Origin of the sequence: Pseudobutyrivibrio sp. AR14, from assembly GCF_900101325.1 — a bacterium.
Classification (GTDB): domain Bacteria; phylum Bacillota; class Clostridia; order Lachnospirales; family Lachnospiraceae; genus Pseudobutyrivibrio.
The window spans coordinates 57,672-115,342 of sequence record NZ_FMUY01000009.1 but is presented as its reverse complement, the minus strand read 5'-3'; the positions used below and the strand labels follow the sequence as shown (position 1 = coordinate 115,342).

Below are 57,671 nucleotides of genomic sequence, written 5' to 3'. Positions count from 1 at the left end.
TGCAGGAAGATTTACGTACCCGTACAAATATCCTGATGAAGAAAAACAGTAGGATAAGACCATTCGCGTAGGCTTAAGTTCAAAGATTCCAGTATAAATCTATCCATCCCCGGGAGTCGGGCAGGGGTTGGGGTCGGAATGGTACCATAATAAAAATCTTAAAAAAGCCGCTATCAAAAGGCTTCATACAAAGACTTATAAACCTCGAATCGTGAAAATCACGGTTCGGGGTATTTTTTTGTAAATTTTTAAAATCCTGTTTCGGATTAGCAAGGCTCATGTCCCACATAACTTACGAAGGGCGAAGGATGTCCTACCAAAACGAAAGGAGAAAACGGATATGGGCTATACACATGCAATCGACTCACTTAAAGGAGTCCTCATCACACTGGGTACCTCAATCGGCGCAGTCATGCTGGTTTACGGCGGAATCAAGTTTGCAATGGCTTTTCGTCAGATGGATCAGCAGGGCGAGCACCAGGCGGTTTACTCGGTGGTAGCAGGCGGCGTGCTTCTTGGGCTTGGAGCACTCGTGGCAGTTTTAACTTAAAAAGGGAGGTTTGTGATGGAAACAGTTGTAAAAGCACTCTATAACGCTTCCTTCACTATCTGGAACACCCTGATGGGTCTTGCCATGACGCTATTTTCCACAAGTCCGACGAGTGCGGCAGGTGGCTCACCTTACGGAACGGTGCATTCGCTTTATAACAGCATCTCAGCGGCTACCATTCCCATAGCCACCTGCTTTTTCGTTATAGCGATCTATAAATCGGTGGTAACTTCTCCGCCGGAACAGCAGGCGCAGCGGTTTTTAATGGATGCGGTCAGATACTGCATCATCTTATTTGTTGCAGCGCATCTGTGGGAAATCCTTGGCTACATCATAGAGTTTTCAGATGGTATTACATCAAGCCTTGGAACGGCAAGCGGCTATACCCTTTCGATGGGAGGAGATTTGGAGAGGATAATCCATGACTCATTAGAGCTTCCGGAGTTTGAACTTTCGGGAGAGTGGATAGGAAAACTCTTTGAAGCGCTTGGCTGCGCAGCTCTTCTTTTAATCGGCGGAGTAGTCCTTGTACTTGTGATGGTTGCCAGTTGCCTTTCCATTATCAGTTCTGCATTTCAGAGAATCTTAAAGCCGCTTATCATCATGCCATTTGCAGGAATAGCGGTAGCGATGGGTGCAGGAGGTCATGAGATTGGAAGATCAATGCTTCAGTTTTTAAAGACATTCTTTGGCTTTTGCATCTCTGGAGCAATGATGGTGGTCATCATAAAGACAGGCTGCACCTTATGTACGGACCTTGTAAGTGCAGGGCTTTCCGGTGGAAGTGATATTGAAAACTGCATCATGATGACGGTTCAGGCATCTATCACACCGATTGTGATTGCAGGCCTTGTAAGAGGAACAGATTCAATCATAGCAAGGATGCTGTAGGAGGTTTAGTTATGGCACAGATGGAAAGAAACGTAAATTTAGAGGAAATAGACTCAGATGCGCTCTTTGGGATTGATGCATTAAAAGGTCAGAGCATCTTGCAGAAGATCATCTTCTTTACCTGCCTTGGAGCAGGGATTGTAGCAAATGTATGCATGCCGATGTTTCTTGGAACGCCAAGAGCGGTGTGTATCTTCATATTTCTTGGACTTATCCTTATCGGCATTGCTTTTGGATGTAATTACACTCAGGACATGACATACGGAAAGTACATGTACTGCTACTTTTTTAAACCGGTAAAGACCCTGCGGTATGAATCCACAGAAGATATCGGGCGCATCAAGAAAAAGGCAGAAGAGCTTAAAAAGGAAGAGGAGCTGCTTCTTAGGAAGGAAAGGGAGGCAGATCCGAAAGCACAAAGAAAACTCCTTATTAAGCTCCTTGCATTTGTTCTTGTCTTGGTAATAGCAGTCGTATCAGCGCTTATCTATGTAAAGGCTGTGCGTCCTGTAAGTTACCACCATGAAGTAATAGAGGAAACGGAGGTAAACAGTGAACAGGGAAACTGAACTTAGAACCCTTGCCCTAACCCTTGTAGAAGATTTTTACGAGAATCAGGGGCAGGGAGTCTTAAATAACTTAAACAAAAGAACATATGGAAACCTTTCGTCCGATAAGGATAAGGTTTTACAAAGCATCAGGGAGAGCCTTTCTGATTTTCAGGATGAAAACGGAAATGAGATGACAGAGGAAGATAAAGATATGGTGCTTTCCTTTGTAAATAAGGAAATCTGGGGATACGGGCTTATTGATGAGCTTATCCACGATAAGACCATATCTGATATCAAGATCCATGATGCGAACCATATCAGAATTAAGCGTGAAGGAAAAAGGGAGAGCAGCACCATAACTTTTCCGTCAGAGGAAAGCTATGAGAGGTTCGTGACAAGGCTTTTAGAGCGAAACAAGGTAAATCTTGGTACGGCAAATGCTATCCAGACCTTTACCGATGCAGATCAGGATGACTTTATCCTGCGTCTTGCAGTCATAAGCGGGCTTTTGATTGTTGGCGGAAGCCCCTGCGTAGTCATCAGAAAGATTCCAAAGGATAAGTATTCTCTTAAGGAACTTGATGAGATGGGAATGTTTTCAGACCAGGTGGCAAAGAGCATGTCGGAGGAAGAAATCACAGACTTTTATATCTCAGAAGATAAGTCAGAGTTTGATATCCTTTTACACCGCATGATCAGGGGCAGAGGCATTCTTTTTACAGGAAAAGGAGCATCCGGGAAAACAACACTTATGAATGCATGCCTTGAAAAAATCCCTGAAACAGATTCTGTCATGATCTGTCAGGAGAATGCAGAGCTTTTTGACCTGCATCATCCGGATTTAATTGCCGCTCATGTCATGGTAAATGGCGGAGATAGTAAAGTCAGCTATAACCTTGGAGACCTTACAAGAGTAGCACTTCTTGTAGACCTTGACAGGGTAATCGTTGGAGAGGTTAAGGAAGGATCAGAAGCTGCCGGACTTTCAAAGGCTTCTATGACAGGGCATAAGTGCTGGACATCGGTACACGGTGAAAGCTGTGAGATGGCAGTAGAGAAGATGGCAGACTATATCTCTCAGGCAACAGGCTATGGAAACAGGGAAGCATTAAAGCAGCTCCTTGGATTTGAGTATGTGGTGCATCTTAGGAATTTCCGTGTGGATGAGATCGTAAGGATCATGGACTTTGACCATGAAAAAGGAAAGCTCGTACTTGAAAAGGTTTATCCCTTCACGAAGGAGAAGGAGGCAGTATGAAAAACATAGTAGCGGCAGTACTTGCAGGCGTGCTCTCTTTTTCCTTGACGGGCTGTAGTGTGTTTCAGACCTTAGAGGGACAGACGGAGGATAAGCCAAATGAGTACTCAAATGTCTATGAGCTTTCAAGCGGCAAAGCCTATGTCTGGGAGCATGAGGGAGAAACAGATATCAGAAATGATTTATCTCAGGACAGGGTAGGAGATCCGGTATTCTTTGCCTGTCCTTTAGGGGATATCAACTTTAAGGGAGATGAACTGTCAGATATCGACCAGTATCCAAGAAGTATCTGGATCCCGTCAGATATAGATGATCAGATCCCGACTGTAACCAGTAAGAATGCTCTTATCTATATCTCAGATACCACAGTTCCGGAGGAGATCATCTTTGAAAGGTTTGCTGATTACGGGTATTCCATCGGAGTATCAAACATGGAAGCTGATGGAGGCGGACACTATTTCATAACTTACGCAGAGACCGATGAGGATGATTACAAATACTACGTGGATATGAAATCAGAAGCAGCTCAGGTAACAGAGTTTGATACTATAGCAAGACTTTACCTTGATAAGGTGGGCGGCATGGAAGTAAATGAGGAAACCGTATCAGATGGCGGAACCGTAATGAATCTTGAAAAAGATAAATCTTATATCTGCGAGTTTTACACAGGCACCTTTTATCAGGACTTTAAGTTAAAAGCCAACATCCATAGCTTTGGAAAGCTTGAGCGGTTTGTTTGTCATGATTATGAGTTCTTACATGCCAACTGTATAAAGATTGAGATTCCGGAGTGGTTTAAGTCAGGGTACTACTTCGTGCAGGGCGTAGGACTCTTTCGATATGTAACGGATGAAGACCTTTTAGTCTACAATGGGCAGGCGTATGACCCGGGCATTAACTGGAATGATCCTATAAAGCAGTATGACGAGTACGGAGTCTGTATCTTTGATCCAAGCCTTGACATTAATTATGAAGATATAGAAGAAAATTCCGATCCAGGGCTTGATGAGTCAGAGATTGTGATAGGGGCAAGTCCTGAAGAAGAGGAAGAAACAGAAGGGAGTGAGATAGATGAATCCAGTGAGGGTAGCACTTTGGATAGTGATAGTAATTAGCATATTTATCGTAAGCCTCATTATCCATAAGGAGTTTTTAAAGCGCAGCATCTTTCAGGAAATCTACGGAAAGTATAAAGGAAACCTTGAAAAGAAGGTAAAGGAAGAGAACTGGTTTGTATCAAAGTATGGAGTGATCGAAAACAGGAGCTTTCTTTATAAAATCGACAGGCTGATCACCATGAGCGGACTAAAAAAGACATTTCCGCACCTGTCAGGTGAAGTCTTTATAGGGATATTGTTTATAAGCCTTATTGCGACTGCAATATTGGTATCTAACCTTGCAGGTAACGTGTTCCTTGGACTTTTCATAGCACTTGCAGTAGTAACGGCAGAGTTTCTGGTGGTGATCTTTTTGTCGGGAAGAACTTACAACCAGATCGAAGAGGATACGAGCCTTTTTATTTCAATCCTAAGCAACCATGCAAAGGGGAGCTCAGATATCGTAACCATTATGACAAGAACCCTGCCAAGTATGGACGGTCCCATAAGAGAGCTTATAAAAAAGTTTTTACTTGATGCAGAAAAGACCGGGGATATCGACATTGCCTTTGATGTAATGAAGGAATCTGTAGATAACAGGACATTTCAGACCATCATCGTAAATCTTAAGAACTGTATGCATTATCAGGCAAATTATGAAGAGGTATTGCAGCAGATGATGAATCAGGTGGCGGAAGCCATGAGCGCAAGGGAAGAGAGAAAGAACATCCTCTTTTCCATGAAGATCACTCTTGTGTCTATATCCATCATGAGTGTCATTATTGTAGCTCTTATCGGAAAAGGTATCGGAATAGATGTAAAGGCGATACTTACAGGAAACATGGCAGGTCAGTTCATTTTGTTTATCACAGGTCTTTTGTATCTGTTTGTAACCACAAAGCTCTTCGGAGTGGATAAGTAAGGAGGAGAAGATGATAGTAGGACTTTTATTATTTTTGATCTTTGCACTTGTCTTTACTACGATACAGACCCTTCTTCTTAGAAAAGAGGGATCAGATAGTAAGACCTATGCAAAGGAGCAGCTTGAAAACCTAAAGAAAGGCAGGCATTTTCAGGAATTTGTCCTCAGAAAGCAGATAAAGCTTAAAAAGTACGGGGCAGATATTTTTGTAAGAGACGGTATCTTAGTTTCCCAGTGGTATCTGTATAAAGCGCTTTTTGCATCTGTAGCGGGAGTGATCACCTTTGTACTATCTGTAAAGGTCTTTCATGCGGATGCAGGGTACATTATCACTGCGGCAGTTACGGCATTTGCCTGGTTTTTCCTTGATCTGTATCTGTCTATGGAAAATAAGCAGAGTAATGAAGCCATGATGCCGGATATCTGCGAGATGAGTAGATCCGTTCTTTACGGAAAGCGTGGTGGTCAGTACATCATTGATGCCATAAAGGATGCCTGCATAGTTGTTGAGAACAAGCGCCTTAAGATGGGGATGATAAAGCTTAGAAGTAATCTCGATGCAGGACGTAACCTGGAGGAATCTTTAAATGAGTTTGAGATGAGCTTTACAACACCTGAGATTGCAAGCTTTTGTACAGTGATTAAGTCCCTGCAGACAACAGGGCATGTGGAGGAAGCTCTTAAGACTTTGGAGAATAACATCGAGCGTGGTCAGGCAGGCGTAAATAAGCGTAAGTGCATCGTCCTTGAAAATAAAACGATGGTGTATGTGCTACTTATAGCATTTGATCTTCTGATCATGATTTTATACTGCATCATCATGAAGCTACTTGATATGCAGATCGCATTTTAGGAAGGGAGGCCCTATGAGAAATCTTTTATTAAAGAAGAAAAAGGCATCAGTTATTGAAAACGTGCTTGTAAGTCTTATCAGCATCGTTATGGTCTGTGCCTTTCTTGTAATCGTTTTTGGAGCCTTTTCTTCTATTAATGATAAGTGGTCTATGAGGCAGGCAGCAAGAGAGACGCTTCTTATCATGGAGACGGAAGGGTATCTAAAGCCGGAAGATCAACAGGCACTCATCCATGAGCTTGAAGGGTACGGACTTTATAACATCAGTCTTTCCGGCACCACAACAAGTGAAGTGGACTATGGAGAGAGGATATATCTTAAGATCACGGGAACCTATGATGACAATATTCTCGCTTTTGCTGGAGGTATCTCAAAGGTAGCCCACCATCCGACAACAATAACGATCCATAGGCAGACTACGGCAAAGCAGTAAGGAGGGCGTATGAAAAAGAAGAAAGCGACCGGTGCAATCGGATATGTGATGCTCTTTACTATGGCTATCATTATGGTCATCATTACGCTCTTTATGCTTGCAAGCAGCAAGTTGCAGACTATCCAGCACGATGTGGATGATGCCTTGGCAGATAGTGTTCTTGCAGCTCTTGTTGCAGATGATATCTACTACTTTGAGACCTGGGAAGGAACAGGTACGGCGGTAGTAAGATTCAGGGATCTTGATGAAAGCTATAAGCTCTATAGGGACTGCATGAAGGATGCCATAGAAAGTAAGAATGACTTTTACGGAAATATCCGCTATCCCACATTTATCTGTTATGAGGTGGAAGACGGGGAAGTTACCATCACAACCTTTAATGAGTCAGGCGGAAGGAGTGAGAGTCATGGGGCACTTGGAGATGTAAAAACCCCGACAGGCGAAACAGTAAAAGAAACAAGCGCCTATGGGAAGGTCACATTTGATCTTCAAAGCCTTATCGGAGGCGAGCCCATAGGAAAGAGCAGAGATTTGTATTGTACTTTGGAAATCAATAGTGAAGAAAGTTACGAGGAGGCAAAATAATGTTTGAGAAAAAGGTAAATACCAAAGAGGTCAAGGAAGCAGTAAGGAAAGAAAAGAAGGAGAAAAAAGCGGTAAGTAAGACCGGCATAGTAAAGATTGTACTTGTACCGCTTCTTATCACGGCAGTCTTAGTCGCAGCTATCTATCTTGTGATGGATAAGATGACAGAGCGTGAGACCCTTCTTAAGAATGTGGTTGTAGCAAGTCAGGATGTGAGGGTAAATGCCTATATCACCCCTGATGAAGTGGATGAGTATTTCACGGTGATCCAGGTTGACGGGAATGCAGTAGCAGAAAGCGCCTATACATCCCTTAAGGATTTAAAAGAAAAAGGATTTTATACTAATATCCCCATTGGAAGCGGTCAGATCCTTTACTCCGGTAATATCAAGCCCACAGATGCAAGGCTTGATAAATATAAGTCAGGGTATGAGATCACAAGTATCGCAGTTTCAAACTTCGATAAGGGCGTAAACGGAAAGCTAAGGGAGGGAGCAATCATTGATGTCTATGCAGTAGATCCCGCAACAGATGAACTCACCCTATACGTGGAAGATGTATACGTTGCAGGAGCATTTGATTCCTCCGGCAATGAGCTTACTACGGAGGAAGGGGTAGCCCAGAGCTTTACCGTCTATGTAAAGGCAGCGGAGATTGAGAACATGAACCGTGCGATCAACTATGGCGAGATTCACATTTATCAGAAATAACCTATGCGAAAGGGCTCCGGAAACGGGGCTCTTTTAATGTTAAATAGGGTAACGTTTGTTATAATAAAGGGTAGAAATAATGTCGATATATAATTATTAGGATTTATGCAGTTGAATTGAGTTTTTCGGGTTACTATTCACAGCCGTAGAGAATGAATGATTTTTGGGGTCAGTAAATAAACGGGACTAATGGGTAGTCACCAATTCCGATAGAGTATAAGGAAATCCTTTTGTAAGACGCGACATGGCATCAACTTCCGAAATGTTATAAATACGACAGGTTTGAAGATATGTTCGGATTCTGGCAAAGTATCGTGCACTGGTGATACCAATGTATTGGCCGGAGACTTTTTGTTTTATTTTTGCAGGTCGAAGATTTCTCTCGCTGATATTATTTGTTACCGGAATCGAGAAATCTGTTATCCATAGAAAGTAGTTGTCTCGAAATTTTTTGATTCTTTTTATGAGTTTACGACTATCCGCTTCATAATAATGACCGATGGTTTCCTTATGTTCGATGTCGGCGCTGCATAGTATTTGATCGAGCTTTTTATTGAATTCACAGATATACTCTCTATCGAAACCGGTTTTACTTTGTTTGATCAGAGTGTTTCGATCATGTATCGTAGTTGAGATGAGTTTTTTGAGGCCTACGGCCCATTGGAGGTGGGAAATATCAAAAAGTTTTTGAAGATCACGCTGTAGGTGCTGATTGCATTCAACATTCTTAAAGTGGAAGTCGTCATTATAATTCATGACAAGGTGGTCGTGCATTACAAAAGTATCTTCCGGCAAAGCAGTGAGAATGGCGTCATCATCAATACTGGCACGATCTTTCTTTTCATGAGCTAAAAACAGAGCAACATGTTCATTGCCATAGAAGCGAAGACATGCACGAGAGGTGTTGATAAAAATAACGGTATCATCCCAACAGAGGATATCAGAGGTGATGCAGGACATCCGGGCTTCACGTTCAAAAGGATCAAGAGCATCGTATGCGCGTTGTTGAAGTTTGCAGATATAGCCTTCAGACAACTGTACATTTCCGCCGGTCAGTCCGTTGATAATACGTCTTGTACGATTGATACTGACAAAGCCTGTGTTGGTAAGAGAAAGAGCGAGAGCCTGGACATTGCTGCCGTATTGAATGTTTTCCTTCAGGTTCAATGGTATAGGCGAGTGGACGATGTGTCCGCATTCATCACACTGGTAGATGTAGAAAAAGTTCCTCTTTTTGATTACACGGACTTCGTAATCCAGGACATCTTTTTCTCGCCTTTCCAGAAAGGTCAGAGAGCCGCTTCCACAGTCGGGGCAGCTGTCGAGCTTAAATTCCTCTATCTCATTCACCTCATCAGAAGAGAAAGGGGAGAGAGAATGTTTTTTGTGACCGGGCTGTCCTCCGCGGCTTCTCTCGGATTTTTCCCGTGAGTTAGGAATGTGTTTCTTCTTTCCTATTGGGGTTTTGCTTGTTGGAAGAGAACTGTTTGTACTGTCAGTATCAGACTTTGCCTTTTCTTTGAGGAGAGCCTCCTTCAGGGCATCCACCTGGGCCAGGAGTTTGGCGTTTTCGCTTGCGCTGTTTTTCAATATGGCATCCAGACGATTTTCGAGAACTTCGCATCTGTTTTTATAATACTGTAGATCGTCTTTCAAAGAATCAAGTTCGGCAACAGCGTCAGATGCACTGGCGTTGAAGTTTTCGCGGACGATCACCTGCTGACGGTACAGACCTTTGTATCGGTTAAGCTCATTTGCAAGATGTCGGTTTTCCTGAGTCAGCCGGTTGATTGTCCGGATATGCTCAGCCTTTTCAGCATCGACATAGGTGCCTTTACTTAATCGCTCAATAGTTGATTTGAGCTGGGCGTTTTCACGTTGAAGGACAAGCAGTTCCTGACGCCGTTTTTCGTAGGCTTCATTAAGGGTCATGTGAAATCAGCGGCTCCTTTTGGATTTGAGAGTTTGGATCTCTTTTCGGAGAACTGAGTTTTCTTCCAGCAGACGCCGGATCTCAGATTTGAGTTCCTTCATGGTTTTAGGCATTTCGTACTCGTCCTCTGCAGGAACGTAATTCGGGCTGCGTTTTCGTCCGCGCCCATCGGTCGGGACGATCTTGCCGGTGGCTTCATCGACACGTCCTATGAGCGTGCGTTTGGAACGGGATTGCTTTTTCTCTTTGTCCCAGACATAAGATGTTTCGTAGGCATAAGTTAAACCGGAACGTTTGTCTTTGTTATATGTGATAGCCATATGATCACCTCCTTTATATCGTCACGTATAATTATATCACATGACGATATAAAAAGCAATAGAAAAATGCCAAAAAAGTGAGAAAATATCGGTTTTTGGCACATTGATCAAAAAGAAAAATCGTCACGTGTTGTGATTAAGAATTTTAGAAAAGGCTAAAAGACTGTGAATAGTAACTTTTTCGGACAAAAATGTGTTTGAGTCCGTTTTATAGTACAGGAAATATGGCATATTGAATATGGGAGGTTGTATCTATGGTATTAATTGAAAAACTTAACGCAACAAAAGATGCATTAAAGCAGATTTTTCGTTGCAATGACTTTTGCAGAGGGAGGTGTTTTATGTGATATGATTCGATGTGATTGCTATCTGCGGTTAGGAGTCAAATGAGCAATTACAATCGAATAACATTTAAGGAAAGAGTGAGGATTGAGGCTGGTATATATGCCGAGAAATCATTTAGCCAGATAGCTAAAGAACTTGGAAGAAGTACATCCAGTATTGTAAGAGAAGTCAAACAAAACAGAATAGTCATCAAATCTCCGCATACAAATGGCACAGGTTGTATTAACGCAGGCCATTGTTGGAAAAGAAATCTTTGTGGAGAAGAAGATTGTCCTTTTTTATGTCGGCTGTGTGCCAAACACAAATGTGCAGAATACTGCATTGATCTTAAGCGGCCTAGCTGTAAAAAGACAGAGAAGCCGCCGTTTGTCTGTGATTCATGTTCCGAAAAAAATAAAAAGGGCTGCAAGTATGACAAGTACTACTACTTGGCAGAAAAGGCTGAGGCAAATGCAAAGAAAACAAGATCCGATTCAAGAAAAGGAATCCGTTTGAACCCAAAAGAGCTTCAAATGCTGGATGAAATCCTGTCTCCGTTGATACTTCAAGGACAGCCACTATCGCATATCTGCAGCGTGCATAGAGATGAGATTGGCGTCTGCGAAAGGAGTATCTATAACTATATAGATGCCGGAGAACTCACCATATGTAACCTAGATCTTAGACGAAAGGTCAGATACAGAAAACGTAAGAAGAAAAAGGATGAGATCAAGTGCAATAAGTTCAATTACCGTAAGGGAAGAACCTATGAGGACTTCAAAAAATACATGGAGATACATCCCGATGTTCCAATGGTGGAAATGGATACAGTCAGAGGCTCGAGGTACAAAGAACAGGTATTACTTACCATTATGTTTATTCAATGTTCAGTAATGCTGATGATTCTTATTAAAGATGAGGATCAGGATTCTGTAGTAGAGTTCTTCGACTGGCTTACAAAGAAGCTGGGGATAAGAAGGTTTAGAAGACTGTTTCAAGTGATAGTTACTGATAATGGTGGATGCTTCAAAGATGCACTGGCATTAGAATACACGAAAAGTGGAGCGCCGCGAACAAAAGTGTTTTACTGCGATCCCCAAGCTTCGTGGCAGAAACCTCACATAGAAAAGAATCACGAGTTCATAAGATATGTACTTCCTAAAGGGAAAAGCCTTAAGGGCTACACACAGGAAGACATGACGCTAATCGCAAATCATATCAACAGTACGACAAGACCAGGATTGGGGTATAAGAGCCCATATGATCTTGCAGTAACTGAAGACATGAAAAAACTGTTGGAAGTGCTTAACATGTCCCCAGTCGCCACAGACGAGATATGTTTAACGCCGAAATTACTTAGTAAATAATTAGAATGAAACGCAGATAGTTAATCATCCATAATCATCACCAAGTGGGTTGCATTAACTTTTGCAGAAGAAAATGTGAGCCACTATTTTGGCGTACAAACAATTAAGCGTTTTTCAACAGTTTTACACGGATTATATCACATAAAACACCTAAAAAACGCAAAAAACAATGTTTAATGTATGAAAAATGAAGATGATTTTGCACTGAGTTTTTCAATTGAGGGTTGTATCTATGGAAATCTTTCATATGGATAATGATAATACACACTTGTTTTTTCGCTTTGGATACAAGGTTTCACCTGAGGATGAATTCTCTCAGATAAGGGAGTTCCTTATAGGGAGAGGCGTTGAAATAGGTAAGGCCGAAATGATGCCTTATTGCGATGTATATAAGTGCAAAGTGAATGAGTTGGAATTTAATCTAATCACGGATTTGAATTATGGGTGCTCTATTTGTGCGGATGAAGGCTGCATAAAAGATCTGGAGGAGATGTTACAAGATGGAGATAGCTACAAGCAATGATTACATCACTTTTGATGAATTTATAAGCAGATTATTTGAACTTAGAGCAGAGTGTAATCATGAGCATTACTTATGTGAAATCTTTATTCCATTTTTAAAGTCTTGCAGCATAGATGGAGTAAAGATAGTCCCAGTTTTTGATGACCGAGCAACAGGACCCAAGACAGAGGCTACGACACCAACAAAAGAGCGTATGGCAACGATATGCGCAAAGAAGGATGATGGGAACTATGTTGTTCCGGACTATATTTATGTTCCATTGGAATATAGTTTTAATAATCCTATGAATCCTTATCTTATGGTAGAAACGAAGAAGCCGGCTATCTTAGATGATGGAATCCATTATCGGGATCTAAGTGACTATATTAGTGAAAATGAGAGCGAGATTCGAGCTGAGATAAACGCATTTAACAGAGGATATGTTTTATTTACAGATGGGCTGACCTGGATGTTTTTGACAATAGTTGATGATCAGATTGTAGAAAGCCCAAAGTATGAGACAATTCGACTGATAGATAAATATGAAAAATACCATAAGACAAACAGAGTAAAAGCGAAGCACCAAGGTAAACATGTTGATCTCAGTTATATAGGACTTGGTAGATTTGACGTAGAAATAGAGCCGAATGAATGGAATAGGTTGAAGGAACAAATTAGAAAAATGCTTACAGAGCTTAAGGGAGAATGATGAATATGTCTATAGATAAGTTTTGGATAGCATATGAATATGACCGTGAGAAAATGACTGCAGAGCGTGTTTATAGGTATGATCATGGGCTTATGGAGCGAAAGAAAATTGATGGAACATGGTTTGAAGAAAGGGAAGCACTCTGTATCTTTTGTGGTGAAGATTGGGATTACGAGGATATTACTGAAGAAGAGGCAAATAAGATAACCGTCAAGTTTTAAAGGTATCTGTTATGGCAAAAATGAAAGCAGGGGATACAGCCTTTATTGTGGAATCGAATAGAATTGTACGAGAGGTAGAGATAAAAAGCTTTGCCGGTGGTATGTATCTCATAAGGTTTAAGGATTCCGGAGGCGGAATAAAAGTTAAGGAACATCGCTTGTTTGCAACAAGGGAGGATGCAGAGTCATCTATACAAACAAAGCAAAAAGGAAGGACAAAATCACCATATGATTATATGTAGATAAAACAAAAAAGAGAGGGAATTTTCAAATTGGGTAAGGTTATGAAGAAGTACACAAATTTCAAGGATTTCATGTACGACAATTACTATAATGAAATCTGGGCAGCTCTTAATCCGCATATTATTCGGCAAAAGAGCAGTTTTGAGAGTGATCAGATTTACGATATCAATTATGCTGAGTTATCAGATCTTAAAGTATCCGGGGTTACATTTAAGGATCTGGGAGAAGACAAGCTTGAAATCCGCACATCTATAGATGCGGTTGTTGAGGTTCGTGGAAAGACCCGTTACGGTTACGAGACGGATTCTGCTAACCGAACTTATAATGTGTTTTTTGAAGCATTGCTGCGGAACGGTCTTCATGATGTATCAATCACAAAGGTAGATGATTATGAAGAAAACAGGTTTGATAAGAATAGAAGCTTAAGTCAGAGCCTCGTACCATATATGTATGAAGAGGATGTTGATAAGCACGCCGAGGACTTCCTTCGGAGAAATTATGGGAAAGCATTGCTCCAACCTATGAGGATAGACCCCTTCGAGGTTGTTGAAGCGATGGGTATGAAAATGTACTATGCGCCTCTTGGAGATAAGGTTTTTGGTAAGACTTACTTCGGAGAGGAAACGGTCACAGTTTACGATGATCTGGTAAATAAGAACGAGCTTCAAATAGTTGCTACTCCCGGAACCATGCTCATAAATCCCGATGTTTTCTTTATGAGAAACATAGGAACCGCATTTAACACTATCATTCATGAGTGCGTTCACTGGGACAGGCATAGAAGAGCATTTGAACTGCAAAGTGTTCTTGAAGGTGGAGCTAATCACATTTCTTGTGAAATGGTTGAGGGTGATTATAACGGAATTGGACCCGAAGAATCAGCCCTAAAATGGATGGAATGGCAGGCTAATCAGCTGGCACCAAGAATACTTATGCCGGAAAAGACTACAAGGTGGATATTTAATAAGTATTTGCAGGATATTCACACGACACATCCCAACTGGCGTTATGCTGAGGTTTTGCAGGAGACTGTTGGAAGAGTTGCGAATTATTTTTCGGTATCATTACTTTCTGCAAAATTACGCCTTTTTGAACTTGGATTTGAAGAGGTTGAAGGTACTTTTGTATATTGTGATGGAATGATGTTACCGCCCTATGCGTTCAGAAAAGGGACATTGGATAAACAACATAGCTTTGTGGTTGATGAACAGAACCTGTTAATGAGCATCGCTACTAATGCTAAATTATTGGAGTTATATCTTCATGGAGTTGTTGTATATGCAAATTGTACACTTGCATGGAATGATCCTAAATATGTTGAATTAAACGAAAACGGGAAGTACATTTTGACGGAGTATGGTCTTGAGCATGTTGATGAGTGCTGCTTCCTGTTTAGACGAGACTATAATGCAAGTGACCAGTATAAAGACACATTCTACCGCAGATGCTTCCTTTGCAGGGAAGTGGATGCCGATGAATATGTACCTGTAAAATATGATCCAGACCATAAGATAAATCAGTCCAAGGAGCAGATGCAGAACGAGATTGATAAGATTATGGCTCAGATAAATGATGAAATGCAGGATGTCCGTAGTGGAATGAAAGCAGGGTTCGCTGGCGCACTGGATTTCTATATGACCGACAATAACATTACGGCAGAAGAATTGTCGGGAAGATGCGGAGTAAGTACAGTAAGCATAAGCAATTATCGAAACGGTACTGATCCCAGTATCGAAAAAGGTACAGCATTAGCTTTATGTAAGGGACTTTACCTTCAGGAGCATCAGGCAATCTATTTCCTAAATGCAGCAGGTTACAATATTGAAGCGTTAGCTGTATCAAATGTGTTTATCAGAATCCTTATTACAGATCACATGGATGATACGTGGGAACAGTGGGTTGAAAAGCTGATAATGGCAAAGGTTACTAATGATTGGATTCCAAATAAGAATCCGGTTGTGAAGATGGTAAAGGAGAGAATGGAAAAAAACAAAAAAATTTCATGAAAATCATTAAGTGGGACTTAATGGATAGAATAGGCAATTAGCGAGCCTTCACAGTTTTCTGTTTTAGAAGAGAGCTGGGAAGGCTCTTTTTTTGTGCGTCAAACATTAAATACCACTTAATGTTAATGCGTTTTTATAGCGCTTATACTGAGCGTAGCTCAGCAAGAACAAGGCTGAGAAATACCATTTCATAGTGACGTCACGAAAGGGTATGGACATAAATCTCAAAAGGTCAGAATGAAGAATTTTGGCTGAAAGAGATGGTTCATAACCATAGATTCGTGCGTCGCTTTTTTTTGCAAGTCTCGGGAACCACATGTCCATATCCTTTCGGACACATCGAAAGGAGCAGAACATGAACAGAAAAAAACAAAGTTCCCAATTTACCTCAGAAAAGTTTTTCCGGAGTTCCGGATTAGGGCAAATCGTGCCCCACGACCAAGTAGGAGGTAAATAATATGAGAAAACAGTTTATTTTCGATCCACAGAAGGAGACTGCCACAGCATATCTTACAAGGATGTCTCCAATCTTAGGCGCTTTAAGAAATGACGGCGCTTCCGTTGCAAATCAGCAACTGGTATCTTCCATTGGCTCAGAGGAGCAGAAAGAAATCGAAAACGAAATGTGCAAAGCATTTGAAAAGACTATTTGCACTGAAACAAGACGTGTTATCAAAATGACACCCGGTAAACTGGATGATTATGAGGATGATTATAAGAATGAGCTCAGAATAGACATCCTCAAAGAAATCCACAAGTTCAATAATCCTGCATACTTAGAGGGCACTCAGACATATTCTATTGACGCTTTTGTCAGGGCAAGAACCCGCGGCGTGACCAAAAAGATTATTGGAATGAAGCGTGAACGTAAGGAATATCAGATGAAGAGGGAAAGTCATGTGAAAAAGATTATGGCAGCTCTTCATATGGAAAATGGAAGTACTGTATTCAAGGTGGAAGACATTTTCAAGAACCAGCACTTGGCGAATGATTCTATGGAGCTTTCTATGGATCAGATTTGGGATGTAATGGCTGCTATGGAAGATGCTTCATACCTTGAAGACTTAACGGATTATGAAGCAAATTATAAAGAGAAGAAGTTCGACTCGGTTGAGCAACAGGAGATTATTAAGGAATTTATGAAAGACATGTCAGCTTACCCTGAGTATGAGATGTATATTTACCGCCAGTCACTTCGCCTTAGGCTGGATGAAACCACAAACAAAGAGATTGCCTGCGATAGGAGATTGATCGATATGTGCAAGGCGGCACCTGAGGCTTGTGACAAAGTTATCTACGAGAGAATTGTCATTGAAAGGCCTAAGAGCGGGATTGCTCCTAATTCTGAGTTTGAAGAATATGTTTCTACAAAATATATAGAAACCACCTACAGGAGAATAGACAGGAATATCAGAAGTGCTTTTGTAAAAAAGAGCCTTGATGAAACAGATATGCTGGCAATTCTTAATCATTTAATCAATATGTAATGGTACAGGAAGCCTCGACTTAAACGGTCGGGGCTTTTTGACGCCAAAACGACGTCACAATGTTAAGAAACCTGACGTCAGATTGACGCTTTGGCCCTATTTTAAGGACTGTAAACACACTGTGGATGTCGTCAAAGGCATTGATATTACTGGCTTTAAGTCCCCTCGCCACAAATGTTCGTTGTACTTATCGGATTAGTACTCATTTTTAAGAGCCAGCTTACTTCGTTAGTTAATACAATTTTTGACAAGATTAATTCTCAGGCTGGAAAAGTATAGTGGCTAAGGGATCACTTACAGTTTTTTTATCTTTAATATTAGTATCTGTTATGACCCTTCTGTTTACAATGTCTGAATGTATTAGATTTGTATCTATTGATTCTATGGCGCAGGAATATACTGACATGGCAGTTGAGAGCGCTTTCTCAGAATACAACCCATATTTATGGACTAATTACAAAATACTGGCAATTGATTTGGGTTATGGAACAGATAATCTAGGACCGGGAATACTTGAAACTAAAACTGCTGATTATTGTCAAGTGAACTCAAATATTGACCAAGGAAACAACTACGCAAGACTGATGGTTAATGGTTGCGAGGCTTCAAGCTACGGTCTTTTAACTGATGGAAATGGTCAGGTGGTAGTGGCCCTTGGGGCAAAAGCTGCAGGCTATGGAATTCCATCTCAATTAATAGATGCCTATCAAGCAAATGTAGATGAGATAAATGGAATAGAAAAAGTGCCTGTAGAGGACAATGCTAAGTCCAGCAAAAATCAGTTAGATGGTGCTAGAGCTGCAAATGCTGAAGCAAAAAGAAGGGCAGCAGAAGATGATGACCCAGATACAGATCCAGATGATATTCCAAGCCCAGGAAGTGTAGAAGATGACCCGTTTGATGCCTTCAACACAATTCGTGAAGCATTTTCAAAGGGTATTTTAGTTACAGTTATTTCGGAAGACAGTATGTCGGATTATGAAATAAATACGGACCAACTTCCTTCTCATAGAAGTTTAAATACAGGGTCAATGGAAATAACAGAGAGCAATGGGCTAGTGGATAAAGCTTTATTTATAGATTATCTATTAACCAACTACAGCTGCTATACAAATAATCTAAAGCATGATGGTATGCAGTATGAGCTTGAATATTTGATTGCTGGAAATAAATCTGATGTGCAAAATTTAGCTTCTGTTGTTGAACAGATTTTACTTATTAGGGAAGCTGCAAATTATATGACTATATTGCGGACACCGTCCCTTGAGAATCAGGCAGATGCAATAGCGCATATATTGGCAGGATTTACCCTTAATGAGGGGATAATACAAGCTGTCAAATACGGAATTATTGCCGCATGGGCTTACGCAGAAAGCACCATGGATGTTAGAACTCTCCTGTCAGGAGGAAAAATTCCAATCATGAAAAATCTAGATCAGTGGAGTTCAGATGTATATCATTTATCGACCATAGCAGATGTAAATACGAAAGCAAAAGAGAGTGACACAGGCATTGGCTACAAGGAATATCTTATGGCATTTTTGGCAATTAGAAGTGAATCAACCCTTGGAATGAGAGCGCTTGATGTCATGGAAAATGCACTGGGTCATACAGAAGATTATAAAAGTGTAAAAATGGACAACATGCTTTATGCAGCAGATATGACATTAAGTTTCACATCTGAAGAAATGTTTTTATCGATGTTTAATCAAGTTGAGAATACAAAAGGATATTTCATTTCAAAGAAAAAATATTTGTCTTACTAATCATAGAAAGGAGGTGTAAAAAGGTGTCTCTAAAAATCAGAAAAACTATTCCCCATAATTCAAATAAGAGTGTATGCCGGCCGCCAATTGGCAACACTTCAATTTTCAAAATCATATCAAAAAATTTCAAATCGCCTATATGTAATATAAATTCTAAAGAGATGCCTTTTTATGCCTCCTTTCAAAAAGCTAGTTACACAATAGAGGCAGCAGTAATAATGCCTTTATTTATCACATTGATGGTCTTTGGAATGTTTATTTTTAGGCTGCTTCAAGTACAAAGCGGCGTTCAGCATTCGATAGATACGGCAAGTAGAATGATGGCAATTACCCTTGGGAATATATCCAATGAAGGTGAATCAGATAAGGATGTAGAGATTAATCCTGATGATGCAACCTTGGGTAGTTTTCTTACTAGTGAAGGGATGAAAGTAGCTGCGATAGGATATGCCCAAGCTAATATTTCAAGTAATAAAGTACCGGTTGAGTTTGTGGATGGCGGTGCCCTTGGATTTAACTTTTTTGAAAGTAATGTAGAAGGAAATTATATTGATTTAAAAGTAACCTATACAATGACATTCCCTGTTGGATTGCTGGGTGACTTTTCTTTTGATGTTTCTCAAAGGGCAAGAAATCGAAAGTGGGTAGGATACTCGAAAGCAGAAAATACTTCAGATGGCCTTTATGTATATATAACTGATCATGGAGAGGTTTATCACGCTAGCATGAATTGTACATATTTAAGACCGTCAGTACATAGAGTTCCAATGGGAGATTTGGGCAGCAGAAGAAATAATGGTGGAGCAATCTATTATGAATGCAAGCGTTGCAAAAATGTAAAACCAAATGGATTTGTATTTTTAACAGATTATGGAACTGCTTTTCATAATGACCCCAATTGTACAGAAATAAAACATAACATAAAAAAGGTGTTATACGAAGAAGTAAAAGATAGTATGAGGCCATGTAGTAAATGTGGCCAGACTCATTGATGGAATAGGAGTTATTATGCGAGAAATTGGTTTGATTATCTTCTATGGATTGACCGCGTTTGATGATATAAGAACAAAGCAGGTGCGAATACTTGAAATTATAGTATTTGGAATACTTGGAATAATTGTAAATGTCATTTGGCCGGTTAAGTCGGTTGAAAGTATTATATGCGGCCTTCTGGTTGGAATAGTTCTATACATTTTCAGCATACTTACAAAAGAAAAAATTGGTAAAGGAGATTGCTTTATCATAATGGTAAGTGGCTTATATCTTGGATTTATTGATGTTTTAATACTGATTTGGATAAGTTCATTTCTAGCACTTATTTACGGATTGATTAAAATCAAAAAGTTAAAAAAGGATAGCAGCTATGAAATACCATTTGTACCATTTTTGCTGAGCGGATTTCTATTGATGTATGGAATCCATAGTTTTGGGAGCTTGATTATATGAAACTAAAAGGGAGTTATACGGTAGAGGCTACAGTAATAATTAGTGTGAGCCTGATATTATTTGGACTTGCTGTAGCACTTGCCTATGAATTGTTTAAAGAGAGCATTAATTACGTAGCTCAGGCCGGAGAAAATTATGATGCGGTGCGAATGTTTAGACTAAAAGAAGCTGCCATGGATGTAATTAATGCAATTAGGGATTGAGTTATGGAAATTAAATATATAAGAAAACACAACGATAGTTTCATGACAATAATTGATGAGGCTAATGCTGTTGAATATGAAACAAAGATGATAGATTCAAACGACATATCCATTTTGCTTGAATATTCAATTTTAGAAATCGATGGAACAACACAGTATAACTACAATATTAGCCGAAAAGAAAACCTACAGGATTATTTGGAAACTAGAGATTACTCTTTAGAGGCGATTGAAAAAATAGTGCTCAGTCTGCAGATTGGATTATCAGAATTGGAAAAATATCTGATAGATGAAAGCCATATTTTCCTTGAAAAAGATACTATTTTTCTAGAGAAAACAAATGCCGGAGAGAGATTATCTTTATGTTACTATCCGAAGGATAATGGAACTATTCAGCAGCAATTTCGGGTTTTGATGGAACATATTGTTTCGAATTTGCAGGGAGGAGACAGAAAAAAAGCGGAGCATATCTATGCTATATACGATATTTGTCTTAAGGAAGACTACACCCTTGAAGAGGTGCTAGATTACCTGCAGAGCAACTCAGAGGAACAGCCTGATATTGTAGTTAATAAAATTGAATTTGATGATGGTTTTGATGAAGACCTAGAGGACAATAAAATAGAAGATTATTTTGAAGATTCCAGTGAAAGCCTATATGACTATTATGAGAAAAAGAAGAAGAAAACTTTAGGTGGAAGGCTTTTATCTCTAAACGTATTTGATGGAATAAAAGGATTATTGGAGAAAAAAGGTGAATCTTCCATATCAAAATCACTGAAATTTGAGGACTTTATTATAGAACCAGATACAGAAATCGAAGAAAAGACAGTATTGTTAAAAGATAGTAAGCCAGCTGGGAAACTGGTTTACGATGGCAGAGATGGAGCAGAGGATGACTACATCATTACAAAGGATATTTTTAGAATTGGTAGCTCTAAAATCAATGATGCAATATTGAATTCAAAAGCGGTAAGTTCCTCCCATGCCAAGATATACCGTGAGAACGGAGAGTATTTTCTTGAGGATATGAATTCATTAAACGGAAGTTATATCCAAGGTGGCATTTTAAATTACAAAGAGAAAGTAAAATTAAAGACCATGGATGTAATTAGATTCGCCGATGTATCCTTTGTGTTTATGTAGCCCCATGTTGTTATCAGCCTCCTAATTTGGTACAATAGTCTAAGTTTCGGGTGTTTGTACCCATAATTAGTTAGGAGATATGGAAATGGGATTTATTGACAAGGTATTTGGAACACATTCCGAGAGAGAGCTTAAGAGAATTAAGCCTATCGTGGATAAGATAGAATCATACAAGGAAGACATGGGAAAGCTTTCCGATGAGGAGCTCCGTGGCAAGACAGCAGAGTTTAAGGAGCGCCTTGCTAATGGTGAGACTTTGGACGACCTTTTACCAGAGGCATATGCTACTGTCCGTGAGGCAGGTAAGCGTGCACTTGGTATGGAGCATTTTAGAGTACAGCTCATCGGTGGTATTATTCTTCATCAGGGCCGTATCGCTGAGATGCGTACTGGTGAGGGTAAGACTCTTGTTTCTACACTTCCAGCATATTTAAATGCGCTTGAGGGTAAGGGCGTACACATCGTCACAGTTAATGATTACCTTGCTAAGCGTGATGCTGAGTGGATGGGTGAGGTTCATCGTTTCCTCGGTCTTACTGTAGGTGTAGTTTTAAATGACATGACTAAGGAAGAGCGCCAGGCCGCTTACAATTGTGATATTACATACATCACTAACAACGAGCTTGGTTTTGATTATCTTCGTGACAATATGTGTGTATATGAGAAGGATCTTGTTCAGAGAGGCCTTCACTACTGTATCATCGATGAGGTTGACTCAGTTCTTATCGATGAGGCTCGTACACCACTTATTATTTCTGGTCAGTCTGGCAAGTCTACTAAGCTTTACGAGCTTTGTGATGTTCTCGCTCGTCAGTTAAAGCGTGGTGAGGATCTTCCAGAATTCTCTAAGATGGATGCCATCATGGGCGTTGAGAGAAATGAGACTGGTGATTTCATCGTAGATGAGAAAGACAAGGTAGTTAACCTTACAGCACAGGGTGTTGAAAAGGTAGAGCAGTTCTTCCATATTGAGAACTTAGCAGATCCTGAGAATCTTGAGATTCAGCACAACATTATCCTTGCACTTCGTGCTCATAACCTTATGTTTAAAGATCAGGATTATGTTGTATCAGACGGACAGGTTATGATTGTCGATTCATTTACAGGTCGTATCATGCCAGGTCGTAGATACTCTGATGGTTTACATCAGGCTATCGAGGCTAAGGAAAAGGTTGAGGTTAAGAGAGAGTCAATGACTCTTGCTAGCATCACATTCCAGAACTTCTTTAACAAGTACGATAAGAAGGCAGGTATGACAGGTACTGCTCTTACAGAGGAGCAGGAGTTCCGTGATATTTATGGTATGGACGTTGTAGAGGTTCCTACTAATAGACCAGTTCAGCGTATCGACCATGACGATGCAGTTTATAAGACAAAGGCTGAAAAGTACAAGGCTGTTGTTGAGGAAGTTAAGGCAGCTCACGACAAGGGACAGCCAGTACTTGTAGGTACAATTGATATTGATATTTCAGAGCTTGTTTCTAAGATGCTTCGCAAGGAGGGAATCGAGCACAACGTACTTAATGCTAAGTTCCATGAGAAGGAAGCGGAGATTGTTGCTGAGGCTGGTAAGCATGGTGCAGTTACCATCGCTACTAACATGGCCGGCCGTGGTACAGATATTAAGCTTGACGAGGAAGCACGTGCAGCAGGTGGTCTTAAGATTATCGGTACAGAGCGTCATGAGTCTCGTCGTATTGATAACCAGCTTCGTGGACGTTCAGGTCGTCAGGGAGATGTTGGTGAGTCACAGTTCTTCATCTCACTTGAAGATGATCTCATGAGACTCTTTGGTTCAGAGAGACTTATTACAATGTTCAATGCTCTTGGTATTCCAGAGGGTGAGCAGATTAAGCATAAGATGCTTTCAGATGCAATTGAAAAGGCTCAGAAGAAGATCGAGGAGAACAACTTCTCAGCACGTAAGAACCTTCTTGATTACGATCAAGTTATGAATGAGCAGAGAGAGCTTATCTATGCTCAGCGTCATAGAGTTCTTATGGGAGAGGATATGCACGACCAGATTCTTGGCATGATTCGTGACAAGGTTGACGAGTGCGTTGAAAAGACTATCCCAGATGATGTAGAGAAGGAGCTTTGGGAGCTTCCAGAGCTTAATCATCTCCTTTGCCCAGTAATTCCAGTTCCTGTTATGACACAGCTTTCAATTGGAAATATTAAGAGCAAGAAGGAGCTTAAGGATAAGCTTACTGAGATTGCACTTAAGATGTACGATGACAAGGAAAAGGAATTCGATCAGCCAGAACAGTTTAGAGAGGTTGAGCGTGTAATTCTCCTTAGAATTATTGACCGTAAGTGGATGGAAGAAATCGATGATATGGAACAGCTTCGTCAGGGTATCCGTCTCCAGGCATATGGTAATAGAAACCCAGTTGATGAGTACAAGGCAGCCAGCTATGACATGCTTGATGCTATGAATGCATCTATTATCAACGATACACTTATGATGCTTTACAGAATCCGTATTGAGAAGAAGGTAGAGCGTGAGGAAGTAGCTAAGGTTACAGGAACTAACAAGGATGAATCAGCAACTCGTGCACCAAAGAAGCGTGTCGAGAAGAAGGTCTTCCCTAACGATCCATGCCCATGTGGAAGTGGATTGAAGTATAAGCAGTGTTGTGGAAGGCACTAAGAAGGGGCCCTTTAGGGAAGATTTCTTAGTGCTATGTCGGCGCCCACTTTGCCCGTAGGGCAATTATAATGGCGCTGACTTCCCGTGTTAAAATAATATGACAAATTTAGAAGAATATTACAATAAATTCAATGAGGACAAGCGTCTAAACAGTCGCCATGGTATCATGGAATTCACTGTGACTATGAAGTATGTTCATAAGTATTTGGACTTGCTTGCCTCTGAGAATTCATTAGATAAATCCGATATTAAAATATTGGATATAGGTGCAGCCACAGGCGGCTACAGTATTCCATTGTGGCAAGAGGGTTATGACGTCACAGCTGTAGAGCTAGTTAAGCACAATCTTGGAATGCTAAAGGCTAAGGGTACTGGCGTGAAAGCATACCAGGGCAACGCCCTAAAGCTTAAGCGTTTTGAAGATAATAGATTTGATTTAACACTACTGTTTGGCCCAATGTATCATCTGAAGACTAGTGAAGAGCAGCTTCAGGCACTATTAGAAGCCAAGCGTGTTACTAGGCCTGGTGGGTATATTCTTGTAGCGTATGTTATGAATGAGTATGCATTCTTAACATACGGCATTAAGGAAGGTCATGTTCTTGAGAACATCGCTGAGGGCAAGCTAGACGACACATTTCATGTGAGACCTGCTGAGGATGATTTATATATGTTTATGCGCACGGAGGATATTGCAGCACTTAATCAGGCTGCGGAGCTTCAGCGCATGCAGATTATTTCTCCAGATGGTCCTGCCAACCATATGCGCAGAGAGGTAAATGCACTTACAGAGGAGCAATTCAAGCAGTTTATCAACTACCAGATGACTGTTTGTGAAAGAGAAGATTTACTAGGAGCATCTGCTCACACAGTAGATATCCTTAAAAAATAATACTGTCTTTCGGTTATTCACCGAAGAGGGGATTCCCCTCATGATTTCCCAAATTTCAATTAAAAATTCAATCTAGGGTCCTTGAAATAAGGACCTTGGTTTTTGATACCCTTTTTTACTTAATAGGAAATTACTTTGTAATATCCTATTAAGCAAAAAACAAGCTGCGCTTGAAAGATGTGTCTCGCTGGCAGATGAATTTAACTGCTTACAGCAATTGCCAGCTCGCATTGCTTGGAGTTTTGCAAAGCAAAACTCTAATTTAGAAAAAAATGAGTTATGAGGAGTTATTAAAATGGAAATTACAAAAGAATTATTAAAAAGAATAAATGATGAATTAGAGGATTTTTATGTCAAAGAGGGACGAGTAAAAAAGAATAATATCGAAAAGCAGGCACTAACAATCATTCCAAAGGAAGGAGATAAAAGTGTGTGTCCTACTGTTTATGCAGATGAATGTGATTCTTTAGAAGAAGTATTAGAGATGATTAAAGCTGCATCACAAGTTAAGACACCTGTTTTTGATGTAGATGAAATTACATCAAGAGAATACATTTTAAATCATCTTAGGGCTTGCATGATTTCAAAAGACAATGTCATCTTAGAGGACGAGGAAGTAGTTTACAGACCATTTTTAGATATGGCCATTGTTTATAGGGTGATAATGTATCATCCGGACAACAATCAAATAGGCTCAATTCTTCTAAGAAAAGGGATGCTTGAGGATGCAGGAATCGAAGAAAGTGAATTATACGAAATTGCAAAATCAAATAGAGACTATCAAATGAAAACCCTTTTCCAGACAATCGAGGACATGACTGGGGTAAATTATGAAGAGGAGTTAGGCTGCCAAGAGGGACCAGATATGTATGTAGTGACATCTAAGGATAAAATACAAGGCTCCTCTGTATTAATTACAGATTTAATCCATGAGTTAGGAACAAGTATAAGCAAAGAATGCTATGTAATACCATGTAGTATCCACGAAATTATTCTTATCCCATATGATGAGCGTATAAATGCAGAAAACCTTAAGCAACTTGTGATGGAAGTCAATGCTACCGAGGTAAAAATAGAAGAAAAACTGACAGACTCTGTCTATTTATTGGATAAAAGTGGAGTATCTAAAATAGCGTAGATTTCATAGTGGAAAATTCATGAAAGGATGATATAATGTAACTAGAATATAGTTGCATATTACAATATGCCAAAAAAGAAAGATTTAATAAGAAAACTATTTAGAATACCATGTCCGAGGGATTTTACAGTTAGAGATTTAGATGCTCTTATGAGTAAATGTAATTGCAAAAAATTTCAGGGTGGGAGAGGCTCGGGTATAGGTTATCGCCATGAATTAACAGGTAGAAAATTGCAATTTGATGGTCCGCACCCTGGAAATGAATTATATAGAGACCAGATTAAAAGAGTGAAGAATTATATTATAGAAATAGGAGAAAAGGAGTAAGGAGATATGAAGTCAGATATGATGAAATATAAAGGATACCGAGCGACTATCGGCTATGATAGAGTAGATAAAATTTTTGTTGGACACGTATTTGGTATCAAGGACTCCTTAAATTTTTATGGAAGATCTGTTGATGAATTAGAAGAAGCATTTCATGATTCAATAGAGAATTACTTTGAGGCGTGTGCTAAATTTGGTGAAACACCTGAAAAAGAATTTTCAGGTACATTTAACATAAGAACTACACCTGCAATCCATGAAAAAGCGTCTATATATGCAGCAGAAAACGGATTTACATTAAATCAGGTTGTTACAATGGCTATGGAGAAATTTTTAGCAAAGAAGCCTAATTATTAAAGGGAGCATCATGAATAAGCGAATTATAGGACTAGATATACTTAGAGTATTAGGAATTGTATTCATTTTTTTGTATCATGTGACAGACAGTTATGTGGGGCTAGGTGGCACAGGTGATGGAGTGTTTTCATCACTTGCTTTATTTAGTATTCTCTCTAGGCCAGCGAGCATATTTTTGTTTTTGATTTCTGGATTTGCCCTTATGTATAATCGCGAGGGTGAGCTGAAGCTAAAGGACTATTATATTAGAAGATTTAAGAGTCTTTATATTCCATTTTATGTGGCATATATATTGATGCTTGGCATAGGTGTTGTGCTGTTAAAATGGGCTCCATGGAATTATATTCCTAAGAGAAAATTCGTATATACGATACTTGGAATAGATGGACTTGCTGTAAAATATGGTCCAAATTATTATCTGATTGGTGAGTGGTTCATGTCATGCATAGTAATCTGTTATTTGCTATTTCCACTACTGGCTATATTAATAAAAAAGGCTAAGTATCTTACACTGTGTGTGCTATTTGCAGCCTATGTTATCCTAGCAAACTTTATCAATCCATTTGAGCTGTCAGTATTTATAAATCCTCTATTTATAATATTCTATTTCTATGTGGGAATGTGTCTGAAGGGATGGCTGATAGATAATCAGATATCAAAAGCTGTAAAGATCATTAGCGTTGTTTTATCAATTGGTATTTTATTCATTTACCTTGCAGATAGCCTTTTTACAACAAAGCAAATAATTGCCTGCACCGAGAGTGAGGCAGAGCTATTATGCTTTATCTGGTCCATAGCTTTGGTGATTGCATTCAAGGATATTAACCTAGCAGATGGAGCAATATCAGCAAAGATAATAAAGTACCTATCAGGTATAAGCTGGTACGTAATTCTTGTTCACCATGTACTTGCAATAATCTACTTTACAATTAATGGTGTATCTGAAAATCTTGTAAGAGATTTTGTAATCATATTAGCCCTGAGCATTATTTTAGCAGAGGTGGTTAGAAGGATTACAAATCTCATTAAGAAACTGGTATTCAAGTAAAGGTGTAATATACAATTCGCATATACGTATTATTAAAATGAAAGTGAGGCCTGTGACTCAGCCTTTTTACGAGGGCTGGTGCCATAGGTCTTTTTGTATGCTCTTAAGAATGTTGAGTAGGTGCCGAATCCAGACTGCTGGCTAGCCTCTACTATTGATAATCCGGCATCTATATAAGACTGAGCCAAGGACAGTCTTTTGATAGTGATATAGTTTCCGATGGTATAGCCGGTCTCCGCCTTAAAGGTGTGCATTAGATAATAGCGGGATAGAAAGAATTTCTCGCTTAGAGAGTCTACGGATAAATCAGACGTAAGATTTTCATTTATATATTGGATAATGGAGTTGATTTTGGTGCCAGCGTAGTTAGTAGAAATATATTCTACCTCATCACTGATGGCAGCCCTATTAAGCTCCACCATAAACTCAAGAAAAAGGACCTGCATAAAAAGCTCATTGGCATAGGCATCTTTTCCCAGATTATTTATTAACTGTCCAATAGAGGCAGCAACCTTTGAATTTTTAAAGGAGTGAAGTCTAAGTACGTGGGAATTTTTTTCCATGGCATTTTTAAAACACAAAGATAAATCATTATCATCTCTAGTGTATTCGGCCAAAAATTCCTTTGAAATGTAAATGATGATTCTTTCATATACTGAGTTGTCATGGAAGATAGGTCTATGAACTTCGCCTGCATTTACAAAAACAATATCATCAGCCTGCAAATCGAAATTTTGTCCCTCAATAGAGTATGAGGCATTTCCAGCCAGGTGAATTAGAACCTTGTGGAAATCGTGATAATGAAAATCGATTTCTCCAAGATTGGAATCCTTCAGATGGAATATTTTGAAATTGGAATATAAATATCCTTTTTTATTGTACTCAGCCATAAATATCCTCTATAAATAACTCTGATTTAATTAAAGTATAAAACTGGATAGCACTATTTGCAATATTTAGAACACTAGAGTGGCTTAACAAAACGAAAAGTGCCTAGTATAATGAATTTAGATTAGGAAACTATGTATAGCACCGAAAGGATATTACTTATGAAATTTACAAAAATGCATGGCTGTGGTAACGATTATGTTTATGTAAATCTGTTTGAGGAGCAGGTTGATGACCCTGCAGCAGTATCAATCAAGGTTAGCGATAGACATTTTGGAATTGGCTCAGACGGAGTGATTACAATTGGCCCATCTGACAAGGCTGATTTCAGAATGAGAATATATAATGCTGATGGTTCAGAGGCAGAGATGTGCGGCAATGGTATTCGTTGCGTTGCAAAGTATGTTTATGACCACAAGCTTACAGACAAGACAGAGATTTCTGTTGAGTCAGGAGCAGGCGTTAAGTATCTTACTCTATTTGTTGAAAATGGCAAGGTAGAGCAGGTAAGAGTTGATATGGGAGAGCCTATTCTTACACCAGCTGAGATTCCAGTAGTTGCTGATGGAGATAAGGTGATTGATGCGCCTATTGAGGTTGGCGGCAAGACATGGAACATGACATGTGTTTCCATGGGCAATCCACACGCAGTAGTTTTTGTAGATGATACAGAGCATTTTGAGCTTGAGAAATATGGCCCATTATTTGAGAGTCATGAGCGCTTCCCTAAGAGAACAAATACTGAGTTTGTACAGGTTATCAGCCGTACAGAGGCTAATATGCGAGTTTGGGAGAGAGGCTCAGCAGAGACATGGGCATGTGGAACAGGTACATGTGCTTGTGTTATGGCATGTATTTTAAACAACAAAACAGAGGATAAAGTTTTAGTACATCTTCGCGGTGGAGACCTTACTATTGAGTACGACAGAGATACAAATCATGTATTTATGACAGGTCCTGCAACAGAAGTATTCTCAGGAGAAATTAATTTATAAATTGTAAATCAATCAGATTATATCTGTAGGAAAATGGAGTATAAAATGAAATTAAGTAGCTTAATCGAAAAACTTGATTATGAATTATATTCAGGCAGCGTAGACTGTGACATCACAACTCTTACTTATGATTCTAGAAAAGTAGAGGAGGGTTCACTTTTTGTATGTATTTCAGGTGCAGTTAGAGATGCCCATGATTTCATACCTGATGTAATTGAAAAGGGTGCAAAGGCAATCATCATCGAAAAGGATGTTGAAAAAGTTGAGGGAGTTACTTTTATCAAAGTGGCAAATTCCCGTGAGGCACTTGCAATTACATCTGCAGCTTATTTTGGCCATCCAGCAGAAAAGCTTAAGACCATCGGAATCACAGGTACAAAAGGCAAGACAACAACCACATACATGGTAAAGTCTATCCTAGAGAAGGCAGGAATGAAGACAGGTCTTATTGGAACAATCGAGTCAATTGTAGGGGATGAGCGTATCCCAGCTGTCAACACTACTCCAGAGTCTTACCGTGTTCAGGAGCTTTTTAAAGAGATGGTAGATGCAGGCCTTGATGCTGTAGTTATGGAGGTTAGCTCACAGGCCCTTATGCAGCACAGAGTGTCTGGATTTACATTTGATATTGGTGTATTTACAAATCTTGAGCCAGATCACATTGGTGAGAACGAGCACAAGGATTTTGAGGACTACATGCACTGCAAGAGCCTTTTGTTTCAGCAGTGTAAGACTGGCATTTTCAACGGAGATAGCGAGCACATCGATGGCATTTTAAAGGACCACACATGTGAGGTTATCAAATACGGCTACGGCAAGGATAACGACCTTGTAGCTGAGAATGTTGAGCTTTTAAATGAGCACGGAGCGCTAGGGGTTAAATATCACATTTCTGGCACAACAAACATGGATGTAGAGGTAAATGTACCAGGTACATTCTCTGTATATAATTCACTTACAGCTGTTGCAATTTGCAAGCAGTTTAACGTTGCTGAGGACAAAATCAAGGCAGCCCTTAAGGATGTTCATGTAAAGGGACGTATTGAGCTTGTTCCAGTTTCTAAGAAATTTACAGTTATGATTGATTATGCTCACAATGCAATGGCACTTGAGAGTCTCCTCACTACACTTAAGGCCTACGAGCCAGGCAGACTTGTATGTCTTTTCGGCTGTGGTGGAAACAGAGCAAAGAGTCGCCGCTATGAGATGGGTGAAGTGTCTTCAAAGCTTGCTGACCTTACAGTTGTAACTTCAGACAATCCACGTAATGAGGAACCAATGGACATCATCAATGACATTTTAATTGGTGTTCACAAGGCTGATGGCGAGTATGTTACTATCCCAGACCGCAAGGAGGCTATTCGCTATTGTCTGACCAATGCAAAGGAAGGTGACATTGTAGTTCTCGCCGGCAAGGGCCATGAGGACTATCAGGAAATAAAAGGTGTTAAACACCACATGGATGAGAGAGAACTCATCGCTGATATTATTAAGGAGGACGGTCATGACATTATTTAAAGGTGCAGGAGTAGCGCTGATTACTCCATTTAATGAAGACGATACCGTAAATTATGACATGCTTGGTACTCTAATCGACAGACAAATAGAAGGTCACACTGATGCAATCATTGTTTGCGGTACAACTGGTGAGCCAGCCACAATGAGTGAGGAAGAAAAGCTTTCTGTTATTGAATTTACTGTAAAACGTGTTAATCACAGGATTCCAGTAATTGCTGGTTCAGGGGGCAATTCAACACGACTTGTTATCGATTTTTCGAAAAAGATTCAGGCCCTGGGTGTGGATGGACTTCTTATAGTTACTCCATTTTACAACAAGGCTACACAGCAGGGACTATACGAGCATTACACTAAAATAGCTCACGAGATTGATCTTCCAATCATCATGTACAATGTGCCTAGCCGTACTGGATGCAACATTCTTCCAGAGACAGCTATGAGACTTGGCCTTGAGAATCCAAATATAGTAGGCATCAAGGAGGCTAGCGGAAATATTTCCCAGATTACAAAGCTTGCAAGCCTTTGCAGAGGCTGTCTTGATATCTATTCTGGAAACGATGACCAGATTATTCCTATTTTAGCACTTGGTGGAATTGGAGTAATATCCGTGCTTTCAAATGTGGCACCACGCGGCACTCATGACATGGTTATGGAGTATTTAAATGGCCACGAGGAACGAGCACGAAAGCTACAGCTTGATTATCTTGAGCTAGTGGATGCACTTTTCTGTGAAGTAAATCCTATCCCTGTTAAATCTACAATGAATATGTTAGGATTTAATGTAGGTAGTCTTAGACTTCCACTTACAGAGATGGAGGATGAGCATAAGGTGGCAATGAGCAAGCTGCTTAGCAGAATGCCACAGGAAATGCTTGCATAGGGTGAAAACTAATAGCGAAGAATTCTTAAAACCGAAGAATGGTCCAGTGACATTTATTTTGGTGGCAATTAATATAATTGTCTTTATTGTGCTGGAGTTTATGGGTGATACTAGAAGCGGAGGATTCATGCTTTTACACGGGGCGATGAATCCTTACCTCATTTTATCTAATGGGGAGTGGTATCGCCTTTTTACATGCATGTTTTTGCACTTTGGAATTGAACATTTGGCCAATAATATGCTTTTACTATTTTTGTTGGGACAGATCTTTGAGCGAGCAGTGGGAATTACTAGATTTATTGGCATTTACATAGGAGCAGGTTTGACTGGCTCCTTTTTGTCGTTTTTCTACATGTGCCTCATGGGGCAAAATGACATTGTGGCAGGCGCCTCAGGAGCTATATTTGGCATAATCGGAGGAATGATTATTGTCATAATAGTCAACAGAGGAAAATATAGCGGAATCAGCACAAAGAGGATGATTTTCATGGCGGTGCTGACCCTTTATTTTGGATTTGCATCAGCTGGAACAGACAATGTAGGGCACATAGGAGGTCTGGTGGCAGGATTACTTTTTACACTAATTACCTATGGAATTCCAACACTTATACACAATCATCACGTTGATTTAAACAGTGAAAAAACTTATACTTTAGATAATAACGAGCACGAAGAGGGTTAATAATGAAGGTAAACATTTACTACGGCGGTAGAGGTCTTTTAGAGGACCCAACATTATATGTTATCAATAAAATGGAGCAGGTTCTTGTTGAGCTTCAGGTTGAGGTCACTCTCTATAATATTTACGAACAGAAAAATCAAATCTCTATGCTGCCACAGACATTAAAGGACGCAGATGGAATCATCCTTGCAACCACAGTAGAATGGCTGGGCATCGGCGGCTATATGAATCAGTTTTTGGATGCTTGCTGGCTCTACGCTGACAAAACTTCCCTTGCAACTACATACATGCAGCCAGTAGTTATGTCTACTACCTACGGTGAGAGGGAGGCTATGGTTACCCTTGAAAATGCATGGGCAATTCTTGGTGGCCTGCCTTGTGCTGGATTCTGCGGCTATGTTGAGGACTTAAAAGAATTCAGGGAAAATGCTGAGTATGCTCACATCATTGAAAAAAAGGTGGAGGCACTTTATAGAACTATTTCTCAGCACACTAAGGGACTTCCTACCAGCAATCAGGCTGTTACTAGAAGCATTTCTCGAACAGCGCAGCTTGAGCTTTCTCCACAGGAGTCAGAGCAGCTTTCTAGATTCGTATCTGATGATGAGTATGTTCAGACACAAAAGGCTGATATCGCTGATTTGACCAGCATGTTCAGAGACATGATGGGTCAAAAGCAGGAGGATAGCACCAACGAATATATAAACGATTTCAAAATACATTTCCGGGGCAACAAGGATTTTACAGCCAAATATTTATTTATGATAGATGGCAAGACCCAGCCACTATTTGTATATGCAAATGGTGAGCAGCTTGAGTGCCGCTATGGTCGAGAAGACAATATAGATGTATATATGAAGCTTTCGGCAGCAATTATGGACAATATAGTAGCTGGTCGAGAGACATTCCAGAGAGCATTTTCAGTGGGAGATATGACTGCAAAGGGCAATTTCAAAACACTTAGAATGCTTGATGAGATATTCCCATTTTCAGATTAGTATTTACATTAAGGAGGCAAATGATGAAGGACGAAAAATGTATTTTTTGTAAACTAGCTAATGGAGATATTCCTACTAATTCTATTTATGAGGATAATGATTTTAAGGTGATTTTAGATGCAGACCCAGCTACAAAGGGACATGCACTTATTCTTCCAAAGAATCATTTTGCAAATTTACTTGAGGCAGATGATGATGTACTTGTAAAGGCACTTCCTCTTGCTAAAAAGATTGCTAAGAACATGATGGATAAGCTTGGCTGCGCCGGAGTTAATATCGTTCAAAACAATGGCGAGGCAGCAGGCCAGACAGTTCATCATTTACATATTCATGTAATCCCTAGATATGAGGATGATCCAGACAAGACAATTTGTGGATGGAGCCATCAGAAGTTTACAGATGAGGAAATTGCAGAGGTGGTCAAAAAGCTATCTATGTAGTTGTTCCGTGGGGGGATAAATATGAAAAAAAGAATAATTAGTCTTTTATTAGTTGGTATGATGACGGCCAGTCTTGCCACAGCATGTGGTAAAGGCAATGAGCCAGAGCCTGAAAAGCCAAATTCTTCTAATGAAACATTAGGTGAGTTAGAACATAAACCAGTTGACGGGGACGTTGCCGGAATAGCTGGCATGAATGATTTTAATAGTCAGTTGATAGCCTATGTGGGAGAAAATGGCTATGAAAAAGAGAATTATATGATTTCTCCTACATCCTACAAAGCTGCTCTTTGTCTTGCTGTAGCAGGTGCAAATGGTCAGACTCAGGATGAGCTACTAAAGGCTATGGGATTTCAGAGTGTTGATGAGATGAATGCTTGGTATAGCATGGTCTACAACGAGACAGTGGATTTCAATGATAGCCTAGAGGCTGAAAAGGAAAACATTGCTGAAATCCAAAGCGACCCTGATATGGCAGACTATTATACAGTAGACGGGGAACCGGACGGCGCATTTAGATTGGTAAATTCTATTTGGGCCAATGAGGACGGCAATCCTGAATTCACCCAGGAATACATAGACCTTGCCAAGGAGATGTATAGCGCACCAGCTACAACAGTACCAGGCGCCGACCTTGCAGATGCAGTAAATTCATGGGTTTCAGATGCCACAGATGGCCTTATTAATAGTATTACTAATGACATGAGTTCTGTAGACTTAGCTCTTGTAAATGCACTGTATTTGAGGGCTGGCTGGGTAGATTCTTTCCCAGAGGGTGGTACAGTGGATGATGATTTTACAACAATAGATTCTGAGACTGTTACTAAGAGCTATATGTGCAAGCAGGATGACACCTATTATTACGAGGATGAAAATGGCAAGCTTATTATTCTTCCACTAGACTACGGTGTTAAAGCAGCATTTGTATTAGGCGAGATTGACGATATAGATACGGCCTTAAAAGAGGCTACAGAGTACGAGGTAGACATAAAGCTCCCAAAGCTAGATATGGAAAGTGAATTTGGTAGTAGCGTATTGATTGGGTACTTAAAGAGTCAAGGTGTAGAGCTTGCATTTGATAAATACGGAAGCGCAGATTTTTCTACAATGTCCACTGTGCCTGTATATATCAGCGATATTATTCAAAAGACTAGAATTAAAACAGATGAAGAGGGCCTTGAGGCAGCAGCTGTTACAGCAATTATGATGACTGAGTCAGCAGCGATGCCGGAGGAAAAAGAAGTAAAGACATTCTATGCCACAGAGCCTTTCAAATTCTTCGTTTACACAGAACTTGAAAACGAAGAAAATGAAATACTCTTCTATGGACAGATGGTTAAATAACTAACCACAGAGTTCAGAAATTAAATTCATGATAGTTGTATTGGCGTCCAGCAAATGGCTGGATGCCATTTTTTCTTTTATCTCGTCGCGACGTTTGTAGACATCTTTTACAGATTTAACAAGAATATCGCCAGTTAATTCTTCCTCTTGAAGTACAGTAGAAAATCCCTGCTTTTCATAGCTTTCAGCATTGAGAATCTGATCGCCACGGCTTGCAGCTGCAGAAAGAGGAATAAGTATATTTGGAATCTTAAGAGCAAGTATCTCGCTGATTGAATTGGCGCCGGCACGGCTAATCATAAGATCAGTCATAGCAAAAACATCATTGAGCTGTTCACTGATAAATTCATATTGTTGGTAACCGGTCTTGCCAGTGAGGTCATTGTTGATATTTCCCTTGCCTACAAGATGAACAATCTGGAAATCCTGAAGTAGGGTATCAAGAGATGACCATACAGCATTATTAATAAACTTAGAGCCAATGCTTCCGCCCATAATAAGGATAACTGGCTTTTCATTATTAAATCCAGTGAAGCTAAGACCTGCCTCCTTTGAACCGGAGAAAAGTTCCTTTCGAATAGGGGAGCCTGTGTGTACAGCCTTTCCTGCAGGAAGATATTTCATTGTCTCAGGGAAGTTGCAGCAGACCTTTGATGCAAAAGGAATGGCAAGCTTGTTAGCAAGTCCTGGTGTCATATCTGACTCATGGATAATAGCAGGTACATGCTGTCTGGCAGCAGCCATAACAACTGGAACAGAAACGAAACCACCCTTAGAGAAAACAATATCAGGCTGAAGATGTTTTAATAGCTGATTAGCCTCAGAAAAGCCCTTAATTACTCTAAATGGGTCAGTGAAATTTTTCCAATCATGATAACGTCTTAATTTACCTGATGAGATGCCGTAGTAAGTAACTCCTGCATGCTCTACAAGCTTTTTTTCAATACCGGTATATGAGCCGATATAGTGCACTTCGAAACCAGCCTCTTTTAAATATGGAAGAAGTGCCAAATTTGGTGTGACATGACCAGCAGTTCCACCACCAGTCATTACTATTTTCTTCATATATAAAATCTCCAATGATAAAGTTGATTTAAACATTTACAATAATAACAATCGTATAAGAAAAGTCAAATTCATGGTGTAATAACAGTTAATCCATGATAGAATGAAGAAGAACTATAGATGATTTTGGGAGAGTATTGTATGAAGATTCTAATAGTTGACGACGAGATATTTGCAAGGAGAACCTTGGAAAGGTTACTTTCCATGGAAGAAGACGTAGAGGTTATCGAGGCAACAGATTGCTATGATGCCTTTGCTCTCTATGAGGAAAAGCTTCCAGATATTGTGATTACAGATATCATGATGAAGGGCGGAATCGGTGGCGAGTGGCTCATTGAGAAGATTCTCGCTTCTAATCCGGATGCAAATATTATTGTTTGTTCAGGCAGACAAAAGACAGACCTTTTAAAGTACAAATTAATGGGAGCTAAGTACTGCATACAAAAGCCTATAAAGTACCAAGAATTGTGGGATTGTATCGATGAGCTCTTTATGTCATAGTCGCTAAATTTGACAAAAAATTGTAAGAATGTTATATTAGCCTTTGTAACAAAATCGTAACAACTTATTTTTTTCTGTAAAAAAGGGAGAATAAGAAACGGAGGCATATGAGTAAATTTAGCGATATAGTTGCTGTATTGTACCAGGAAAATAAGAAGTATATTAACAAGCGTACAATGCAGGGCGGCGCTCTTGTGGTAGCACTTTGCATGTTATCAACAATGGCTTATGTTGAGTCACCAGCCAAGGCTACTAGAAACGTTGAGTTAGAGCCAGCAAGTACTGCAGGTGCTTTTTATGCTGTATCTAATATTGAATTGAGCGCACAGCAATCAGAACTAGTTTATGCAGCGTCAGACGTTACAGTTGTATCGGCTACTACAGATCAGGTAGAGCCAGACGGAAATGATAAGTATGACCAGTGGGCTGATAAGGTCATGGCAGATGTAGATGAGTATCTATACATTCGTGCAGAGGCAGATGCCAGTTCCGAAGCTATTGGAAAGCTTCGTGCAGGTGATGTTGCTACACTAGTTGATGTTTTTGATGGATGGTACGAGATTGAGTCAGGTAATGCACACGGTTTCGTATCAGCAGATTATTGTATTACAGGTATCGAAGCATATGAGCATGCTCTTGATGTATGCGATTCTTATGCTACTACAGGTGTTGCAGGACTTCGTATCCGTAGCGAGGCATCTGAGGACTCTAAGATACTTAAGGTAGTACCACAGGGTACAAAGCTTACAGTTAATACAGACGCAGAAGAAATCGAAGGTTGGGTATCTGTAACATACGAAGGCAATACAGGATATGTTAAGTCTGATTATGTTCAGGTAGATATGGCTACAGGAGAGGCTATCACTCTTGAAGAGGAGGCCGCAGCTATAGCCGCAGCCGAGGAAGCAAAAGCCGCAGCTGCAGCAGCCGCTGAGCAGGCTAAGCAGGAGGCAGCCGCTAAGGCAGCTAGCAACCAGACAGTTATAGCTTCAGCTGATGATATTACACTTCTTGCAGCAATCATTCAGATTGAGGCTGGTAGTGAGATTTATGAAGGACAGGTTGCAGTAGGTGCTGTAGTTATGAACAGAGTTTATAGCGGTTCTTATGCTAATTCTGTCAATGGTGTTATTTTCCAGAGAGGCCAGTTTGCTACATCACGTATGTCAGCAGTTATTGCCAAGGGACCAAAGGCATCATGCATTCAGGCAGCACAGGAAGCTATGGCAGGTTCTGATCCAACAGGTGGTTTAACACACTTTAGACGTGCCGGTTCAAAAGAAGGCTTGGTAATCGGTAACCACGTTTTCTACTAAAATTAAAATAATGTATAAAAAATCTAGCTCTTGGGCTTTACCCAAGAGCTTTTTTGTGCTATGATGCATAATAAATCAAAACGAATGAATATTTATACATAAAAGACGGAGGTGCGATATGAACTTTAAAGGTAAGAACTTTTTAAAAATGTTAGATTTTTCATCAGAGGAAATTAATTATTTAATCGATTTGTCACTTAAGCTTAAGGACGAAAAAAAGCAGGGCAAGTCACAGAAGGACTACATGGCTGGCAAGAATATTGCTCTTATTTTTGAAAAGACATCTACACGTACCCGTTGTTCTTTTGAAGTGGCTGCATACGATATGGGTGCTTGTGTAACATATCTTGATCCATCTGGTTCTCAGATTGGCAAGAAGGAATCTATTCCTGACACAGCTCGCGTACTTGGCCGCATGTTTGATGGTATAGAGTATCGTGGATTTGAGCAGACAAAGGTTGAGGAGTTGGCAAAATATGCAGGTGTTCCTGTATGGAATGGTCTTACAAATGAGTCTCATCCTACACAGATGATTGCAGATATGATGACAATTAAGGAACATTTTGGAAAGCTTTCTGGAATAAAGTTTGTATATATGGGCGATGCCCGTTATAATATGGGTAACTCACTTATGGTCACATGTGCAAAACTGGGAATGGATTTTGTTGCATGTACAAACAAAAAGTATTTCCCAGAGGCTGCTCTTGTAGAAGAGTGCGAGAAGATAGCAAAGGAGACAGGCGCTACTATCACATTGACAGAGGATGTGGCAGCAGGTTGCAAGGATGCTGATGTTATCTACACAGACGTATGGGTTTCAATGGGAGAGCCTGATGAGGTCTGGGAGGAGCGTATCAAGGAGCTCAGCCCATATCAGGTAAATGCAAAGGCATTCTCATATGCGAAGCCAGGTGCTAAGTTTATGCACTGTCTTCCAGCATTCCACGATTTAAAGACTACTATTGGTCAGGAAATCTACGAGAAGTTTGGCATTGACTGTATGGAAGTTACAGACGATATTTTTGAAGGTGAGCGTTCAATAGTCTTTGATGAGGCTGAGAATCGTATGCACTCAATAAAGGCTATCATGTACGCAACATTGGGAAATGCTTAATCAAATTACATACGAATACTATGATACTGTAGATTCAACAAATGATAGAATAAAGGACAGGGCCCGCCAGAACGCAGATGGGGGCCTTGTTATTTCTGCAGGCACTCAGACAGCAGGCAAGGGACGTATTGGCAGAAAATGGGAGTCACCTAGCCATGACTCTATTTCTACATCTATGCTGCTTAGACCAGAGGAGATTAGCCTTGATGCTATTCCGACTATTACGGTGGTGGCGGCTATGGCTGTTAGAGATGCCCTCAGCAGATTATATGGATTAGATGGTCAGATTAAATGGCCTAATGACATCGTCCTTGATGGAAAAAAGATTTGTGGTATCCTCACAGAGATGGAATTAAAAGAAGGCAAGGTTTGGTACGTGGTTGTGGGCATAGGAGTTAATGTGCACAACAGGCAATTCCCAGAAGACATTGCCTTTAAAGCTACGTCAGTAGATTTGCAGCTGGAATCAGTTGGCAAACAAGGCCACAGAGGAGAACTTACAAAAGCTATATGGGAGAGCTTCAAAAAGTATTATAATATCTTTATTCAGACACAGGATATGAGTGGATTGAAGGAAGAATACGAAAGCCATCTTGCTAATTGTGGACAACGTGTTAGAATAGAAGCTCAGGATAATTCCTACGAAGCTACCGCTATGGGCATTAATAATCGAGGCGAACTGATAGTTGATGCTGATGGCGAGGAAAGAATAATCAGAACCGGAGAAGTATCGGTAAGAGGAATATATGGATACGTATAGCTTTTTTCGATTAAAGGAGATATATGGACGAAGTAGTTTTATGTGGCTCTAGTTGCTACACTAAGAAATTTTATTTGAATCCAGAATTTGAGGGACTCCCTCCAATGATTAAGGATGAGCTGAAAGTTATGTGTGTGCTCTACACCGAGGAGGTCAGCGGCACCATTCAGATGCTCTTTGATGAGGATGGTTCTCTTCGCATTCAGGTGGACCACAATGAAGACGATTTGCTTTATGATGAGATTGGCTCAGCTCTTGAGGTCAAGAGAATGCAAAGGGAGCGTATGGAATTATTTGAAGCTCTTGAAACATATTATAAAGTCGTATTCTTAGGTGAGGGAGGTCTTTAGACTATGCTACTTACAATAGACGTTGGAAATACAAATATCACACTTGGTGTGTTTAAGGACGAGGAACTTTTAGGTTCATTTCGTGTAACAACAAAAATCAATCGTACATCAGATGAGTTCGGTATTACATTTAGAGAGATTCTTCGCTCTAATAATTTGGATGCAGAAGAAATAGATGATGTTATCATAGCTTCAGTTGTGCCAAATGTTATGCACTCACTTACCAGCTCAATCATCAAATATTTTGACACACAGCCAATTATTGTTGAGGCTGGAATTAAGACTGGCATCAGAATTGCCACAGAGAATCCTAAGCAGATTGGTGCAGATCGTATCGTTGATGCGGCTGGTGCATATGAGCTTTACGGTGGACCAGTACTTGTTCTTGATTTTGGAACAGCTACTACATATGATTTGGTAGATGCAAGTGGCGCATTTGTTTCAGGTGTTACAGCTCCTGGTATCAGAATCAGTGCCAAGGCCCTCTGGGAAGACGCAGCTAAGCTTCCTGAGATTGAGATTAAAAAGCCTGAGAAGATTCTTGCTAAGGAGACAATTTCTTCTATGCAGGCCGGTCTTGTCTATGGTCAGATTGGTCAGACAGAATACATTGTTAAGAACATGATCAAAGAGAGCGGTTATGAGAATGTTAAGGTGGTAGCTACTGGCGGTCTTGGTAATCTTATTGCCAGCGAGACACAGTGCATCGACATTTACAATCCAAACCTTACACTTTTTGGTATGAAATTTATTTACGATAAGCAAAAGAAATAATGATTGAACAATTACAAATAGGAAATGTAAAACTAGAGAATAATTTGATTTTGGCACCAATGGCAGGAGTAACAGACCTGCCATTTCGTTTGTTATGCAAAGAACAGGGCGCAGCCCTTTGTTGCATGGAAATGGTCAGCGCCAAGGGAATCTATTATAACAATAAAAATACAGAGAGCCTTTTGACGGTTGATGAAAGAGAGCGACCTGTCAGCCTGCAGCTTTTTGGTTCGGACCCAGAAATCATGGGGCAGATGACAGCTAAAATCGATTATCGTAATTACGATATATTAGATATCAATATGGGCTGTCCTGTACCAAAGGTTGTTAACAATGGCGATGGTTCAGCCCTCATGAAGAATCCAGTACTTGCTGGCAAGATAATTGAGAGCATGGTGAAAAATTCTTCAAAGCCTGTGACGGTTAAAATTCGAAAGGGTTTTGACGATGAACATATTAACGCAGTAGAGATGGCACATGTGGCAGAGGAATCTGGTGCGGCAGCAGTGGCTGTTCACGGACGTACCAGAGAGCAGTATTATTCTGGCAAGGCCGACTGGAGCATCATTGCTGATGTCAAATCAGCGGTCAAGATTCCAGTCATTGGAAATGGTGATATCTTAGATGCAAAAGATGTGATTGCCATGAAGGAGCAGACAGGCTGCGATGGATTTATGATTGGCCGAGGTGCTCAGGGTAACCCATGGATTTTCCATCAGATTCTTCATTATTTTGAGACAGGGGAATTGATAGGCAAGCCACCGATGGAAGAGATGGTAAAGACAATGCTTCGTCACGCCAAGCTTCAGATTGAATTCAAGGGAGACTACCTTGGAATCAGAGAAATGAGAAAGCATGCAGCATGGTATACAGCAGGATACAAGGGTGCCAGCAAGCTGAGAGGCAGGATAAATGATGTGGAATCTTACGAGGAATTAGAGCAGCTTTTTACTGAGTTTCTTAGCACTTATTGCTAAATGATTTTGAAGATTCTATGAATAACTTTTGGAATTCTTGACATCAATTTATGAGTGGCTTATAATTCAAAAAGTTACTAAGATTAAGAGGGTTTCGGGTATCGAAATCTTTAAAAATATATCCGAACAGGAAAGGAAAAATTATGGAAGCAAAGAAGAATTTACTTACAGCCGAAGGACTTAAAGTATTAGAGGACGAGCTTGAGGATCTCAAGGTCAATAAAAGAAAAGAAGTATCTCAGAAGATTAAGGAAGCTAGAGAGCAGGGCGACCTTTCAGAGAACGCTGAGTACGATGCAGCGAAGGATGAGCAGAGAGATATCGAGGCTCGTATCGAAGAGATTGAAAAGATTTTAAAGAATGCTGAGGTCGTAACAGACGAGCATGCAACTAAAAATATCAACATTGGTTGGACAGTTACACTTCTTGATGTAGAGTTTGACGAGGAAGTAGAGTACAGAATCGTTGGTTCTACAGAGGCTAACAGCCTTAAGGGCAAGATTTCTAACGAGTCACCTGTAGGTAAGGCTATTCTTGGACACAAGAAGGGCGACACTGTTGTAGTTGAAACAGATGCAGGCGAGCTTCAGTACAAGATTCTTGCAGCTAAGAAGACAAAATAATTTTTAGACTTATTTTGGGTCACAACCATATTTTGGTTGTGGCCTTTTTTATTTTTTAACTAAATTCGAACAACAAAGGAGGGACAAAATGCTGGCTGAATTTAAGAAAAAATACATAGGTAGTAAAGCGTTTTATAAGCGATATATATTTCTGGCAACACCTATGATTATCCAAAATGCCATTACAAACTTTGTAAGTTTTTTGGACAACATAATGGTAGGCCGACTGGGAGCAGATTCTATTTGTGCGGTATCTACAGTTAACCAATTGAACTTTGTTTTTATGCTTGCAGTATTTGGAGCTGCATCGGCAGGAAGTATTTTTGGTGCTCAGTATTATGGTAAGGGTGACCATAAGGGTCACATGTATACATTCCGTTTCAAGCTGTACGGTACTTTGCTTGTGACAATCCTTGGAATAATAGCTTTTAAGCTTTTTGGAAGTCAGCTTATTTCGCTTTTCCTGACAGAGAGCAAGGGGGCTTCTCCGGAAAAAGCACTTGCGCTGGGCCTTCAGTATCTGGGAATTGTTTTGGTGGGACTTATTCCTTTTGCAGTAAACCAGGCATATTCTACCAACATAAAAGAGACAGGACAGACAGTTGTACCTATGGTAGCAGGTATGATTGCCGTGGCAACAAATGCAATACTTGATTATTGCTTGATTTTTGGTTTTGGACCATTTCCAAAACTTGGAGTAGCAGGAGCAGCTATTGCAACTGTTATAGCTAGATACATAGAGGCATCTATTGTTGTCATCTGGGCTCATACACACAGAAGTGTTAACAAATATCTGGAGGGTGCCTATGTGGGATTTGGTATTCCAAAGGATATCTTTAAAAGCATAATGATTAAGGGCACTCCACTTATGTTAAATGAGGTGCTTTGGGCTGCAGGTGTCAGCGCAGTTACTCAGTCATATTCACTTAGGGGAATGGACGTGCTTTCGGCGCTTAGCATTTCAAACACGGTTGCAAACTTATTTAATATAGTATTTATCCAGCTTGGTGCTTGTATAAGTATTATTGTAGGACAGCACCTAGGTGCAGGAGAATTGGAAGAGGCCAAGGATGCTGACAATAAGATGATAGTGTTCAGCGTTTTCTGCTGTACTATCATGGCAATCATAATGTTTGCATGTGGTGGCCTGTTCCCACAGATTTACAACGTAGATGCGCATATCAGAAGTCTTGCAACAAGCTTTATAGCAGTTGCTGCTGTATGGATGCCATTTTGCTCATTTAGCCACTGCTCATACTTTACACTTCGCTCAGGAGGAAAGACTCTTGTTACATTCCTCTTTGACTCAGTGTTTACATGGGTTGTTATGGCACCATTTGCATTCGTGCTTACACGATATACATCTCTTGGAATAGTGTGGGTATATTTCCTTGTTCAGGGTACAGAGCTAATTAAAAATATCATGGGTTATTTCATGGTAAAGAGCAATGTGTGGCTTGTGAAAATAGTTTGAAAGCGCCTGCCTTGACTGAATTGATACACTAGATTATAATTAAACGGCTTTTAAGATTACGTAAAATAATAAGTAGAAATAGATAAGGAGACATTATGGCAGAGCAGGATATCAATCAGCTTTTACAGGTCCGCCGTGATAAGCTTGCTGCACTTCAGGAAGCAGGTAAGGACCCATTTCAGATTACAAAGTTTGATCAGACACATCACACAGACGAAGCACGTGCACTTTATGAGGAGCACGAGGCCAAGCTTTTAGCAGGACGTGCAGCTGTTAATACAGACGGTATGGATGAAGAGGCTGCAAAGCAGGCAGTTAACGACGATTACAATGAGCGCCGCGCAATCATGGATGCAGAGCCAATTCACGTTAGCATTGCAGGTCGTATGATGTTTAAGCGTGTTATGGGAAAGGCAAGTTTTTGCAATATCCGTGACCGCAAGGGTGATATCCAGGTTTATGTTGCCAGAGATGCAATCGGCGAAGAGTCTTATGCAGATTTCAAGAAGTCTGATATCGGTGATATCTATGGTATCAAGGGATGGGCTTTCAGAACAAAGACAGGTGAGGTTTCAATCCACGCTGAGGAGATGACTTTACTTTCTAAGTCACTTCAGATTCTTCCTGAGAAGTTCCACGGTCTTACAGATACAGATATGAGATACCGTCAGCGTTATGTTGACCTTGTTATGAACAAGGACTCACGTGATGTTTTCGTTAAGCGTTCACTTATGATGAAGGAGATTCGTAATTTCCTTGCTGAGCGTGATTTCATGGAGGTTGAGACACCTATTCTTGTTTCAAATGCAGGTGGTGCAGCAGCTCGTCCATTCGAGACACATTACAACTCACTTAACGAGGATGTTAAGCTTCGTATTTCTCTTGAGCTTTACCTTAAGAGACTTATCGTAGGTGGTTTCGAGCGCGTATACGAAATTGGTCGTGTATTTAGAAACGAGGGTGTTGACACTCGTCACAATCCTGAGTTCACACTTATGGAGCTTTATCAGGCATACACAGATTATGAGGGTATGATGGAGCTTACAGAGACTATGTTCCGTCGCCTTGCTGAAAAGGTTGTAGGTTCTACAAAGATTTCTTACAACGGAATCGAGATTGACCTTGGTAAGCCATTTGAGAGACTTACAATGACAGACGCTGTTAAGAAGTACGCAGGCGTTGATTTTGATACAGTTGCTGATGATGAGGCAGCAAAGGCTCTTGCTCGTGAAAAGGGCGTAGAGTTTGAGGACCGTCACAAGAAGGGTGATATTCTTAACCTCTTCTTCGAGGAGTTCTGCGAGGATAATTTGGTTCAGCCTACATTTATTATGGACCACCCAATCGAGATTTCTCCTCTTACAAAGAAAAAGCCATCTGACCCATCAAAGGTAGAGCGTTTCGAGCTCTTCATCAACGGATGGGAGATGTGTAATGCATATTCAGAGCTTAATGACCCAATCGATCAGCGTGAGCGTTTTGCAGCACAGGATGCTAACGCAGAGGCTGGTGATGATGAGGCTGAGCACACAGATGAGGACTTCCTCAACGCACTTGAAATCGGTATGCCACCTACAGGCGGTATCGGTTATGGACTTGATAGACTTTGCATGCTTCTTACAGATAGCGCAGCTATCCGTGACGTGCTTCTCTTCCCGACTATGAAGAGCCTTGATGCACCAAAGAAGAGCGCTACAGCAGCTGATGATAAGTCAGGATTCTTTGCTCCTAACTCAAGCATCGATTTCTCAAATGTAGCTATCGAGCCACTTTTCGAGGAGCAGGTTGATTTTGATACATTCTCTAAGAGTGATTTCAGAGCAGTTAAGGTTAAGGCTTGTCAGGCAGTACCAAAGTCTAAGAAGCTTCTTCAGTTCACACTTGATGATGGTACAGGCACAGATAGAATAATCCTTTCTGGTATTCATGAGTTCTATGAGCCAGAAGAGCTTGTTGGCAAGACACTTGTGGCTATTACAAATCTTCCACCACGTGCAATGATGGGTATCGAGTCATGCGGTATGTTACTTTCAGCAGTTAACAACCTCAAGGATTCAGACGGTGAAGAGCTTCACCTTCTTATGATTGATAACCACATCCCAGCTGGTGCAAAGTTATACTAAGAATTTTTGGCCCTAGGGGACGGGGTTCCTGGTCCATTTTAGATTAAGGCTCTATAGCGAAAAGCTATAGGGCTTTTTGCTTTGTAACGCCCTACAGAAATGAGGCAATGTGTATTAATCTTTTGCGTTTTAAAGTTTAAAAGTTTAAAGTGCGAATGCATTGTATTTCCTATGTTTTAAAGGCTTTCTCACCATAGCGGAACCGATTTAATCGTGATATAATTGACAACGCTGTGCGTAAAAATTAAATAAAGAATTTATTTAGAGGGAGTATTTAAAAGATACATGAAGGAAAAGAAATTGGGACTTATGTCTCTCATACTGATGATTTTTACATCAGTATATGGATTTAATAACATTCCAAGATCTTATTATTTAATGGGATATGCAGCTATCCCTTGGTTTGTTATTGCAGGAATTTTATTTTTTATTCCATTTGCATTTATGGTAGCAGAGTTTGGTTCTGCTTTTAGAAACGAGACTGGTGGAATGTATTCATGGATGTGTAAGTCAGTTGGACCAAAGTATGCATTCATCGGCACATTTATGTGGTATACATCCTATGTACTTTGGATGGTAAATGTGTCATCAGGTATTTGGGTGCCTGTATCAAACGTTATTTTTGGTAAGGACACAACAGCAACATGGTCATTATTTGGATCACATTTCTTATCAGGTTCTAGATTGCTTGGTATCATGGCAGTTATATTCTTTATTGTAATCACATATTTTGATTCAAAAGGAATTGATAAAATTAGCACAGTTACATCTGTTGGTGGTACAGCAGTTCTTACAATTAACATTATGGTGGTAATCGGCTCTATCATTATGATTATTGCTCGCGGTGGACAGCTTCAGCAGCCATTTGCTGGCTTTGAATCACTTAAGACTCCACTTAATGCAGCATATCAGGGAAGTCCGATTGCGATTTTGTCATTCATCGTTTATGCGCTTTTTGCATACGGTGGAATTGAGGCAGTAGGTGGACTTGTTGATAAGACAGAGAACCCTAAGAAGAATTTCCCAAAGGGAATCGTAATAGCAGCACTTGTTATTGTAGTTGGATATGCAACACTTATTATGCTTGTAGGTTCATTTACAAATTATAAGCAGATCCTTGGAAATGATGAGATTACACTTGGAAATGTTTCTTATGTAATTATGTCAAATTTCGCAGCAGAGATTGGCAAGGCATTTGGTGCTACACCTGCGACACAGCTTGCACTTGCTCATGGATTTGCCAGAGTATATGCATGCATCATGCTTCTTGCTCTTATGGGTGCTATGTTTACACTTGTTTATTCACCACTTAAGCAGATTATCGATGGCACACCAAAGGAACTTTGGCCAGGTAAAATGGGTGAGACAGCCGAGGGTGGAATGCCAAAGAACGCTATGTGGATTCAATGCACAATCGTTTCAGTGATGATTTTACTTATCTCATTTGGTGGCGATACAATGCAGCAGTTTTTCTTGATTCTTACAGCAATGGTAAATGTTGGTATGACAGTGCCTTATATGTTTATCTCATTTGCATTTCCTAAGTTCAAGAAGATGAAGGATGTAGATAGAAGCTTCGTAGTATTCAAGTCTCAGGCTTCAGCAAATATCTGGGGATATGTGGTAACACTTACTCTTTTATTTGCCAATGCATTTGCAATTATACAGCCAGCTCTTGATGGCGACGTAAAGACTACATTCTGGTCTTTAAGCGGCCCAGTTATCTTCGGATTCGCAGCATGGGTAATCTACACACGCTACGAAAAACGCCTTTTGACCCAGGGGGACGGGGTCAGTGGTTCATCTGAAGAAGTATCAGAGGAGCCAGTAGCTCAGACAGAATAGTGGACCTAGGGGACGGGGTTCATGGACCATTTTGCAGGCCTAATTGGCCTGCATTTTTTATGTCTTTAGTTAAGCGTTTAACAATTGCTAGTGCCCAATTTAATTGGTATGATATTAAAGACTGAAAAATTGAGGAGTTAAATATGAAACAGGGGTTATTTTCAGATAAGGATTTTATTCATAGACTGTGGAATCTTACATTGCCACTGGCGTTCCAGAGCTTGATGCTTGCGCTTGTTGCGGCATGTGATGCAGTGATGCTCGGCCGAGTGGAGCAGGATTCTATGGCGGCGGTATCGCTTGCTACACAAATACAGTTTATCCAAAATATGATGCTTGCAGCAGTGACAGGTTCCATTGCGATACTTGGTGCACAGTATTGGGGCAAGGGAGATAAAAAGACTCTCCATAAGATTTTTGGAATGAGTCTTAGAATCGCATTTATTATTTCAATTTGTTTTTGCGTGGCATGTACCTGCTTCCCAAGACAGTTGATGATGATTTTTGCTGAGGATAAGAATCTTATTGGAATAGGAATGGGATATCTTAGGATAGCAGGATATTCTTATCTTTTGACAGGATTATCCCAGTGTTTCCTGGGCACAATGCGTGTTACTGGTCATGCAGATAGAAGTGCACTTATTAGCTCTGGCGCTGTAATTATAAATATTATTTTAAACGGCATATTTATTTTTGGATTGTTCGGTCTGCCAGCTATGGGTGCCAATGGTGCGGCCCTGGCTACACTTATTGCAAGAATAATAGAGTTTAGTGCAGCTGTTATCTCATCATTCCAAAAGGATTTTATTCATCCTACAATAAAGGATTTGTTAGTGAGAGACAGACTGTTGGCAAAAGATTACGTGAGATGCGGTCTTCCTCTGGCGGGAGCAGCTCTGTTCTGGGGAATAGGATTTACATCTTATACAGCATTTATGGGACATTTGGGTCCAGACGCAGCGGCATCTAATTCCGTTGCAGCAGTTGTGAGAGATTTGATGTGCTGTCTGTGTGATGGTATCAGTGCGGCCGGTGGAATTATAGTAGGAAATGAGCTGGGAGCAGGAAATCTAGATACTGGTAAATTGTACGGTAGCCGTATAGCAAAGCTTTCAGTTTATGTGGGATTTTTATCTACAGGTATCATTTTACTGGTGACACCGATTGTATCAAATTTCATTATTCTCACACCGAAGGCCAAAAGCTATCTGGTGGGAATGATGGTTATAATGGCTTTTTATATGATAGGAAGAGCTATCAATACAGTGGTAATCAATGGCGTTTTTGGTGCTGGAGGTGATACACTGTTTGATATATATAGCCTGGCAGTTTGCATGTGGGGCATAGCTGTGCCTCTGGCATTTTTAGGAGCATTTGTATTTAAATGGCCAGTTCTTTGCGTTTATGCTTGCACTTGCGTGGATGAAGTGGGAAAATTGCCTTGGGTTTACCACCACTACAAGAAATATAAGTGGGTAAAAGATTTGACTAGATAATTGAGCACAAGAAGGGAAGCGAGGATGAAAAAAGGATTAGTTATGGAAGGTGGAGCAATGCGAGGCATGTTCACCTGCGGTATTATCGATGTTTTGATGGACAATGGTTTTGATTTTGACTGCGCGGTTGGTGTATCTGCCGGAGCTACATTTGGCTTGAACTACAAATCAAAGCAGCCAGGAAGAGCTCTCCGTTACAACAAGATTTACTGCGGAGACAAGAGATATGCCAGTGTGCATTCTCTTTTAACTACAGGAGATATTTACAACGTATCATTTTGCTACAACACACTTCCATATGAGCTGGATTTATGGGACACTGAGACATTTTACAGCAATCCAATGGATTTTTACTGTGTAGTAACTGATATCAATTCAGGCAAGGCTGTTTATCACAAGTGTGACAACGAAAGCCATAATCCATATGGAGTAGACATTCAGTGGATTAGAGCATCTGCATCTATGCCGATTGTTTCACGACCAGTGGAGATTGATGGTGGGCTTTATTTAGATGGTGGAATGTCTGATTCGATTCCTCTTGAGTTTATGGAAAAGCAGGGATGTGACAAGATTCTCGTTATCGAGACTCAGACCAAGGATTACATTAAAAAGCCTCAGGCACATATGTGGCTTGCAAAGTTAAAGCTTGGCAAATTCCCTAACATGCTTGATACAATGAGAAATAGATACAAGATGTACAACAAGGAAAAGGAATACATCAGAAATCAGGAGGAGGCCGGAAAGGTATTTGTCATCAGACCAGATGAGCCTCTTAACATAGGTCCAATCGAAAGAAATCCTGATGAACTTCAGAGAGTTTACGAGCTGGGCCGAGCTGCAGCAACTAGAAATTTAGATGCTTTGAAGGCATATTTTGAAGTATAAGAATTGGCTTCTCACAGGTAATTATGTGATTTCTGTGAGAAGCCTTTTTAGTTACCAAGAAAAAGTATATAATTGCTATAAAGGGCGTTATGAAAAGTAACTATTTCTGCGGATAAAATAATAGGTTGTAGGGGACTATATGATTTATCTTATCTGTTTTTTGGTTGTACTTGTTATGCTTCTTTATCTAATAGGGTATGGAAGAAGTATAGGTATTTGGACAGTAGTTTTGACATCGTCGATTGCCATAGGAAATGGCGGATACTATGCCCTTGCTACGTCATCAAATCTTCAAGAGGCACTTCTTGCAAATAAAATTGCCTATGTCATAGGTGTATTTGCGCCAATTACTATTTTTTTTAGCATATGTAATCTGTGCAGAATAACTCTTTCTAAGAGAGTGAGTACAATATTATTTTCTATTCAAATTCTTATATATCTTTCAGTATGCACAATGGGAACTAAATATACTTTTTTCTATAAGGATGCGATTTTTCATGAGGGATCTACAGGAGTATATTTGGAGAAAACCTATGGGCCTATGCATACCGTCTATTTATTAGCCTTGCTGGGTTACACAGCCGCAGGACTAGTTGTTAGCCTCTTTTTTATAAATAAAAGAACAATCGTTAGCCGCATTAATATTGATATGTTTATTTTTGTAGATATTCTATCTGTGGGAGTGTATCTGATTGAGAGATTATTACATTTGAATATTGAATTGATGCCGGTATCTTTTACCCTTTCAATAGGACTCATGTTGATTCCGTTGACTAAATTGTCCATTTATTCGGTGAATAATATTAATATTTTTGCAGATGAATTGCAGAAGACCGCCTATATTCTTTTTTCAAAGAAGCTTAAATACATGGGAAGTAATGAGAAGGCGGAGGAATATTTTCCTGAACTAAAAAATTGGGAGTTGGAGGAAAAAATCCCAGGAAGCGGAGGGCGATTTAATACATTTTTACGTCAGCCTCTAAATGAATTTGTAAGAGAGGGCAATCAGGAAAAAATAAATGGAAAACCATATAGATATAAGGATCAGATCTGTACATACGAAATTGGAATTCTTAGAAAAGCTAGCAAGAAGAACTGTGGCTATTATATAAAAATTTCTGATGTTACAGATGTTATAAATGAAAATGCAATTGCGGAGCAGTAATTAATGGGGAAAGAAACGGGTCAATCTGTAGTAGGGGTTATAGATAACATTGTCCGACTAGGGGTAATGTTTATACTTGCCATAATCTTTATTATCATGGGAGTTGCTATGTGGGATAGCAATAATTCCCAGGAGCTATATAAAGGTTCTTTTAGTGCGGCTACTTTAGATAGAAATTGGACTCTTTTGTCTAGAGGGACGGAGCGGAAGGTGGATTTGCCCCTGGAACTTAATACGGAAAAAGGTGAGGAAATAGAACTTGTTAATGCTCTGCCAGGTGATTTGAGTGATGGCATGAGTCTGATGATTAGGGCAAATATGCAGGATGTGACTATATATGTGGATGAGGAAAAAAGAGTTGAGTATACAACTGCATCCATAAAGGATATGTCCTATTATATTCCTAGTGCATATGTAGTAATTGATTTGAACGAAGAGGATTCCGGAAAAATCATTAGAATGGTGATATGCCCTAAGGAGCAGCCGGTAGTAAATGAGGTGCGAATCAGCTATGGTAATAATGTGTGGTTTGACGTCATCAAAAAAGGTTTGCCTGCTTCAGTATTTGCCATAATTATTTTAATACTTGGTGTATTGATGGTAGTTGCGGCATTTGTTTTGAGAAAGTATTTTAATGCAAATACACCGAGAAACTTGGGCTTTTTGATGATAAATATAGCACTGTGGATTATAAGTGAGTCAGGGTTGAGACAGTTTATATTTAGTAGACCATCTCTTACTATGTATTTTTCATATATTCTTGTGGAATTAATAGGTGCAATGGCTTGCCTCTATTTTGATGAGGTGCAGCACGGTGTATATCATAGATTTTATCTTGTAGCTGAGTGTATAGTTCTTGGCCAAGTGGTTTTAAATGTTGGCTTGCATGTATTAAAAATAGCTGACCTGTATGTAACTATGAAGTATTCCCACATGTGGATTGCATTTTGTGCGGTGCTTGCGATAGCGACTATAGTGATAGATATCTACACAAAGAGGGGACGGACATACGCAATTACCATAATTGGAATGGTATGCTTTATCATTATGTCACTTAATGAATTGCTGGGATTTTATTTGAATCGATTCCATGTGTTTGGTGGGTCTATCTGCATAGCTATGCTGTTTCTCATGGTGGCCACAATCATACAGACTGTTTATGATGAAGTGAATGGAGTTGAAAATCGCGAGAAGATGCAGACAGCCATGACTATTAACACAATCCAGACGATTGCCGGCGCTATAGATGCAAGGGATGAGTATACAGGCGGACATTCGGAGCGTGTAGGATTTTACGCCAGTCGTTTGGCCAGAGAGATGGCGGCGGACTATGATTTGACGGAAGAAGATATCTTGCGTGTCCATTATATAGGCTTGGTGCATGATATCGGAAAAATCGGTGTGGCTGACACGGTGCTGAATAAATCAGGACGCCTTACTGCTGAAGAATTTAGCCTTATGAAAAAGCACACAGAAATTGGCTATGAAATAATGAACTCTTTGGGGCAGGAGATTAAGGGCGTTTTAGATGGTATCAGATATCATCACGAGAGATTCGATGGACTTGGGTATCCAGATGGACTTTCAGATACAGATATTCCACTTATAGCTAGAATTTTGGCTCTCGCCGATAGCTATGATGCTATGACATCTAACCGTGTATACAGAAAGCGACTGACAGATGAGCAGGTTAGAGAGGAAATACTAAAGAATTCTGGAACTCAGTTTGATCCAGCCCTTGCAGAGATATTCATAAGACTTATTGATAGAAAAGAGCTGAGCGTGATGACTGTAGAGGGAGCGGCTGCTGACTTAAGTGGAGTGGTAAGAAAGTCGTCTTTACTAGAGGATAAACTTCAAAGAGATTTGCTTGATAAAGTGGATATCGTAAACCCGACTCATATCAGGATGCTTTGCTACATAATGAAATTGATGGAAAAGAAGGGCAAGGAGTATATTGTATATTTTGCGTCAGCAAAATCGATGGAAAAGCTGGAGGAGCAAATTAAGGAAAATTCCAGCAATCATGATGTATTCCTGCTTTATACCAATGAGCAGTATATAATAGCTCTTTATGACAAGACTGAGGAGGAGAAGTTTGTATTTGTAAATAGTGTGCGCATGGGCTGCCATGATGTGAAGATGGTGGATATTATGGACATGCTAGATTCTTGAATGGATATTAATAAATAGGATTTTCTGCCGATATAAAAAGTATAAAACAAAAGAATTGCAATTTCGGCAGGAAGTCCAATTCTCCGGTGGCTGATTTGACAAAGGTCAGATTGGCTGACGCGAAGGCACAGCAGGAAAGACAATTCGAGAAAGGAACTTAATAATGACATTATCAGTTTTCGCTTGAGAGCTGCTTTTCGATTTCAATGGAAGTTGGGAAGCAGCTCGTTTTAGTTTGAGAAATTTATAGGTAGGGGGAATGTCAGGGGCTTAGGGATAATATATTAGCATTTATATACAATTATGGAGAAAAGTGCTAATATATTAGCATGATTAATTTATATCAGAAAACATGGAATGAAATAAATAAAGAGATAGCAGGTAATGTCCGTCTGCTTAGAAAAAGAAAAAAGATAACTCAGAATGAATTGGCGAAGAAATCAGGAGTAAGCTTTGCTTCTATAAAACGATTTGAGCAGACAGGTGAAATTTCGTTACAGTCCTTAACAAAGATTGCCATAGCCTTGAATGTTGAAGAGGAGCTAGAGACATTGTTTACATCTGTGCCTTTTTCATCTATAGAGGAGATTATAAATGAGCAAAGTTAGTAAATTAGATGTTTATTTTGGAAATCGTTTAATTGGAACTATGGCATTGTATAAAGATACTTTGGCGGCATTTGAGTATAGTAAAGACTGGCTGAAAGATGGTTTTTCAATCAGTCCTTTTTCTCTACCTCTAGAGAAAGGTGTGTTTATACCGAAGCTAGATCCATTTGGTGGATTATATGGTGTTTTTGCAGATAGCCTTCCAGATGGATGGGGAAGACTTCTTGTTGACCGTTTAATGAGAAGAAATGGTCTTAATCCAGAGAGTATGGGGAATCTCGACAGGTTAGCTATTGTAGGTGAATCTGGGATGGGGGCACTTGCTTATAAGCCTCAAACTGTTTTAAGTAGAGGCGAGGAGAAAAAAGGGCTGGACATCATAGCTGAGGAATGCAAGGAAATCCTTCAAACTGAATCTACAAAGGGGTTAGATTATCTGTTTGAAAATGGTGGTTCTTCAGGAGGGGCGAGACCAAAGATTCTTACGGAAGTTGATGGAGAAGATTGGATTATTAAGTTCCCTTCAAGTGATGATAGTAAAGATATCGGAAAGATCGAATATGACTATGCTATTTGCGCAAAAGAATGTGGAATAGAGATGGAAGAAGTGAGATTGTTTGAATCGAAAAAGTGTATGGGCTATTTTGGAACAAAACGATTTGACCGAAAAAAGAAGGGCGACAATTATAGAGTACACATGGTATCGGCAGCTGGATTATTGGAAACATCACATCGAGTGCCTAATTTAGACTACAATACATTGATGCGACTCACACTGCAACTTACTAAATCGATGGAAGATTGCGAGAAACTATTTAGGATTATGTGTTTTAATGTATATGCGCACAATAGAGATGATCATTCTAAAAACTTTAGTTATCTTTATGATGACAAGGAGGCTCAGTGGCATTTATCACCTGCATATGACTTGACATATAGCAATTCTATTGCTGGCGAACATGCAACAATGGTCAATGGAAATGGTTCAAACCCAAGTGAAGATGATGTGTTGGCTGTAGCAGAGAAAATCGGGCTTAATTTAGTTAAAGCAAAACGTGAATCAAATAAGATATATGATTGTGTTCAGGAGATGCTGGGAAGATATTTATAGAGTGAAAGCTTTATGACTTGTTGAATTTCTTATGGACATTTTGTGAATAATAGAGCTTTTTCTACAATAGAATAGTAAAATTAAATTTGTAATAGCCGATAACTATCATAGAATTCTATAGTTTTTTATGAAGCCATGGGGCTGAGAAGGAATATATATGAAAAAAGTAATTACTTACGGAACCTTTGATTTATTCCATGAAGGTCATTACAAATTATTACAAAGAGCAAAAGCACTGGGTGATTACCTAATCGTTGGGGTAACCACTGAGAGCTATGATAGACAAAGAGGTAAGCTTAATGTAGTTGATGATTTGCTTACTAGAGTAGAAAATGTACGCAAAAGTGGTTTTGCGGATGAGATAATAATTGAAGAATCATACGGACAAAAGGTTAGTGATATACAGAAGTATGATATAGACATATTTACTGTTGGTAGTGATTGGATTGGCAAATTCGATTATCTTAGAGAGTATTGTGAAGTGGTATATCTTGAGCGAACTAAGGATGTATCATCTACTATGCTTCGCAATGAGGCTTTTAGTATTAAGAGAATTGGAATCATAGGGAATGGTAGAATTGCTGGCCGATTCGTAAGAGAGGCAGTAGGTGTATCTGGTGTAAATATTCAAGGCGTATACAATCCGCATACAGAAAGTGCAGCTACTTTCGCTGATGACCATGATATCAATTGCTTTAAAACAGAGGAAGAACTATTTGAAAATATAGATATTGCATATATTGCTTGTCCACATCAGTATCATTACGAATACATCAAAAAAGCTATTGAATCTGGAAAGCATGTTATCAGTGAAAAGCCATTAGTTTTAAAAGAAGATCAAGCTAGAGAGCTTTTTGATATGGCAAAAGAAAAGCAAGTAGTTGTTATTGAAGGTATCAAAACAGCTTATTGCCCAGGATTTATAAAACTCATTGATGTGGCTAGAAGTGGTATCATTGGAAACATTAAATATGTAGATGCATGCTTCACAAAGCTTGAAAAGGCAGATAGTCGTGAGCTTACAGATTTGCAGTATGGTGGAAGCTTTATTGAATTAGGAAGTTATTGCTTGCTTCCAATAATTAAGCTCTTAGGAATAGAGTACGAGGATATATCTTTTGACAGCATACGTGGCGAGAATGGATTAGATTTGTTTACCAAATGCTCTATGAAATTCCCAAGAGGACTTGCTACAGCAACATGTGGCCTAGGAGTAAAAAGTGAAGGACGTCTTTTGATAGCAGGTACACTTGGATATATCGTTGTAGATGCTCCTTGGTGGAAGACAACATATTTTGAAGTGCATTTTGAAAATGCGGAGCATGTGGAAAAATATTCTGAGTCTTATTTGGGCGATGGACTTAGATACGAAATCGCTGATACATTAAATCAAATTAATGGAAACAGCACTAGCGAGTTCAAGCTCACAAGAAAAGAATCAATAACTATGGCTTCTGTTATGGAGAAGTTCCTCATTCACGAGAATAGGGGAGTCTAATTAATAGGGATTGGGCGGATAATGAAAAAAGAAGATTTGTACATTTTAAAAAGAAGAATAAAAGCACTGTGTAACAGCATGTGCTTTTATTTTTGTAGAGTTTTTCCTATTGATAAAAAACTTGTAAG

58 protein-coding genes and 1 pseudogene (1 of these 59 only partly in view) are annotated in these 57,671 nt (G+C 39.8%); 55 read left to right on the top strand and 4 right to left on the bottom strand.

The features are described 5' to 3' along the window. Nucleotides 1-412: 412 nt before the first annotated feature. From BLP50_RS09790 to BLP50_RS09745, 10 genes are all read left to right on the top strand, one after another. Complete coding sequence (locus tag BLP50_RS09790; RefSeq protein WP_176753748.1) at nt 413-550, top strand: hypothetical protein; 138 nt, start codon at nt 413-415, stop codon at nt 548-550. 264 nt (nt 551-814) lie between these two features. Then, nucleotides 815-1,441: a hypothetical protein gene (locus BLP50_RS09785; protein ID WP_028247325.1), complete on the top strand. Its 627-nt coding sequence runs from the start codon at nt 815-817 to the stop codon at nt 1,439-1,441. A gap of 11 nt (nt 1,442-1,452) precedes the next feature. Then, complete coding sequence (locus tag BLP50_RS09780; RefSeq protein WP_090154175.1) at nt 1,453-2,010, top strand: hypothetical protein; 558 nt, start codon at nt 1,453-1,455, stop codon at nt 2,008-2,010. After that, complete coding sequence (locus BLP50_RS09775) at nt 1,994-3,250, top strand: ATPase, T2SS/T4P/T4SS family (RefSeq protein ID WP_090154173.1); 1,257 nt, start codon at nt 1,994-1,996, stop codon at nt 3,248-3,250. The genes BLP50_RS09780 and BLP50_RS09775 overlap by 17 nt, the downstream gene beginning before the upstream one ends. 59 nt (nt 3,251-3,309) lie before the next feature. Beyond that, nucleotides 3,310-4,365, top strand: coding sequence for a hypothetical protein (locus BLP50_RS09770; protein WP_143001141.1), 1,056 nt, complete (start codon nt 3,310-3,312; stop codon nt 4,363-4,365). Beyond that, nucleotides 4,322-5,269, top strand: coding sequence for a hypothetical protein (locus tag BLP50_RS09765; RefSeq protein ID WP_090154169.1), 948 nt, complete (start codon nt 4,322-4,324; stop codon nt 5,267-5,269). Before BLP50_RS09770 ends, BLP50_RS09765 begins: the two co-directional genes overlap by 44 nt. A gap of 10 nt (nt 5,270-5,279) precedes the next feature. Then, nucleotides 5,280-6,122, top strand: coding sequence for a type II secretion system F family protein (locus tag BLP50_RS09760; protein ID WP_090154167.1), 843 nt, complete (start codon nt 5,280-5,282; stop codon nt 6,120-6,122). A 13-nt stretch (nt 6,123-6,135) separates the two neighbouring features. After that, nucleotides 6,136-6,555 carry a DUF4320 family protein gene (locus BLP50_RS09755; protein ID WP_090154165.1) on the top strand — a complete coding sequence of 140 codons (420 nt, stop codon included), beginning with the start codon at nt 6,136-6,138 and terminating at the stop codon, nt 6,553-6,555. Between the two features lie 9 nt (nt 6,556-6,564). Beyond that, the gene (locus tag BLP50_RS09750) at nt 6,565-7,140 is read left to right on the top strand and encodes a hypothetical protein (protein WP_090154163.1); all 576 of its coding nucleotides are present in this window, start codon (nt 6,565-6,567) and stop codon (nt 7,138-7,140) included. Continuing rightward, on the top strand, nt 7,140-7,850 hold the full coding sequence (locus BLP50_RS09745) for a CpaB family protein (RefSeq protein WP_090154161.1): 711 nt from the start codon (nt 7,140-7,142) through the stop codon (nt 7,848-7,850). The genes BLP50_RS09750 and BLP50_RS09745 overlap by 1 nt, the downstream gene beginning before the upstream one ends. 186 nt (nt 7,851-8,036) lie before the next feature. Here BLP50_RS09745 and BLP50_RS09740 read toward each other — a convergent pair whose 3' ends face one another. Beyond that, a complete protein-coding gene (locus tag BLP50_RS09740) occupies nt 8,037-9,782 on the bottom strand; it encodes an IS66 family transposase (RefSeq protein WP_090154159.1) in 1,746 nt (581 codons plus the stop codon). A gap of 6 nt (nt 9,783-9,788) precedes the next feature. Next, nucleotides 9,789-10,103, bottom strand: a complete 315-nt coding sequence (locus BLP50_RS14455) for a hypothetical protein (protein ID WP_090154157.1) — start codon at nt 10,101-10,103, stop codon at nt 9,789-9,791. 386 nt (nt 10,104-10,489) lie between these two features. Here BLP50_RS14455 and BLP50_RS09730 point away from each other — a divergent pair, with 386 nt between their 5' ends. The 19 genes and pseudogenes from BLP50_RS09730 (at nt 10,490) to BLP50_RS09640 (ending at nt 27,938) form a co-directional block, all read left to right on the top strand. Then, nucleotides 10,490-11,794 carry an IS30 family transposase gene (locus BLP50_RS09730; protein WP_090154155.1) on the top strand — a complete coding sequence of 435 codons (1,305 nt, stop codon included), beginning with the start codon at nt 10,490-10,492 and terminating at the stop codon, nt 11,792-11,794. 247 nt (nt 11,795-12,041) lie between these two features. Then, the gene (locus tag BLP50_RS09725; protein WP_143001140.1) at nt 12,042-12,317 is read left to right on the top strand and encodes a hypothetical protein; all 276 of its coding nucleotides are present in this window, start codon (nt 12,042-12,044) and stop codon (nt 12,315-12,317) included. Continuing rightward, entirely contained in the window at nt 12,295-13,005 is a 711-nt protein-coding gene (locus BLP50_RS09720; RefSeq protein ID WP_090154153.1) for a hypothetical protein, read from the top strand. The genes BLP50_RS09725 and BLP50_RS09720 overlap by 23 nt, the downstream gene beginning before the upstream one ends. Before the next feature lie 5 nt (nt 13,006-13,010). Continuing rightward, on the top strand, nt 13,011-13,226 hold the full coding sequence (locus BLP50_RS09715) for a hypothetical protein (protein ID WP_143001139.1): 216 nt from the start codon (nt 13,011-13,013) through the stop codon (nt 13,224-13,226). An 11-nt stretch (nt 13,227-13,237) separates the two neighbouring features. Continuing rightward, nucleotides 13,238-13,468 carry a hypothetical protein gene (locus BLP50_RS09710; RefSeq protein WP_090154151.1) on the top strand — a complete coding sequence of 77 codons (231 nt, stop codon included), beginning with the start codon at nt 13,238-13,240 and terminating at the stop codon, nt 13,466-13,468. Between the two features lie 42 nt (nt 13,469-13,510). After that, the gene (locus BLP50_RS09705) at nt 13,511-15,475 is read left to right on the top strand and encodes an XRE family transcriptional regulator (protein ID WP_143001138.1); all 1,965 of its coding nucleotides are present in this window, start codon (nt 13,511-13,513) and stop codon (nt 15,473-15,475) included. Nucleotides 15,476-15,933: 458 nt separating this feature from the next. Beyond that, nucleotides 15,934-16,962 carry a hypothetical protein gene (locus BLP50_RS09700; RefSeq protein WP_028247338.1) on the top strand — a complete coding sequence of 343 codons (1,029 nt, stop codon included), beginning with the start codon at nt 15,934-15,936 and terminating at the stop codon, nt 16,960-16,962. Nucleotides 16,963-17,136: 174 nt separating this feature from the next. Further along, nucleotides 17,137-17,241: pseudogene (locus BLP50_RS14635) on the top strand (Flp1 family type IVb pilin); the annotation flags it as partial. Further along, nucleotides 17,241-18,728 (top strand): DUF5702 domain-containing protein, encoded by a 1,488-nt coding sequence (locus tag BLP50_RS09690; protein WP_090154145.1) that lies wholly within the window; start codon nt 17,241-17,243, stop codon nt 18,726-18,728. The pseudogene BLP50_RS14635 and the gene BLP50_RS09690, both read left to right, overlap by 1 nt. Nucleotides 18,729-18,751: 23 nt before the next feature. Then, nucleotides 18,752-19,720: a TadE/TadG family type IV pilus assembly protein gene (locus BLP50_RS09685; RefSeq protein WP_090154143.1), complete on the top strand. Its 969-nt coding sequence runs from the start codon at nt 18,752-18,754 to the stop codon at nt 19,718-19,720. A 16-nt stretch (nt 19,721-19,736) separates the two neighbouring features. Next, entirely contained in the window at nt 19,737-20,174 is a 438-nt protein-coding gene (locus BLP50_RS09680) for a prepilin peptidase (protein ID WP_090154141.1), read from the top strand. Then, entirely contained in the window at nt 20,171-20,377 is a 207-nt protein-coding gene (locus BLP50_RS09675; RefSeq protein WP_090154139.1) for a hypothetical protein, read from the top strand. Before BLP50_RS09680 ends, BLP50_RS09675 begins: the two co-directional genes overlap by 4 nt. A 3-nt stretch (nt 20,378-20,380) precedes the next feature. Next, nucleotides 20,381-21,523, top strand: coding sequence for a DUF6382 domain-containing protein (locus BLP50_RS09670; protein WP_090154137.1), 1,143 nt, complete (start codon nt 20,381-20,383; stop codon nt 21,521-21,523). 85 nt (nt 21,524-21,608) lie between these two features. Beyond that, the gene (gene secA, locus BLP50_RS09665; protein ID WP_090154134.1) at nt 21,609-24,176 is read left to right on the top strand and encodes a preprotein translocase subunit SecA; all 2,568 of its coding nucleotides are present in this window, start codon (nt 21,609-21,611) and stop codon (nt 24,174-24,176) included. Nucleotides 24,177-24,273: 97 nt separating this feature from the next. Then, nucleotides 24,274-25,068: a class I SAM-dependent methyltransferase gene (locus tag BLP50_RS09660; protein ID WP_090154132.1), complete on the top strand. Its 795-nt coding sequence runs from the start codon at nt 24,274-24,276 to the stop codon at nt 25,066-25,068. Between the two features lie 295 nt (nt 25,069-25,363). Continuing rightward, nucleotides 25,364-26,206 carry a DUF5688 family protein gene (locus BLP50_RS09655; protein WP_090154130.1) on the top strand — a complete coding sequence of 281 codons (843 nt, stop codon included), beginning with the start codon at nt 25,364-25,366 and terminating at the stop codon, nt 26,204-26,206. 66 nt (nt 26,207-26,272) lie between these two features. Next, nucleotides 26,273-26,533 (top strand): HicA, encoded by a 261-nt coding sequence (locus BLP50_RS09650; RefSeq protein ID WP_090154128.1) that lies wholly within the window; start codon nt 26,273-26,275, stop codon nt 26,531-26,533. Nucleotides 26,534-26,539: 6 nt separating this feature from the next. After that, nucleotides 26,540-26,890: a type II toxin-antitoxin system HicB family antitoxin gene (locus BLP50_RS09645; protein ID WP_176753747.1), complete on the top strand. Its 351-nt coding sequence runs from the start codon at nt 26,540-26,542 to the stop codon at nt 26,888-26,890. Between the two features lie 10 nt (nt 26,891-26,900). Next, a complete protein-coding gene (locus tag BLP50_RS09640) occupies nt 26,901-27,938 on the top strand; it encodes an acyltransferase family protein (RefSeq protein WP_090154126.1) in 1,038 nt (345 codons plus the stop codon). A gap of 32 nt (nt 27,939-27,970) precedes the next feature. On the opposite strand, the gene BLP50_RS09635 is transcribed toward BLP50_RS09640, so the two are convergent. Next, on the bottom strand, nt 27,971-28,828 hold the full coding sequence (locus tag BLP50_RS09635) for an AraC family transcriptional regulator (RefSeq protein ID WP_090154124.1): 858 nt from the start codon (nt 28,826-28,828) through the stop codon (nt 27,971-27,973). A gap of 159 nt (nt 28,829-28,987) precedes the next feature. On the opposite strand from BLP50_RS09635, the gene dapF reads away from it, so the two are divergent. Genes dapF through BLP50_RS09600 form a run of 7 tightly spaced genes read left to right on the top strand, consistent with a single transcriptional unit; the run spans nt 28,988 to nt 35,683 of the window. Further along, nucleotides 28,988-29,821 carry a diaminopimelate epimerase gene (gene dapF / locus BLP50_RS09630; RefSeq protein ID WP_090154122.1) on the top strand — a complete coding sequence of 278 codons (834 nt, stop codon included), beginning with the start codon at nt 28,988-28,990 and terminating at the stop codon, nt 29,819-29,821. A 45-nt stretch (nt 29,822-29,866) separates the two neighbouring features. Beyond that, nucleotides 29,867-31,339 (top strand): UDP-N-acetylmuramoyl-L-alanyl-D-glutamate--2,6-diaminopimelate ligase, encoded by a 1,473-nt coding sequence (locus BLP50_RS09625; protein ID WP_090154120.1) that lies wholly within the window; start codon nt 29,867-29,869, stop codon nt 31,337-31,339. Then, the gene (gene dapA / locus BLP50_RS09620) at nt 31,326-32,219 is read left to right on the top strand and encodes a 4-hydroxy-tetrahydrodipicolinate synthase (protein ID WP_090154118.1); all 894 of its coding nucleotides are present in this window, start codon (nt 31,326-31,328) and stop codon (nt 32,217-32,219) included. The genes BLP50_RS09625 and dapA overlap by 14 nt, the downstream gene beginning before the upstream one ends. A gap of 1 nt (nt 32,220) precedes the next feature. Further along, nucleotides 32,221-32,901 (top strand): rhomboid family intramembrane serine protease, encoded by a 681-nt coding sequence (locus BLP50_RS09615; protein ID WP_242869252.1) that lies wholly within the window; start codon nt 32,221-32,223, stop codon nt 32,899-32,901. 2 nt (nt 32,902-32,903) lie between these two features. Then, nucleotides 32,904-33,899 (top strand): SCP-2 sterol transfer family protein, encoded by a 996-nt coding sequence (locus tag BLP50_RS09610; RefSeq protein ID WP_090154116.1) that lies wholly within the window; start codon nt 32,904-32,906, stop codon nt 33,897-33,899. 23 nt (nt 33,900-33,922) lie between these two features. Beyond that, nucleotides 33,923-34,339: an HIT family protein gene (locus BLP50_RS09605; protein WP_090154113.1), complete on the top strand. Its 417-nt coding sequence runs from the start codon at nt 33,923-33,925 to the stop codon at nt 34,337-34,339. Nucleotides 34,340-34,360: 21 nt separating this feature from the next. Next, a complete protein-coding gene (locus tag BLP50_RS09600; RefSeq protein WP_090154111.1) occupies nt 34,361-35,683 on the top strand; it encodes a serpin family protein in 1,323 nt (440 codons plus the stop codon). Here the strand turns inward: BLP50_RS09600 and BLP50_RS09595 are convergent, their stop codons facing one another. Then, entirely contained in the window at nt 35,684-36,748 is a 1,065-nt protein-coding gene (locus tag BLP50_RS09595; protein WP_090154109.1) for an undecaprenyldiphospho-muramoylpentapeptide beta-N-acetylglucosaminyltransferase, read from the bottom strand. Between the two features lie 141 nt (nt 36,749-36,889). Between BLP50_RS09595 and BLP50_RS09590 the strand changes: the two genes are divergently transcribed. The 19 genes from BLP50_RS09590 to BLP50_RS09500 form a co-directional block, all read left to right on the top strand. After that, nucleotides 36,890-37,249, top strand: coding sequence for a response regulator transcription factor (locus tag BLP50_RS09590; protein WP_176753746.1), 360 nt, complete (start codon nt 36,890-36,892; stop codon nt 37,247-37,249). Between the two features lie 107 nt (nt 37,250-37,356). Continuing rightward, nucleotides 37,357-38,565, top strand: a complete 1,209-nt coding sequence (locus BLP50_RS09585; RefSeq protein ID WP_090154105.1) for an SH3 domain-containing protein — start codon at nt 37,357-37,359, stop codon at nt 38,563-38,565. Nucleotides 38,566-38,683: 118 nt separating this feature from the next. After that, nucleotides 38,684-39,679 carry an ornithine carbamoyltransferase gene (gene argF, locus BLP50_RS09580; protein ID WP_090154103.1) on the top strand — a complete coding sequence of 332 codons (996 nt, stop codon included), beginning with the start codon at nt 38,684-38,686 and terminating at the stop codon, nt 39,677-39,679. Continuing rightward, nucleotides 39,672-40,439 carry a biotin--[acetyl-CoA-carboxylase] ligase gene (locus tag BLP50_RS09575; protein ID WP_090154101.1) on the top strand — a complete coding sequence of 256 codons (768 nt, stop codon included), beginning with the start codon at nt 39,672-39,674 and terminating at the stop codon, nt 40,437-40,439. Before argF ends, BLP50_RS09575 begins: the two co-directional genes overlap by 8 nt. Nucleotides 40,440-40,462: 23 nt before the next feature. Continuing rightward, nucleotides 40,463-40,789 (top strand): DUF6145 family protein, encoded by a 327-nt coding sequence (locus tag BLP50_RS09570; RefSeq protein WP_090154099.1) that lies wholly within the window; start codon nt 40,463-40,465, stop codon nt 40,787-40,789. 3 nt (nt 40,790-40,792) lie between these two features. Beyond that, nucleotides 40,793-41,563, top strand: a complete 771-nt coding sequence (locus BLP50_RS09565; RefSeq protein ID WP_090154095.1) for a type III pantothenate kinase — start codon at nt 40,793-40,795, stop codon at nt 41,561-41,563. After that, nucleotides 41,563-42,540, top strand: a complete 978-nt coding sequence (gene dusB, locus BLP50_RS09560; protein WP_176753745.1) for a tRNA dihydrouridine synthase DusB — start codon at nt 41,563-41,565, stop codon at nt 42,538-42,540. Before BLP50_RS09565 ends, dusB begins: the two co-directional genes overlap by 1 nt. Before the next feature lie 143 nt (nt 42,541-42,683). Next, nucleotides 42,684-43,163: a transcription elongation factor GreA gene (gene greA / locus BLP50_RS09555; RefSeq protein ID WP_090154093.1), complete on the top strand. Its 480-nt coding sequence runs from the start codon at nt 42,684-42,686 to the stop codon at nt 43,161-43,163. 88 nt (nt 43,164-43,251) lie between these two features. After that, nucleotides 43,252-44,637 carry an MATE family efflux transporter gene (locus BLP50_RS09550; RefSeq protein WP_176753744.1) on the top strand — a complete coding sequence of 462 codons (1,386 nt, stop codon included), beginning with the start codon at nt 43,252-43,254 and terminating at the stop codon, nt 44,635-44,637. A 95-nt stretch (nt 44,638-44,732) separates the two neighbouring features. Continuing rightward, nucleotides 44,733-46,760, top strand: a complete 2,028-nt coding sequence (gene lysS / locus BLP50_RS09545; RefSeq protein ID WP_090154091.1) for a lysine--tRNA ligase — start codon at nt 44,733-44,735, stop codon at nt 46,758-46,760. 285 nt (nt 46,761-47,045) lie between these two features. Next, the gene (gene yjeM, locus BLP50_RS09540; RefSeq protein WP_090154089.1) at nt 47,046-48,605 is read left to right on the top strand and encodes a glutamate/gamma-aminobutyrate family transporter YjeM; all 1,560 of its coding nucleotides are present in this window, start codon (nt 47,046-47,048) and stop codon (nt 48,603-48,605) included. A gap of 143 nt (nt 48,606-48,748) precedes the next feature. After that, a complete protein-coding gene (locus BLP50_RS09535) occupies nt 48,749-50,101 on the top strand; it encodes an MATE family efflux transporter (RefSeq protein WP_090154087.1) in 1,353 nt (450 codons plus the stop codon). 24 nt (nt 50,102-50,125) lie between these two features. Further along, nucleotides 50,126-50,986 carry a patatin-like phospholipase family protein gene (locus BLP50_RS14560; protein ID WP_090154085.1) on the top strand — a complete coding sequence of 287 codons (861 nt, stop codon included), beginning with the start codon at nt 50,126-50,128 and terminating at the stop codon, nt 50,984-50,986. Nucleotides 50,987-51,125: 139 nt separating this feature from the next. Then, on the top strand, nt 51,126-52,151 hold the full coding sequence (locus BLP50_RS09525) for a histidine kinase N-terminal 7TM domain-containing protein (RefSeq protein WP_090154082.1): 1,026 nt from the start codon (nt 51,126-51,128) through the stop codon (nt 52,149-52,151). 3 nt (nt 52,152-52,154) lie between these two features. Further along, nucleotides 52,155-54,326, top strand: a complete 2,172-nt coding sequence (locus BLP50_RS09520) for an HD-GYP domain-containing protein (RefSeq protein WP_090154080.1) — start codon at nt 52,155-52,157, stop codon at nt 54,324-54,326. A 329-nt stretch (nt 54,327-54,655) separates the two neighbouring features. After that, nucleotides 54,656-54,934 carry a helix-turn-helix domain-containing protein gene (locus tag BLP50_RS09515; RefSeq protein ID WP_090154078.1) on the top strand — a complete coding sequence of 93 codons (279 nt, stop codon included), beginning with the start codon at nt 54,656-54,658 and terminating at the stop codon, nt 54,932-54,934. Next, on the top strand, nt 54,921-56,045 hold the full coding sequence (locus tag BLP50_RS09510) for a type II toxin-antitoxin system HipA family toxin (RefSeq protein ID WP_090154076.1): 1,125 nt from the start codon (nt 54,921-54,923) through the stop codon (nt 56,043-56,045). Before BLP50_RS09515 ends, BLP50_RS09510 begins: the two co-directional genes overlap by 14 nt. A 157-nt stretch (nt 56,046-56,202) precedes the next feature. Beyond that, on the top strand, nt 56,203-57,543 hold the full coding sequence (locus BLP50_RS09505) for a Gfo/Idh/MocA family oxidoreductase (protein WP_090154074.1): 1,341 nt from the start codon (nt 56,203-56,205) through the stop codon (nt 57,541-57,543). Nucleotides 57,544-57,564: 21 nt separating this feature from the next. Next, a protein-coding gene (locus BLP50_RS09500; RefSeq protein WP_090154072.1) for a CDP-glycerol glycerophosphotransferase family protein crosses the window boundary here: on the top strand, nt 57,565-57,671 show its 5' portion. It continues 1,147 nt past the right edge of the window; 107 of the gene's 1,254 nt are visible here — the first part of the coding sequence; it begins with the start codon at nt 57,565-57,567; its stop codon lies off the right edge, out of view.

Bases quoted from the DNA above. Each gene is read 5' to 3' on its own strand.
- secA (WP_090154134.1), top strand. From the start codon at position 21,609: ATGGGATTTATTGACAAGGTATTTGGAACACATTCCGAGAGAGAGCTT.
- BLP50_RS09650 (WP_090154128.1), top strand. From the start codon at position 26,273: ATGCCAAAAAAGAAAGATTTAATAAGAAAACTATTTAGAATACCATGT.
- BLP50_RS09725 (WP_143001140.1), top strand. From the start codon at position 12,042: ATGGATAATGATAATACACACTTGTTTTTTCGCTTTGGATACAAGGTT.
- BLP50_RS09700 (WP_028247338.1), top strand. From the start codon at position 15,934: ATGAGAAAACAGTTTATTTTCGATCCACAGAAGGAGACTGCCACAGCA.
- BLP50_RS09670 (WP_090154137.1), top strand. From the start codon at position 20,381: ATGGAAATTAAATATATAAGAAAACACAACGATAGTTTCATGACAATA.
- BLP50_RS09645 (WP_176753747.1), top strand. From the start codon at position 26,540: ATGAAGTCAGATATGATGAAATATAAAGGATACCGAGCGACTATCGGC.
- BLP50_RS09720 (WP_090154153.1), top strand. From the start codon at position 12,295: ATGGAGATAGCTACAAGCAATGATTACATCACTTTTGATGAATTTATA.
- BLP50_RS09585 (WP_090154105.1), top strand. From the start codon at position 37,357: ATGAGTAAATTTAGCGATATAGTTGCTGTATTGTACCAGGAAAATAAG.
- BLP50_RS09625 (WP_090154120.1), top strand. From the start codon at position 29,867: ATGAAATTAAGTAGCTTAATCGAAAAACTTGATTATGAATTATATTCA.
- BLP50_RS09790 (WP_176753748.1), top strand. From the start codon at position 413: ATGCTGGTTTACGGCGGAATCAAGTTTGCAATGGCTTTTCGTCAGATG.
- BLP50_RS09655 (WP_090154130.1), top strand. From the start codon at position 25,364: ATGGAAATTACAAAAGAATTATTAAAAAGAATAAATGATGAATTAGAG.
- BLP50_RS09730 (WP_090154155.1), top strand. From the start codon at position 10,490: ATGAGCAATTACAATCGAATAACATTTAAGGAAAGAGTGAGGATTGAG.
- BLP50_RS09635 (WP_090154124.1), bottom strand. From the start codon at position 28,828: ATGGCTGAGTACAATAAAAAAGGATATTTATATTCCAATTTCAAAATA.
- BLP50_RS09535 (WP_090154087.1), top strand. From the start codon at position 48,749: ATGAAACAGGGGTTATTTTCAGATAAGGATTTTATTCATAGACTGTGG.
- BLP50_RS09575 (WP_090154101.1), top strand. From the start codon at position 39,672: ATGCTTAATCAAATTACATACGAATACTATGATACTGTAGATTCAACA.
- BLP50_RS09640 (WP_090154126.1), top strand. From the start codon at position 26,901: ATGAATAAGCGAATTATAGGACTAGATATACTTAGAGTATTAGGAATT.
- BLP50_RS09675 (WP_090154139.1), top strand. From the start codon at position 20,171: ATGAAACTAAAAGGGAGTTATACGGTAGAGGCTACAGTAATAATTAGT.
- BLP50_RS09710 (WP_090154151.1), top strand. From the start codon at position 13,238: ATGGCAAAAATGAAAGCAGGGGATACAGCCTTTATTGTGGAATCGAAT.
- BLP50_RS09550 (WP_176753744.1), top strand. From the start codon at position 43,252: ATGCTGGCTGAATTTAAGAAAAAATACATAGGTAGTAAAGCGTTTTAT.
- BLP50_RS09660 (WP_090154132.1), top strand. From the start codon at position 24,274: ATGACAAATTTAGAAGAATATTACAATAAATTCAATGAGGACAAGCGT.
- BLP50_RS09680 (WP_090154141.1), top strand. From the start codon at position 19,737: ATGCGAGAAATTGGTTTGATTATCTTCTATGGATTGACCGCGTTTGAT.
- BLP50_RS09515 (WP_090154078.1), top strand. From the start codon at position 54,656: ATGATTAATTTATATCAGAAAACATGGAATGAAATAAATAAAGAGATA.
- BLP50_RS09600 (WP_090154111.1), top strand. From the start codon at position 34,361: ATGAAAAAAAGAATAATTAGTCTTTTATTAGTTGGTATGATGACGGCC.
- BLP50_RS09595 (WP_090154109.1), bottom strand. From the start codon at position 36,748: ATGAAGAAAATAGTAATGACTGGTGGTGGAACTGCTGGTCATGTCACA.
- BLP50_RS09760 (WP_090154167.1), top strand. From the start codon at position 5,280: ATGATAGTAGGACTTTTATTATTTTTGATCTTTGCACTTGTCTTTACT.
- BLP50_RS14560 (WP_090154085.1), top strand. From the start codon at position 50,126: ATGAAAAAAGGATTAGTTATGGAAGGTGGAGCAATGCGAGGCATGTTC.
- BLP50_RS09570 (WP_090154099.1), top strand. From the start codon at position 40,463: ATGGACGAAGTAGTTTTATGTGGCTCTAGTTGCTACACTAAGAAATTT.
- argF (WP_090154103.1), top strand. From the start codon at position 38,684: ATGAACTTTAAAGGTAAGAACTTTTTAAAAATGTTAGATTTTTCATCA.
- dapA (WP_090154118.1), top strand. From the start codon at position 31,326: ATGACATTATTTAAAGGTGCAGGAGTAGCGCTGATTACTCCATTTAAT.
- BLP50_RS09785 (WP_028247325.1), top strand. From the start codon at position 815: ATGGATGCGGTCAGATACTGCATCATCTTATTTGTTGCAGCGCATCTG.
- BLP50_RS09505 (WP_090154074.1), top strand. From the start codon at position 56,203: ATGAAAAAAGTAATTACTTACGGAACCTTTGATTTATTCCATGAAGGT.
- dapF (WP_090154122.1), top strand. From the start codon at position 28,988: ATGAAATTTACAAAAATGCATGGCTGTGGTAACGATTATGTTTATGTA.
- BLP50_RS09610 (WP_090154116.1), top strand. From the start codon at position 32,904: ATGAAGGTAAACATTTACTACGGCGGTAGAGGTCTTTTAGAGGACCCA.
- BLP50_RS09605 (WP_090154113.1), top strand. From the start codon at position 33,923: ATGAAGGACGAAAAATGTATTTTTTGTAAACTAGCTAATGGAGATATT.
- BLP50_RS09745 (WP_090154161.1), top strand. From the start codon at position 7,140: ATGTTTGAGAAAAAGGTAAATACCAAAGAGGTCAAGGAAGCAGTAAGG.
- BLP50_RS09755 (WP_090154165.1), top strand. From the start codon at position 6,136: ATGAGAAATCTTTTATTAAAGAAGAAAAAGGCATCAGTTATTGAAAAC.
- lysS (WP_090154091.1), top strand. From the start codon at position 44,733: ATGGCAGAGCAGGATATCAATCAGCTTTTACAGGTCCGCCGTGATAAG.
- dusB (WP_176753745.1), top strand. From the start codon at position 41,563: ATGATTGAACAATTACAAATAGGAAATGTAAAACTAGAGAATAATTTG.
- BLP50_RS09740 (WP_090154159.1), bottom strand. From the start codon at position 9,782: ATGACCCTTAATGAAGCCTACGAAAAACGGCGTCAGGAACTGCTTGTC.
- BLP50_RS09780 (WP_090154175.1), top strand. From the start codon at position 1,453: ATGGCACAGATGGAAAGAAACGTAAATTTAGAGGAAATAGACTCAGAT.
- BLP50_RS09750 (WP_090154163.1), top strand. From the start codon at position 6,565: ATGAAAAAGAAGAAAGCGACCGGTGCAATCGGATATGTGATGCTCTTT.
- greA (WP_090154093.1), top strand. From the start codon at position 42,684: ATGGAAGCAAAGAAGAATTTACTTACAGCCGAAGGACTTAAAGTATTA.
- yjeM (WP_090154089.1), top strand. From the start codon at position 47,046: ATGAAGGAAAAGAAATTGGGACTTATGTCTCTCATACTGATGATTTTT.
- BLP50_RS09765 (WP_090154169.1), top strand. From the start codon at position 4,322: ATGAATCCAGTGAGGGTAGCACTTTGGATAGTGATAGTAATTAGCATA.
- BLP50_RS14455 (WP_090154157.1), bottom strand. From the start codon at position 10,103: ATGGCTATCACATATAACAAAGACAAACGTTCCGGTTTAACTTATGCC.
- BLP50_RS09705 (WP_143001138.1), top strand. From the start codon at position 13,511: ATGAAGAAGTACACAAATTTCAAGGATTTCATGTACGACAATTACTAT.
- BLP50_RS09590 (WP_176753746.1), top strand. From the start codon at position 36,890: ATGAAGATTCTAATAGTTGACGACGAGATATTTGCAAGGAGAACCTTG.
- BLP50_RS09525 (WP_090154082.1), top strand. From the start codon at position 51,126: ATGATTTATCTTATCTGTTTTTTGGTTGTACTTGTTATGCTTCTTTAT.
- BLP50_RS09565 (WP_090154095.1), top strand. From the start codon at position 40,793: ATGCTACTTACAATAGACGTTGGAAATACAAATATCACACTTGGTGTG.
- BLP50_RS09520 (WP_090154080.1), top strand. From the start codon at position 52,155: ATGGGGAAAGAAACGGGTCAATCTGTAGTAGGGGTTATAGATAACATT.
- BLP50_RS09510 (WP_090154076.1), top strand. From the start codon at position 54,921: ATGAGCAAAGTTAGTAAATTAGATGTTTATTTTGGAAATCGTTTAATT.
- BLP50_RS09715 (WP_143001139.1), top strand. From the start codon at position 13,011: ATGTCTATAGATAAGTTTTGGATAGCATATGAATATGACCGTGAGAAA.